Source organism: Limosilactobacillus coleohominis 101-4-CHN (assembly GCF_000161935.1).
In the GTDB taxonomy this organism is placed as follows: domain Bacteria; phylum Bacillota; class Bacilli; order Lactobacillales; family Lactobacillaceae; genus Limosilactobacillus; species Limosilactobacillus coleohominis_A.
The window spans coordinates 67,622-108,642 of sequence record NZ_GG698805.1; the positions used below are offsets into that span (position 1 = coordinate 67,622).

Sequence of the window (41,021 nt, forward strand, 5' to 3'; positions counted from 1 at the left end):
ATATAAAAAATCATTACCAACGGAAGTCAGTAATGATTAGTTAATTAGAATTCGGCTTCACCAATAGAAAGATAGTCAGTGAAATCAGGCCCATGGACAATTAAAGTTTGGTGCTTTTGGTCAGTAGTCACACTATACCAATGGCGTGATTGCCAGGTGTATTGGATTTTAATATTATGAGTGGTGTTTAGATTCTTTGGAATTGTTGCCAGACTTATCTTCCGGGCTGCAGCTGGGGACATTTTAATCTGAATCCGGCTTGTCGGTATTGCCTGGTATTTAGCTTTAACTTGCCGAACACTGACGTGATTGAGTTGGTGGTAATTCGAATATCGCGCCCCACGGAAAATCTCCATTTGATGGTCACGTTGAACCGGTTTTTGGAGATTTATTGCAATATAAAATTTCTTGGTTGTTGAGGACGGTTCATGATAGTGGCGAGTGATGGTTAAGGGACGAATGATGGTTGAAATGTAGTTGTTGGAGTGCAAAACACTAATTCCGATAATAAAGCCAAATGTAATGATAATTAGTGTGAGGATGAACTTGGTTACTGGAGATAAACGGTGATCGGAAGTAGTAGAAAAATTCTTTTTCCAGGATTTCTGAATTGGCGTGTTATTTAGTGGGGTGTGACAATTTAAACATTCGTCTTGATCCAAAGGATTCATTTTTCCGCAGTTTGGACAAATTTTTACATCAACGGGGTTGAGTGTGTAAATTTGATAGCCGCATTTATGACAATATTGGGTATTATCGGAATTTTTCGTTTTACATCTTGGACAAATCATTTCATCACCTCCGTTTTATGGTTAAAATCATGCTATTATATTAACATTCAAAAGAAGGAGTGTTGAGGGTGTTTTTTACTTTACAAAATTCATCGATTTATAATATGATTCATTTGCCATTTGATGTGGATACATGGACAGATGTTTTTTACATGATGTTTGCCCTAATAATTACATTGTGGGGCTATACTAAGATTACTCAGCGGAAGCTGAACTGGCCATATTATGCAATCTTCGGTTTCCTCGGCCTTTTTACAATTGCGGTAGTCAATACTTATCTCGTTTTATTCATCGGGATCCTAATCCTATATGCACTGGCTTTTCGTCGTTCAGTTTCCTTTAACAAAGTGGCTACTGGATTCTTAATTTCAGTGGGCCTAATTCGCTTTATCCAGAGAATCTACGTTAGTTTATTTTCACTCTGTGTGGATACGCCCTTTCATGTTCATCAACGGTTGGGTACGGATAATTATGTGATTTTCCTCGATATTGTTTATAGTCTTTGCTTGATCATTTTTGTCCCCTTATTAATAAAATTAACCCAAAACTTTATTAGACAATATTTAAGGACGGTTGTTCCAGCGGCGCCACTATTTACGTGGTTAATTAATTTGGGAATGCTGGCCCAATATCCGTTCATGTACGCAGTTAACTATCGGTTGATTTCGATTACGCCAGTGTGGCAACTAGTCATTAATCTTACGTGGCTACTGGCCCTCTATCTGCTAATGTATCTCCGGTATCGTTACCTAGTATTAAAAACGATGGTGGATGATCAGCAAATTGAGCTTAATAATTTAAGATTATACACCAGTCATATTGAATCGATGTATGACGATCTGCGTCGTTTCCGTCATGATTACAAAAACGTTTTGTATAGTTTAACTGGGGCATTGGAGAATGACGATATTCAACAATCCAAAGGAATTCTTAACCGGGTTTTGAAACCATCTGAACAAGAGGTCAGCAATAAGGCAAGCGTCCTCGGTCGGCTAGTAAACATCCAGAACTTAGACGTTAAGAGCTTAGTTTATAGTAAGGTCATGAAGGCGATTGAGGCGGGAGTTGACTTTCAGGCTGAAATTGCTCAGCCATTTAAGTTTGGCTCATTAATGGACCAACTAGATGTTGATCGAGTTCTTTCAATCTTGTTGGATAACGCGATCAATGCTGCTCAGCTGTCAAAGGATAAACAAGTTAACCTTAGTCTGTTTGAAAAGTCTGGTCTTCAATATATCGTGGTTGGTAATTCTACCAAGGATCAGGAACTAGACTTACAAAAGCTGGATCGTGATGTTCGGCAAATTAACTTGACGGATAACCATGGAATTGGTTTGAAAAACTTACGGATGATTCTCTCACGTTATCCAAGTGTGACGAAGGAAGAAACTTCACAAGATTACTGGTTTAAGCAGGTGATTCGAATTCCAAAAGTCTAAATGGTTCTGCAAAAGAATGCATTTAATGGTAATCTTTGTTCATTGAACTGTAAAAGTAAAAAAATCGTTTTGGAACCCCAAATAATTCATTTATTGTTTGATATTATAAATAGTAACTGAATTATTAGTGGGGGGGGGGTAACGATGAATTGCTAGACGTCTACATTTTAGAAGATAATCTGGCGGAATTGTCACAGATTAATCATTATGTTCGTTCAGTCAGCGAAAAACTTAACATTCAAGTAAATGTTAAGACGTTTTCTACACTGGAACAAATTAGCCAGTCGATGCCAGAGCCTTCACTCCGCAATGTTTATATCTTGGACTTAGCAATTGGCGATGATGATCAAGCGGGTTTAAGGTTCAGCCAAAAAATTCGCCAGTATGATTTAGAAGCATCTATCATCTTTCTGACGGTTCATGATGAATTGCTTTCTACAACTTACCAATATCAAGTTGAAGCCCTTGATTTTATTGTTAAACGGGTGGTTCAAAGTCTTGAACGTGACTTTACGAAAGTAATCAAAAAGCTGGAATTACCAAAGCGGGGGAAGACGATTACTTTACGGAGTCATTATGAAATTATTAAAGTCTACGTCAATGATATCTTGTTTTTCCAAAGTAATCCGGATAATACCCATGCATCATTTATGTACACGGAAAATAATCAGAAGATTCCAATTAATATGTCATTGCGGGAGTTAGAAGAGCAAGTAGAGGAATTTTTTAGGATTCATCGGAGCTATTTGGCAAACGTGGCGAACATTCGCAGTTTGAACGTCAAAAAACACACGGTTAAATTTAACACCAGTGAGATGACGATTCCTGTATCGCGGTTAAAGACGCGCAGACTCATGGAAGTTTTAAATAACTACTCTTCAATTCAATGGTAATTAGGTTCTAAAGTTCGGTTGATGACGACTTTGGGACTTTTTTATTTCAGTAAAAAGTCCCATTTAATGCGGAAAAAGATCGTTAAATGCATCATCGTATTTCGAAAATTTGTACAATAACTTTTGTGAATAAGACAACTTTGACTATTGGGAGGAGTTTTTAGAATGAAAGAACATAAGAAATTGTATAAATCCGGTAAGTTGTGGATGACGGCCACCATCATGGCATTTGCTGCTGGAACTACGCTGGCTACCACGACCGCCCATGCGGATACGACAGGCAATACTACCAATGCTGCGACCCAAACTTCAACTGACCAAGTTGCACAACAAGAACAAAAGGTTAGTGCAGATCAAGATGCGGTTAACAAGGCGCAAACTGCGGTTGATGCCCACAAGAAGGGAATTGACCAAGCTAGTCAAGATCTGCAAAAGGCACAGCAAGATCAACAGGACGCACAATCACAAATTGATGCCCTCAAGAATTCTTCAATGTCATCAGATCAAGTCCAATCCACAATTGATGCTCTGACAAAGAAAGCTAACTACTATCAACAAGCTGACCTGCAACGTAAAGAAGAACAGGCACAAGTTAAGATCAATCAGTTGAACGATCAAGTAAGCAGCTTAAATTCGCAAACCGAAACCGCGACGGTTCCAAACGGTCGGATTGATAAGAGTAAGTCACTATTGGAAAATGCTTCTCGTAATGATTTATGGGATAACTTCTACAGTAATGAGCAAAATGGCAATACGACATGGAATCAAAAACTAGTTCCTAATAATATTTACATTAGCCCTGATAATGATAAGTCAGCTAATCACGGTGCTTCGGCACCATCGACCGCTAATTTAGCAAGTGGAGCTTATGCACCATATGGTGAATTTGATAAGGTTAATGCTACGACAGGAATGACAGAAGACAAAGCTCGCGAATTATCAATTCTACTTCTGAACGAATTGAATCACGCTCGTGAACAACGGGGCTTAGCACCATTTGTGATGACTGAAGATCAATTTAAGCGGGCAATGGCGCGGGCTGCTCAACCATCGGCAGCTAATTTAGACCACAATGAATCTGATATGAATTCTGTCCTGGGCAATTGGCATTCGGAAAACTTAGCATTAGTTAATGCGAGTGCAGACAATATGCTGAGCCTGCTCAACAATGCTAATGGCTCTGTTTCAAGCATGTTAATGGTTGATGCAGATAGTAATTGGGGTCACCGGGAAAACTTCCTTGATAGTGGCAACTATAACGCAGCCTTTGGTTTTAAGTTGTTAGATAATGGTTTCTACGTAATGACGTTTGATACTACTTACGCTACAGATGCTGATAAAACTAACGACTTGGTAACCAATACGATCAACAATTATGCTGCGATGGGTCCGACGAAGGATGCGACAGCCAATGATCAAAAACTTAATAGTCAGATTAGTGATTTGAATCAACAAATCAGTGACCTTCAAGGAACGATTAAGCAATTATCCAACAAAGAAGATAATCTACAGTTTGACGCTAGTTACTTGAGTAAGGCAGAACAAGATCAATATAATCAAGCAAAGGCGCAACTGAATTCTTCACAAACCTTAGCAGATGCCCAAACTAAGTTACAACAAGCTACTGAAGCGGTTAAGAAGGCTCAATTAACTAAGGATAGTTTGACCAGTCAAACATCCACGCTGCAGAAGCAATTAGACGCTGCCAAGGCCACTCTGGCGAAGGATCAAGAACTTCTTGGTAAGCTGAAAGCGGCTCAACAAGTATCCAACTTGCAACAAAAGGTTGACGCACAAAAGCAAACGGTTGCTAATGATCAAAAGACCGTAGATACTGCTAAACAAGATGTTGATAGCAAGCAAGCTGCTTACGATGCCGCCGTTCAAACTCGTAAAGATACTTGGAACCAAAACCAAGCTGATTTGGCGGCTGCTCGCGCTACTGGTAAGGAAGCTAGTGAAGCTCAACAAAAGCTAGACGATGCCAAAGCTGCCGTTGCGAATGATCCAAAAGTGGCGGCTGCTCAACAACAAGAAACAACCTTGAAGGCTGAACTCGTTAAGTTAGTACCACACTATGGTGACTTCCTAAACTGGAAACTGCGTGACCAAGAAGAAGCTGCGCTCTCTGGTGATCAGAAGACGCAATATAATCAACTACAAAGTCAATATCACGCGGCTCAGGATGTAGTGAAGAATGCACAAAAAGCGGCTGGTATTGATGACTTACAAGCGGATGTTACTGCTAAAGACCAAAAGCACAATGAATTGTCGAATAAGCAATATGCTTCTTCTGAGAAGTATATGGCAGCCTTTGATGCAGAACAACAAGCAGAAAAGGACTTGCAAACTGCGCAAAATAACCATGATCTTGCTGCTAAGCAACTACAATCTGACCAAGCAGTTTTGACTGACTTACAAGCACAATTAGATCAATTAACGCAAAAGGACAACGTTAAGTACACCAACTTGGACCCTAGCTTGGTAATGAAGGTTAACGTCACGGCTGGAGATACTAACATTCCTGCACCAAAGCTGACTGACGATGCTTTCATTAAGAATGCCAACACTGCCTCTGCTGCAATGTTTATGGTACTAGCGCAAACTAATGGTACTTATCCAGAAGGTACGACAGTGGAATGGGCAGATCCTGCCAAGGTTCAAAAGGATGCTCAAACTGCAGGAACCTACGATGAAGAAGTTATTTTAGACTTCCCTGATGGTTCTAAGTCCAAGGCATTTAATGTTCCAGGTGTATTGGTAGTTGCTGCTAAACAAACCACTCCATCCACTAACCCAACGAAGCCAACGGCAACTGACCATACGCTGACCGTTCATTATATCGAAGTTACTGGTTACAAGGCGGATGGCACTCCAATCACCAAGGTTGTCGGTACTCAAACCTTCACTGGCAAGAAAGGGACAACCTTTGGCGGTAACCAATTAAATATTCCAGCCGGTTACAAGTTAGCCATGGATGGTGTTACCTACACCATTACTGACAAGGATGAAGTGAACGAAACACCAGTAATTAGTATTAATACTCCATCGACCCCATCAACTGATCCTAATAAGGGTGATGATAAGCCTGCTACGCAAGAACATACATTGACGGTTCACTACATTGAAGTAGTTGGCTATGAACCAATGGGTGCCCCAATTACCAAGGTTGTTGGTACCCAAACCTTCACTGGTAAGCCTGGTCAGACCTTTGGTGGTGACCAACTGAAGATTCCTGCTGGCTACAAGTTGGCTATGGATGGCGTTACTTACACTATTACGGATAAGGATGAAGTGAACGAAACACCAGTAATTAGTGTTAACACTCCATCAAATAAGCCAACGCCTTCAACTGACGAGAAGAGTGATTCACAATTACCAGCGGGTGCTAAGGTTGTGAATAATCATGTCGTTGATGCCGATGGCAACATTCTTGCTGGTTGGAAAGTTGTTAATGGGCAAGTCGTTAAGGAAAATAGTTCAGTAGCACAAACTGCGGCTGTTCAAAATGTTCAACCAACTAAGGATAACAATGATAAGAAGCTGCCACAAACTGGTAATGCAGACAGCTTAGCTATGATGGGCTTAGGCGCTGCATCGCTGTTGAGCATGTTTGGCCTAGCTGAATTAGACAAGAAACGCGGCTAATTGAATAAGTAATTTAAAAAGAGTTGGAAAAAAGGACTAATTTTGGTTCTTTTTCCAGCTCTTTTTTTGTCATGCTTTGGGCAAAGAGCTATTAACAATTTAGATCCATCTGGTTAATATATCTTCTGATAATTAAAGTATTAATTCAAAACGTTTATCATTAATTGCAAAATTGTAAAATGGACTAATCGGAAATTTGCTTTTCCCGAAAGTCAATATCCTTTTAACGCTTTATTTATTATGATACTCATAGTATAATACGAAGCATAAATAATTATAATAAATGTCTATTGGAGGAATGTAGCCTTGTTATCAATCAATAATCAAAAAGAACAACAGCGGCGGGCTGCTAATCGCCAACAACGTTTTGCCTTACGAAAGTTAACGGTTGGGGTGGCATCCGTTTTAGTTGGTGCTGCTTTAGTTGGCTTCAGCACAACTGCCGAAGCTGCAACTACGGATGGTGCAGCTGACACTACGACTGCAAATACAACCACAACAGAAAGTACGAATAACACCACTGATCAATCAAGCAACGTAACTGATCAAAACTTGCCAGCAAACTGGCCAAAAGTTGGTGACGAATTTAGTTCTCAGGGTTTGCCAGACAAAGGTGCTCGTGATTTATACCCAAGTCAAGAAATTATTCGGGTTAAGAATCCTGGCGATCCGGATGTGTATGTCGGAAAGTACAATTTCACGCGGGTAATTGCCGTTAACAATATCAGCCGTGACCGGGATGAAAACGGAAAGCTTACAGATAACTGGTCTACTTCTTCCTTCAAGGCAGTTGATGTTAAAGACCTTGGCCTACCAGATCATACTGGATACTTAGTACGGGTAAGAGCATCCACCCAGTCACCAAGTGATAGTTACAACTACGGCCGTAGTAAAGACGAGCTGAAAAATAAGCGGAGCGAGATTAATGATTCACTGAGGGAGCAGTTAGAAAAGAATCAATATACTCAACTTCCTGCGATTTCGTTTAATGACCCGGTTGATGTAATCTATGATATTTATTTTGTTCCTGATCCAAGTGCTACTAAGTACAATAGCGAAGAAAACATCAATGTCTTTGGCCCGGAAAATGATAGTTCCAAAGGTAACGCCGACTTCTACGCTAAGGTAACGAGCAAACAGATCAATCACCAAATGGACGGCAATAAATTTACTGATAAGTGGAGCAATGCCAACTTTGGTACTCAAGATCTCAAGACGGTCCTGAGCGGTAGCAACTTTACCAACCAAGATGGTTACCGTAATAAGTCATTACCAGCCTATGATGGCTATCATGCAGTTCTGACTCACGTGACGGTTGCTAATAGCTACAAGGAAGGGATTCCTGGATATACTAGAACGGAAACCAATGCCGCTGCTGCAAAATTACATGCAGAACTCGAAAAGAAGATTGCGGCTAACCCATATGAATTACCGGAATACACGGTAAACATGCCATTGAGTGTCAACTTCTATGTTCAATACGTCAAAGATGCCCCAAAGCTGGATTCCAAATATGCAAAGTACAGTAGTTATGAAACTGTCTACGTTTATGGTCCAGGAAACAGCAGCAAGGACGGTCACGCTGACTACCGCACTCGAGTGGCTCAACAACAAATCGAACATCAAGTGAGTGATGGTCAATACACTAACCAGTGGAGTAGTGCTAACTTTGTGAGCCAAGACCTTGCCACTATTATGGCAGGCAATAACTTTACGGACCAAAATGGTCACCGTGGCAACTCATTACCAAGTTACGCTGGTTACCACCCAGTTATTAAGAACTTCCAACTTTCCTACAGCACGCATGAAGGGGTTCCGGGCTACACTGCTGAAGAAGTGAAAGCAGCTGCAGACAAGCTATGGGATGAACTTAATAAGGCCATTGCTGCTAATCCTGATGCAACGTCCTTACCTGCGTACACGGTTAATATGCCAATTGATGTGCACTTCAATGTTGAAATGGTAAAGGATGAAGAACCAACCCCAGATCCAGAACCAACTCCACAACCAGATCCGGAAGACGATACGCCAACTCCAACTGACCCAGAAGTTCAACCAGAAGCACCGGTTGAAACTCCTGATCAACCTACGGAGTCTACTGATCAAACACCAGCAGCAGAACCAACTACAAGTGTTCAAAAGGATACTAAGCAATCCGCAAATAATCGCCAAACTGCTAAGCAATTACCACAAACTGGTAATGATTCAGACCTGGCAATGATTGGTTTAGGTAGCGCAACGCTGCTTGGAATGTTAGGATTAGGTGTAGTTAGCAAGAAACGACACTCATAATTAATAAAAACAGGTGAGCGCTGCTCGCCTGTTTTTTGTTAGAAGGCAGAATATGAAACGGATATTGGCAAAGATCACTGATAGGTTTAACCGGTTTGTAATTAAATATTTCATCAGTTCTAGCCAAATTGCGACCCAATACCAGCAATTAATTGCTGACGGTTGGGGACCGTTTGCCGGTTTTTATTATCTTTGGCAATACTGGCATGGCCGAGATTGTTCAAAGATGTTTCATGAATTATTATGCGTCGGTTCACCAACCTATGTCCGTTTCTTAAGGGTATCACACCTTTCGGCGCATAAGCAGCTCACTTTAATATTAAATGAGCATCTAAACACCAGTATTGATAAGCATGAATTTTTGCAAATTCATGCCACGCGGTATCAGCTTGCTAGTAAATTAGCTCCTCACAGTTTTTTCTTCAGTTATTTGCGGGAATTGGTAATCCGTGCCTATCCCGATCAGCAGGGGTTAAAGGCGGACCAATTAGGAACAAAGGTTCATTTGTTGCGGAGTTATCTTGACCGACAAGTGATTGAATACCTTCGCCATTATCATTGGTCAGGTGAACCAGTTCACCCCAGCGATTATGAACGACTATTACAATATTGCCAGGATCATCAGTTAACCTTGGATTATCAAACATCCGCTAATTTTCATAATCGGTATCATGGTGAATTTACTTACCCGCGGAATATGAAGGTCCAGTTAATGCATGATTCACAGGCCAGACGGTATAATGACGCGCGGATGATTGAATTCATCGTAGATATAGCCACGGGGCAGTTTGTGTCAGAGTGGAATGTGTACCACGAAACGGTCACCGGAGCAATTGACGCGAATCCTACGCATTATTCCATCGCGGAGTTACACGAGGTAGCCGATACGGAATCATTTAACTATGGAGTCCCGTACGGGCAGCATCATGTCCCAGCTCGTTATCGTGGAACGCACCAGCGGTTGGATATTCGACAACCGGTTAACAGCGCCGTTCGTCAACGGGCGAAAAAGGATTGGCGGTATCCGCGCGACTATGCGAATGTGGTGAAGAGCGCCTCGGATGTTCAGGTATGGCAATCGATTTCACCGCGAGATCGTCAGGCGGTTTACCGACAGTTTGTTAATTATCTACAATCCCACCATGTTACTAACCAAGGGATTAAAGCATATTTAAAAAATAAGAACGGCTTCGGATCCTAGTGGGCGCCAAAGCCGTTTGTGTTTAGTTTTCCTTTTCAATATCACTTTGTTTGATGAAGACGCCGTCCGCCGTCGTCATTCCCGTACGGTGAGCAATGGTTTGGTAGGCATCGGTTAAGGCTTTTTGATGGTCGACACCCACTAATCGGGAAAAGATCAGCAGTGCGATCTGCAGGTCTCCAATACTATCGACTAATTTAGCATGGTTTTTCTTATTATATGCGGCAGACAGTTCCCCGACTTCTTCTGCAATTTTCATGAACTCCACTCGCGGGTCTGCTTGATCAATTTCGCGTTCGTGGGCCCATTCATAGATCTTTGGGATTAATTCTTCGTATTCCAAGCTGGTCACCTCAATTAACTTCATAATCTAAGATGATTTTACCACTAGTCGGTATAGGATTTACGCCGAAGATAGATGGAGATTCCTACGGCTACCAGAAGTGCAATTCCCAGGATAATCCAGAAACCATATTCGGAAGATTTCCATGGCATTCCGCCGACGTTCATTCCCATAAAACCACTTAGGAGAGCGGCGGTAGCTAAAATTAAACCTGCTGAATCTAGGAACTTCATTAAGTGGTTCAGGTTATTATCCATGATTCCCATGTATAATCCGTTCAGCAATTCTAAAACGTCCCGGTAAATATGGATTGCCTTAGCTAGCCGCCGCTGGTTGGTTTTGATATCTAATAACATTTGTGAATTAATGGTTTGCGCAATCGCACTTTTTTCGAAGGCGGTAATGGTTTCTGACTGGTCATTGATAGTGTGTTCTAAAAAGACTAGTCGTCGCATCAGGCTCGTTAATTGACGTAGTTCATGATCTTTAATGGCCTTTTGCGCTGCTTGGTTTAGATAATTGATTTGTTTCTCATATGAATCCAGGGCTTGAATAAGGTGTCCTTGCCAAAAATTAATGAGGTGAGCTACCAGCGCGGAAACTTGTTGATGCTCCTGAACGGCTACAGTTAATTCATCTAGGGCGTTCGCAGCATTTTGGGTGCAGAGGAAAAGGTGGTCAGTGTTAAAAATCAAGATTGTCGGTGTCAGCTGGTCCGTGATCTCAGAATAATGAACGTTGAAATCAAAGATGACCAGGAGCTGTAGATGCTCTAACGCGGTGCTTGTGACTTCGTGGAACCGGGAAACCTCTTCTGCAGAGTTGCATTCGTTGAAGATCACAGGATCTAGATTAAATTGCCGACAAAGACTTTGGAGTTCCGTGTTTTTTGGCGACGACATGATGAAAACGTTAGCCTGCTCACGATTACCATTAGCAGAGCGAAGCTGGCCATCACGGAGTACGAAAGCTTGAATCATAACATCACCTCCACATAAAAACCCTCAGGTAGTTATTAATTATAAATGACTACCTGAGGGTTTTGTTTGTCCAAAATGACTTTGAATTAAAAATTAAGAATTAGTCTAAAACCGCGTTTTCTGTTTTATTAGCATTGGATTGCTTGGCAGCTTGTTGGTGGCCTGGTGCCCACTTTAAACCAACCCCGGTAAAGCCACTCAAGATGGAGAAGACTGGTGACAAAAGACTAAAGAACGTAAATGGCAGGAAGTGCAGAACTGGAACACCGAGTGTGGAAGCAACGAATGAGCCAGCAACTCCCCATGGAATCAAGTAGTTGATGACACTACCACCATCTTCAAGAACCCGACTAAGTGCTAGTGGGGAAAGGCCAATTTGCTTAAAGGCTTTGCGGAAGGCATTCCCTGGCAAGATCACTGAAAGGTATTGTTCACCAACGAAGAGGTTCACACCAATTCCCGCGAAGATCGTTGTGGTAACCAAACGCCCCGGCTTCTTAAGGCGGTCAATTAATGGCTTCATTGCACTTTCAATGATCCCTTCGTGCATTAGAATTCCCCCAAGGGCTAAGGTCATGACGATTAGGGAAACGGTGCCCATCATACTGGAGATTCCACCACGACTAAGCAGGGCATCCACGGCTTTGTTACCAGTTTTGGCAACGAAACCTGATTCGATCAAGGTCGCAAGTTTACTAATTGCAAAGTTTGGTGTTTCAATGAAAATCATGACGATGGAAACAAAGATGTTCAAGAAAAGGGGTGGAATCGCTGGTAATTTTCGCCAGGCGCAGACGAACATCAGAACGATTGGTAAGGCAGCCCACCATGAAACGCTGAAGTTCTTCGTTAATACGGCAGACGTTTTAGCAATGGCGGCCATGGAAGTTCCTTCGTTTGTTAAACCAAGGAAGGCGAAGATAATTAGTGAGAGAACGAATGCTGGGATGGTGGTCCACATCATATTTTTAATGTGGGCGAAGAGGTCAGAACCAGCAACGGCGGAAGCCAAATTAGTGGAGTCAGAAAGTGGGGACATCTTGTCACCGAAGACCGCTCCAGAAATGATTGCGCCGGCAGTTAATGCGGGATTGACACCCAACGTGGCACCCATCCCGAAGAGGGCGAGCCCGACAGTTGAAACGGTGGTGAAGCCACTCCCGATGGCTAAACCAACGAGTGAACAAACGATGAAGACAGATGGAACGAAAAACTTAGCGCTAATTAAGTGGAAGCCAAGCACCATTAGTGAAGGAATAATCCCGGCCTTAATCCAAACGGCAATTAAACTCCCAATCAACAGGAAAATGAAGATTGGAACAATGGCAGTGGAAATCCCCTCGGTAATGCCGTCCGTGATTTCTTTCCACGAAACCTTACGGAAGGCCAACCAGCCCATTAGTAAACCAATGACGGTTAAAACGGGAACTTGGGGTGAAAGGCCGAAGCCGATAACACCGACCCCTAAAATGACTAACATAATGATTAAAATTGCGATTGATTCTTGAAAGTTAATTTTTTTCATAGTATGCACCTGATCCTTTGCTTATGAATTTGAAATGCGAGTAACTGGTTAAGAGAAAAAGTGTGCAGACTATATCGATGTTGTTCCATAATAATAACCTCCCAAATAAAAAAGTCCTGATTGAGATATACTCAACCAGGACGTCTTACCGCGGTACCACCTAGCTAGAAAGCGCGCAATTGCTTTCCGCCTCGTATTGGTTGCTAACGGTACCAATGAATCCGTACAAGCGGTAATTCAATCACATGTCCTGCCTGGTTTGCATCAACCACCAGTTTTCTGAACATTGAGACATGTAATCTACTGTTTTGATTACTTGTAATTTTTGATTGCTGTAAATATATCACTGTAAATTAGAGAATGCAACCTAATTTTTAAAATTTCTCATTTAATTCTCATAATCGTCATTTAAAACTTATATCATTTTATTTTTCAAACCCAATCATCAAACCACCATTTTCGGCATAATAGGAACAGAGGGCCCCACATGGTGAGATATTAATGATTGAACTTGGAAAGACTTCAGCGATTGCCTTGGCTAATTTTTCCGCCTGCTCGCGGCAGTTAACGTGATCGATAAAGACCCGGCCACCAACGTAGCCCTGCTTTTCCATTACTTTTACTAGTTTGCGGAACAGATGCTTGCCACCCCGCATCTTGCCGAGCATTTCGAATTCACCGGCATCACTGGCCGTACCGTAAACGTAGAGGTTGAGCAGGTGGGTTAGTTTAGCGATTGCCGGGCTAACCCGACCATTATTAGCTAGATTATCGAGTTCTTCTAAAACAAATAACAAGTCGGTTTGCTGAATTTGGGCATTCGTTAATTCGATAATTTGGTCAAATGAGTAGCCATGATTAATTGAGACCGCAACCTGGGAAGCTAACAGTCTAATTTGCGGGCCCGCGGATTTAGTATCGAATACGTGGATTTTAGTTTCAGGATGATCAGCCATATACATTTCGGCGGCTTGAACCGCGGCGTTATAGCTTCCTGAAAGAGCACTGGTGATGGTTAGGACAAAGATTTCATCCGCACCTTCAAAAGCGGTCAGCCAATCACCAACACTTGGACACGCGGTCGAGGTCGTGGTTTTAGTATTTTTCAAGGCTGCTAAGAAGTTCGATAAATCAAGTCGGTCATCATCCCGCCAAGTTTGGCCATTGACCATGATCGAAAGCGGAACGTTGGTATGGGCGACGCCGCCAATAATGGGATCTAGTGAGTTTGCTCCTGAATCAGTAATAATTTTGGTTGTCATTTTGATTCTCCTGAAATTAATTTTTTAAAAGCATAGTCGTTTTATATATCTTTGTCAACGGTTTTTGAAAAACCTTTAAGAGGGTTACGTTGACATGCTTGAGTGACATTCTATAAAATGGAGGACAGGAGGATCGAAAAATGAAGAGCAAGACCAGTAACCAACAGTTTAATTTACCGCCTTACCATCAGTTGCCCGCCATGGGGCTGTACCTAAAACAAGTCGTCACTTATTTACAGCAATGTGTGGCACCGTTTGAAAGTGTTAAGGTGACTAGTTCCATGGTTAGCAACTACGTAAAACACCGTCTGATTAGTCTACCACAAAAGAAACTATATGATCGCGAACAGATCGCTCAACTCCTCTTTATCATTGTTGCTAAAAATGTCTTGGAGCAGGCTGATTTACGAAAGGCCATTCAAATTCAAGAAGAAACTTATAGTACGGAAGTTGCCTATAATTACTTTGTCCAGGAGTTAGGCAATGTTTCACGGTACGTTTTTGGCCAGCAAACTACTCTTGAACGTGTTGGTCAGGAGCATACAAAGCAAAAACAGATGCTTCGTAACGTGATCATGGCTTTTGCGTACCGGGAATACCTCTATCAGTTCTTTGAACGGGTCAAAGCAAATTAGTTTCGTTTATGAACGGGAAAGAGTAAAATGTAACCAACATTGCGCACGAAAATAGCGGAGGAAGAAGCATGCGAAAACCATTTATCGTTGCCAACTGGAAGATGCACAAGACGGTTCAGGAGTCGGCTGATTTCGTCAAAGCAATTAAGGATCATTTGCCAGACCCAGAGAAGGTCGAAGTTGGAATTGCTGGGCAGGCTTTTGCACTATATAGTATGCACGAAGCGGCAGCTAAGTCCGGTTTACGGATTATTGCACAAAATGCTGCCCCACAGTTGTCAGGCCCTTTTACGGGCGAGATTAGTATGCGCGGGCTCAGTCAAGCGGGCGTTAGCCATGTGATGCTGGGCCATATTGAGCGTCGCCGCCTCTTTAACGAAACTAACGAAGCGGTGCACCAAAAAGTGGAAACAGCGATTATGACTGGCCTGACCCCCATCATTTGTACGGACGAGACGATGGTACAGCGGGAGATGAATGGTGAAATTCACTACGTTCTCAAACAACTGCAAAGTGTCTTGCATGGGGTTTCACTAGACCAAATTCGGGATATTATTATTTCCTATGAGCCAAGCTGGGCAGTCGGGGTTGGCCAACGGGCGAATACCGCACTGGCGGAAGAAGGATGTCGCCAGATTCGGCGGATGATCGCAGATATTTACACCTATGAAATTGCGGATAAGATCCGGATCTTGTATGGTGGAAGTGTTAACCCGAAAAACATTCAAGAAATTATGGCAAAACCGGATATTGACGGTGTTTTGATTGGACGGGCAAGCCTTGATGTCGACAATTTCTTAGCAATGGTGAACTATCAACAACAGACAAAATAAAGAATTGGACGTGAACTCGTAGCCATTACCGGCAACGGACACGTCCTTTTTTGGGAGGGATTTGAAATGAATTGGAAGCCATCAGAAGCACGTAGCCTCGCCGTAGCGTTGACCTTTAGCGGTGGCTTTGTGGACGCATATACGTATATTCAGCGGGGCCACACCTTATCTGCCGGTCAGACTGGGAATGTGATCTTTTTTGCGTCTGCCTTGGCGGACCATAATGTTATGGGAATGCTGAATCGGTTAAGCACCTTTGTTGCCTTTTCCCTTGGAGTAGCCGTAGTCGGCTTTTTACATGCTCGGTTAAAGACTCAATACTGGCGAGTTGTTTGTTTATTTCCCATCGTTTTAATTTGTGGCGTGATTGGCTTTCTGCCAAAATCTGTTCCAAACTACTACATTGTGCCGGCGATTGCTTTTGGTTTAGCGATGCAAAATGCCTCATTTAGCAAAATTCAGGGCTTGGGTTACAGTAATGCGTTCACGACTGGCAATTTAAAAAAGTCGGTGGTAGCATGGAGTGCCTACTTCTTCGGGGCGGATGACCAGCAGCATACCGCGGCAGTTAACTATATGTGGCTGGTATTAGCATTTGCGTTTGGTGCGATTTGTTCAGCATTATTGCAGCAATTATTGGGGCTTAGAACCATCTGGCTGGCGATTATTTTGTTAGGTGGTGGTATTAACTGTAGCTATGCACTAAGGTTACGCCGACGAAATGAATTGTTGGAGAAACAGTAATTCAAAAGTTTGTAGTTGTATTCACAATCTATCGCTCCTATACTTAAATCTGTAATGAGTTTTTTGACAATCATATAAGGGAGATGAAATTGTGGTTGTGACATGGTGGGGCGCCCTAATTGGGTTAGCCATTGCAATTATTCTTATTTTACGGAAAGTCGATGCCGTTTATTCATTATTTATTGGTGCGATTTTAGGATCACTCATCGGTGGTGCTAATCTCATGCAGACCGTCAATATTTTAGTAAAAGGATCACAAAGTGTGATGGGAACGGTGGTTCGAGTCTTAGCCGCAGGAGTTTTAGCTGGGGTCATGATGGACTCTGGAGCCGCGAATACCATTGCGCGAACGATTGTTGACCGGCTAGGTGACCGGATGGCGATTTTAGCTTTGGCTCTGGCCACGATGGTCATTACGGCGGTCGGGGTGTTTATCCCAGTTGCTGTGTTGATTGTGGCGCCAATTGCATTGGAAGTTGGTGAACGAAGTCACATTTCTAAATTGGCGTTGTTAGTAGCCTTATCTGGTGGTGGCAAGGCCGGTAATATTATTTCACCAAACGCCAACACCATTGCTGCTGCCAAAGGATTTGGTTTGAACTTGAGTCAAGTCATGATCGCAGACTTTATTCCAGCAGTCGTTGCGTTGATTGTTACAGTTATTGTGGCTTCCCTGATCAAACATAAGGGAGTTGCCGTAGTTAAAGAAGATTTAGCTGATAATCCCAAGATTGAGCAAAGCGATCTACCTTCGCTGAAGTCCTCTTTAGTAACACCAATCATTGCAGTAATTCTGTTACTAATTAATCCATTAGGTCAGATTTTCCATGTTCAGTGGATGAGCACGATTGATTTAGATGCCACCTATGTCCTACCATTTGCGGCGATTATTGGTGCATTAGCGATGCATAAGGGTCGCTTCTTACGTTCCTATGCCCAGACGGGGATGGTCAAGATGACTCCTGTCGTAATGATCTTGATCGGTGCCGGAGCCATTGGGGCCACCATTACCCAGTCTAGCTTGCCGCAATTACTCATTTCGGCAATTAAGGTCAGCCACATTTCAGGGGTCTTCTTAGCACCATTATCCGGAATCCTGATGGCCGGGGCTGCAGCTTCCACTTCAACCGGTGTTATTTTGGCGACAGGATCATTCTCCAAGGCGATCTTGGGCTTTGGAGTGCAACCACTGGCAGCGGCCGCGATGGTGCACACTGGAGCGATTGTTATCGACCAATTACCACAAGGAAATTACTTCCATGTCACTGCTAATGCTATGAATATGGACATTAAGCAGCGTTCTCAAGGAATTTTATACGAAGCAATCTGTGGTGGCTCAGCTTGTTTGACGGCCACCATCCTGTACGGTTTTCTGCACTTAATTTAGGAGGTTACGACAATGAAAATTGTGATTGCACCAGATTCGTTTAAAGGGTCTTTGACTGCCAAACAAGTTGCGGAAGCCATTAAGACCGGCCTGCAACGGGTGTTGCCTAATGCTGATTATGAAATGGTGCCCATGGCCGATGGTGGTGAAGGGACGGTTCAATCGTTAGTTGACGCTACGGATGGTCATTTAGTGACTCGCCAAGTGCATAATCCCCTTAATCAAATCAGTAACGCCTATTACGGAATTTTGGGTGATGGTAAAACAGCAGTCATCGAGATGGCCCAAGCCAGCGGGATTCAGTACGTTAATGATAAAACTCATAACCCGCTCATCACGACAACCTATGGGACCGGGGAATTAATTTTAGATGCCCTCTACCATGGGGTGCAGAAGATTATTATGGGCATTGGCGGTTCTGCAACCAATGATGGTGGTGCCGGGATGGCCCAAGCGCTCGGCGTCAAGCTTTTAGACAATGACGGACAAGAATTGGACTTTGGTGGCGGTGCCCTTGACCAATTGGCGCAGATTGATTTAAGTGGTCTAGATCCGCGGGTTAAAAAAACACAGTTATTAATTGCGTCTGACGTGACTAATCCACTGACGGGATCGGATGGTGCGTCGGCAGTATTCGGCCCGCAAAAGGGGGCTACTCCAGAAATGGTCAAGCAGCTTGATCGAAATCTCCACCACTATGCGGAAGTGATCAAGCGTGATTTGCACCAAGACTTGGAAAAACGACCCGGGGCTGGAGCGGCTGGCGGCTTAGGCACTGGTTTGATGGCCTTTACCAATTCTGAAATGGCCAAGGGGATTGACCTGGTAATTGAATTTACCCACCTGAAAGAACGGGCGCAAAACGCTGATCTAGTTTTTACTGGTGAAGGCGGAATTGATTTTCAAACTAAATTTGGTAAGACCCCATACGGGGTGGCGATGGCAACGAAAGCGGTCGCTCCACACTCTTCAGTAATTGTGTTAGCTGGAAATGTTGGCAAAGGGATTGAAAGTCTCTATGGTCGTGATGCGATGGATGCTATCTTTGCCACTCCGGAGGGGGCCAAGCCACTAGATCAAGCGATTGCTGATGGCCCGCATGATATTGCGGAAACGGCGGAAAACATTGCACGGTTAATTAAAAAGATTGATTAAATAGGGAGCGTGACAAAAGTAATTCTTCTTGGTTGAAATAAGGACAGCGCGGTACGCAAATGGGATCCAGTGCTCGGTAAAACCGAACTCTGGATCCCTATTTGCGCTCGCGGGGGCGTGAAAACGAAGCCATAAATGGCTTCTGTCACGCTCCCATTTAGTTAAAATTTAATGGCGTAACGAATTTGGTGGTGGACCGGTGCCAATGGCCGTAGGGCAATGTCGCCAAATTCTGGATGATGGGGAGCATCTGGTAATGCTTGTGCTTCTAACGCCAACGTCGCCCAGGATTTACCCGGTCGGTTTAACTTGACGGATGCGGGGAGCCCGTTAGCAGAGAAAATGACGAGGGCGTTACGGTCAGAGTACATTTGCAACTCTCGTCCAGATTGCGGATCCCTCAATTTAGCAATTGGTTCTTGGGCGAAGGTCGTGCTGGGCTTGACCACAAAGAAATCATCAAAACCCTTTTCAGGGGTCTTTAACATCTCATTTAATGCGTGACCAAGCACTTGGCCATCTTTAAAGTCGTAAGCGGATCCGAGGTTTTCCACGAGGGCCCCCGTAGGGATCTTCTCACCATTAACGGCGAGATGGTAACGTGAATTAATGGTTAACTCTTGGCCTTCAATCGTATCAACGTCCGCATCTGCTAAGTTCCAGTAGGCGTGGTTGGTTGGATTGAAGAGGGTTGGCGCATCACTTTCACCGAACATATCAATCGTGACACTATCATCATCGTGCAGGGTGTAGACGATGTGCACGTCGGTATTGGCCGGTATACCATCATCTTCAGGACTGTAATGATTACTTAAGATAATTTGACCAGCAGTTGCTGAAGTGGCAGTTTGAACGTGCCAAAAATGGTTTTGCCAACCTTGATCACCACTGTGGATTGAGTTGGCACCTTCGTTGGCTTGCAACTGGTATTCGTGATCATCAATTTGAAAACTGGCCTTACCAATCCGGTTAGCGACCGGGCCGATTAATTGACAAATACTGTATCCGGCATCAAGGTAATCTTCCATCGAATTCGCCGCGAGCAGTAGATTCAATTGACCATGGTCAGTAGGGATGGAGTATTCTTGCCAAATTCCTCCAAAATTCAGGACACTCATTTTCACGCCGTGATCATTGGTAACGGTGTATTTTGTAACTTCATGTTGATTTGCTTTACCAAAAGTAGTTTGTATGATTTTCATGCGGTATATCTCCTTATGCAAACGCTTGCATCAACATTTTACCATAACCAGTAACACTTGGATAAATAACTTAAAAGAAACAAAAATGATAATATGTTCATTAAAAAGATAGGTGTGTTAATATGACTATGTCGTCTTAATTAGGAACTAATTATAATATCTCTTTGAAAACTAGATAGGGAGGTAAAAAAGGTTGAAAATGAACCGGACCGTGCGGGATTTTCAGAACGCTTTAGAAGCGTTGCTGAGAACCAAACCGTTTGAAAAAATTACCGTGGATCAGATTTGTAATGAAGCCTTGCTTCACCGCAGTAGTTTTTATCGGTATTTTCACGATAAGTATGACTTATTGGAACAGTTGATTAATAATCGGTTGCATCAATTAATGACAGCGGCCCCCGACGAAGAAAGTTTTATTGAGGCAGAGGTTAATTACCTAAATGATAATAAGAATATTTTTCGTCACTTGGCAGCGGATAATGCAAACAGTACGTTATATGCTGAAATGTTACGGATTATCAGTGAAGTGCTGATGAAGCAAAGCGCCGATCACACTAATCAGGGGGAAGTGATTAAGGCGATTCGTCGGTCGGATAATCCAGAGCTACAGGCCTGCACATTTGGTGGCGCAATTATGGGCGCCCTTTATTGGTGGCAATCCAATAATTATGATGTTCCAGTAGCTGAAGTGGTTGATTTTATCAAACAATCTGTTTTACCATTCTCTACTGTATCTACTACAAACGCATAATGGAGGGAGAAAGATGTGGGAAATGATTAAAGCAGAATTTCGTCATATCCGGCGGAATCACCTGCTATTATTATCCTCAATTGTCATTTGCTTTATTCCATTTCTGTACAGTATCTTCTTCCTGAAGTCAGTATGGGATCCTTATGGTAGTACGCAGGATTTATGTGGCTGTAGTTAATAAGGATGTTCCGGTTGATTATCAGGGCAAAGAAATGGCTGTTGGTGACCAGATGGTCAAGGAATTAAAGCATAACAAGCAGCTCGATTGGAAGTTTGTTTCGCCAAGCAAGGCGAAATACGGAATGTCACATCGGAAGTATTACACGGTAATTACAATTCCGAAAAACTTCTCTAAGAATGCCACAACGGTTTTAGATAAGAATCCAAAACCGATGAATTTAAAGTATCAGACCAATGATTCGCTGAACTACATTGGTTACGTTATGAGTCAGGTCGCAATGACCCGGTTAAATGAAAAGATTCGGGCGAACGTGACGAACGCATACGCGACGACAATGTTTAAAGAATTGAAGGTGCTGGGTAAAGGGATGACCTAAGCAGCCGACGGGGCGACCCAATTAGACAATGGTTTAGTAACCTTACAAAATGGGGTTAACCAATACGTTGCTGGAGTTTCTCAAGTTAATGATGGGGTGCAAACCTTACGAATGGGCGTAGCTCCACTTGCTTCCGGTGCTCAACAATTAGCTAGTGGTAGTACTACCCTTGCCAACGGAATTGCTCAATACACCGGCGGGGTTGGCCAATTAGCCACGGGGTTAAATACTCTGATGGCTAATTCTGGTCAGCTGAATTCAGGTGCGGGTCAATTAAGTTCTGGCTTGAATACTTTACGGAATAATTCCGGTTCTCTACGCGCTGGTTCCAGTCAACTTTCGGCTGGTGCTAGTCAGTTGAACAACACCGTTAATAGTCAACTGGGGAATTTACCAGTGAATGACTTAATGGGTGCGATGGATAAGGCTCAAGCATTGCAACAAAGTATGACCCAATTACAGACTGGATTAACCCAAGCCAAGAGCGCCTTAGCTGGTGTTCAAGAAAGTGCTGGGAAGCTAGAATCAGCTGCTGGATCTCTGAGCGGAGTTAGTCAAGCTGGACAACAATTAGGTAATGTTGCGAGAAGCGATGCTAATATTGCTGCACAATTGGGTAAACTTGCTCAATCAACGAGTGATAACTCAATTAAGGCGCAATTAGGATCCTTAGCGCAAGATGCTGGTAATAATGCTAAGACTCTTCAAGGAGTCGGAACGGCACTGGGTGAGTTGAACAGCCTTGGTTCAGCACTTCAAGGAATGCAAGGTCAGCTCAAGAATTTATCATCAATGAATGATTTATTGAACAATGCTGATACCACCATTAGCCAAGCGAATGGTTTGTTAAATACGTTGAATGGATACAAGCCAATGCTTTCTCAAATGCCAGATACGTTGAAGCAACTTCAAGGCGCAACGAGTCAAATTGCTGCTGGTGCTAACACCTTAAACGGTGGAGTGCAACAATATACGAATGGTGTTGACACTGCCGCTGCTGGTTCAAGTACCTTAGCCAGTGGAGTTAGTCAATACACTGCCGGAGTCGCCCAAGCAGGCGCTGGTGCCGGTCAATTAACTGCCAACTCTGGTCAGCTGAATTCAGGTGCTGGTCAACTTGCGAGTGCCCTTGGCCAATTAAATGCCCAAGTACCAACGCTGGTTGGCGGGGTTAACCAATTAGCAGCCGGAACTCAAAAGCTGGTTGACAATTTACCAGCCTTAACCCAAGGGATTACGAAGCTGAACGCCGGTGCCGGTCAGTTAGCTTCTGCTCTTGGTAAGGGTGCCAAGACGGTTAACGGCATTAAGCCAACCAAGAAGACGGCGAAGATGTTTGCTGAACCAACCCGGGTTAAGCACAAGAGTTACAGCTACGTACCAAACTATGGTCACGCCTTAGCTCCATATGTCCTCTCAGTTGCCCTTTACGTTGGTGCCTTGATCTTCAACTTCGTTTACCCAATTCGGCGGGTGGCAATTCAAGGTCGTTCGCCATTGGCATGGTGGGCAAGTAAAGTGGTTCTTGGGAGCCTCATTATCACCTTGATGGCAATTGCCGAAGGTGGCATTATGATGGCCCTTGGTTTAACCGTGATCCACGTTCCATCATTCTTTGGGACTCTAATCCTGTTTGGGTTAGCATCGATGGCCGTTGTCATGTTCTTGTCAATGACCTTCGATAACCCGGGCCGGTTTATCGCCATGGTTCTGTTGATGCTCCAACTTGGTGGTTCCGGTGGGACTTTCCCAATGGAAGTCACAATGAAGTTCTACAATGTTATTCACTTCGCATTGCCGATGACCTACTCAATCCTCGGTTTGCGTGATGGCATTAGCGATGGTCTTGGTGAACACTACGTTGCGTTCTGCAACAGTGTCCTCTTAGGCATTGCCATCGTCTTCTTCTTACTGTTGTTAGTTGCCATGATTTGGCTGCAACATCACCACTTTGCAGGTAAGTCTGAATTAGATCATAATCAAGAATTACTTGGTGAAGAAAAAGATGATGACGGAATGCACTTGCAAGACCGTGATCAAACAATTTAAAGGCAATAAGGATTCGATGATGATCATCGAATCCTTATTTTTATACATGAAATTCAAATAAATTTGAATAAATTTCGAAAAACACTTGATTTCATTCAGGACACTAGTTATTATATACACATAATTTGAATAGAAATACGAAAACGGGGGATAAAACGATGCGACGACGTATAATTATGAAAATTGAGTTGATAAACATGTAGGAATAATTGCTGGAGGAAGAGAAAAATGAAATTTAAACATTTAAAAAAGTCGGTTTTAGCTGCGTTGACCATTATGATTGGATTGAGTACCGTGTTAGCAGGTTGTGGTGCCAAGAAAGACAATAGTGTGCAATCCATTAAAAATAAAAAGGAACTGGTTGTTGGGACATCTGCCGATTTTGCGCCATATGATTTTCAAATTATGAAGAATGGTAAGCAACAGATTGTCGGTTATGATGTTTTACTGGCCTATGAAATTGCAAAGGACATGGGGATTAAAAAGGTCAAATTCGTTAATATGGCATTCCCATCACTAATTAACGAGTTGCAAAATAAGAAAGTGGATATCGTCATGGCAGGAATGGCTTATACACCACAACGGGCCAAGGTAGTGTCCTTCTCCGAAAGTTACCACGATGGTGGACAGGTGCTGCTGGTTTCACCCAAAAATAAGGATAAATATGCCAATATTGGCGCTTTAAAGGGTGCAACACTGGGTGCACAACAATCTTCTGAACAAGAAAAGATTGGTAAGAAATTGAAGGGCGTTAAGTTGGTGACCGAAAGTTCTAACAATACCTTAACTCAAGAGTTACGAAATGGTTCGATTGATGGCCTAATCACGGGTGAAGATACTGCGGAAGCTTACGCTAAGGAACACCCAGACAAGTATGCGGTTGCTAATAACATTAGCTTCAAGTACAACAAGAAGGAATCGGCAACCCGGGTTGCAGTTCGGAAGGATGATAAAGCGCTCCTCAAAAAGATCAACGCTACCATCAGCAAGGACAAGAAGAATGGTACGTTGAACAAACTTTACAAGCAGGCGCAAGATATTCAAGTAGCGAATAATAAGTAAAGAGGGATTAATCATGACGAAGGAAGAACAATTAACGGTTTTAAAGAAGATTATTAGTATTCAAACGGTTAACGAAAATGAAGCCGAACTGGCTAACTATATTGCCGGTCTTTTCCAACCGTACGTGGGCGCGGGGGTTAAGATTGAAAAAGTTAATTATGCTCCTGGTCGTGATAATCTAGTCGTTACCATTGGTAATGGTGGCAAAGTGCTTGGCTATTCAGGACACATGGATGTGGTCGCACCAGGTGACTTAGCGGCGTGGGATACGGATCCTTTTGAACCGGTGGTTAAAGACGATAAGCTGTATGGCCGGGGCGCTTGTGATATGAAGAGCGGGTTAGCTGCACTGGTGGTTGCCCTGCTCGAAATGTTAGAAAAGGGTCAACAACCTGCTGGAACCATTAAACTGCTCGCCACGGTTGGTGAAGAAACGGGGAACTATGGTGCTGCTCAGTTAACTAAGTTGGGATATGCGGATGATCTGGATGGCTTGGTAATTGCGGAACCCCAGGATGATTTACAAGCCATTACCTACGCTTGCAAGGGGGTTATTGATTACCACGTAACCTCCGTTGGTAAAGCTGCGCACAGTTCCCGGCCAGAAATGGGGATTAATGCCATTGATAATTTGCTTGAATTTGTCCAACAGGCGAAGGCAGCGTTGGCCAAGTTCGACCATTCAGATCCAGCGTTAGGTAAGTTAACGCACGTGATCTCTTTGATCAATGGTGGTGAACAAATTAATAGTGTACCGTCAGCAGCTACGCTTGGTGGCAACGTGCGGACAATTCCGGAATACCCAAACCAAGTTGTTTATGATGAATTAGAAAAGATTATCGACCAACTTAACCAGCAGCCGGGCTTTGATCTGAAGATTAAGTACACCTTCCCGGAAGAACCAATGGGTGGGGATCCGGAATCGTCATTAATCAAGCTAGCTCAGGCGGTGGCTAAAAAGTCATTGGGAATTACTCCACAACCAATCGCAAGTACGGGGGCCAATGATGGACAAGAATTTACGCAGGCCAAGAAGGACTTTACCAGTATCATCATTGGACCCGGCAGTAATATGTCGCATATGCCGAATGAATACGTTAATTTAGCAGCGTATTATAATGCAATTCAATATTATCAAGATTTTGCTCAAGCATTCTTTGCTTAAAACTTCGTTAAGTGAACTGGTTTCTCGTAACTGGTTCACTTTTTTGTTTTTAAAATCGTGTATACTAGACATTGTAGAGTTTGTATTTTTCTGAAAGGGGAAACATTCATGAAAATCATTATGTATGGCACGAAACCAATTGAAAAATCATATGTTGAAGCATGGGAAAAGAAGACTGACAACACCGTTAAGATGGTGGCAGACCTGCTCAACGATGATACGGTAGACATGGCGCAGGGCTTTGACGGGGTAGTAACTCAGCAAACCCAATCACTAGGTAGCAGCGATGTCTACAAGAAACTGGCCAGCTTTGGCATTAAGCAGATTGGTTTGCGGACTGCTGGTTATGACATGGTGAACCTAGATGCCGCCAACGCCAACGGCATCACCATTACCCGGGTATCAATTTATTCACCACGGGCGATTGCCGAAATGGGTGTGACCCAAGCAATGTACTTAAACCGGAAGATTGGTTTGTTTAACCAACGGATGACGGATGACCATGACTTCAGTTGGGCTCCCGACCTCGTTTCCAATGAAATCTTTAACTTGACGGTGGGAATTATTGGTTTAGGTCATATTGGAGGTGCAACTGCCCAAATTTATAAAGCCTTAGGTGCCAAGGTAATTGCTTATGACCCATTCTACGATCCAGAACAAGAAGCCTTTGTAGATTACACTGACTTAGATACGGTACTTCGTGAATCAGACATTATCACTCTGCACACGCCATTATTCCCAAGTACCAAGAACATTATCAACGCTGATTCATTGAAAAAGATGAAGAAGACGGCGTACTTGATTAACATGGCGCGGGGTGGCTTGGTTGATACTCAGGCATTAATCAAGGCCTTACAAGATGGCGAAATTGCTGGTGCAGGTTTGGATACGTTGGCTGATGAAACTACCTATTTCGGTAAGAAGGTTAGTGCAGGCCAAGTACCAGAAGACTACAAGACGTTGGCAGCAATGCCAAACGTAGTGGTTACACCACACGTGGCCTTCTTTACTAAGACGTCAGTTCGCAACATGGTTGAAATTGCGTTGAATGATACAGTCACGATTGTTAATGGTGGCAAGACTCGGAACGCAGTTCGTTAATTAAAGATCATTACGTACAATAAGGGCGCAGAACTCAGGTAATTTGAGTTCTGCGCCCTTACTTTTATTCAACGACATACTGACTAAAACGTTGCAAGTCACGTGGACTAATTTCAACCTGCAGTAATGTTCCGTCATTTTGATAATCGGTATCAGTAATATTGGCATGTTCATTGAGGTAGGAAACGACATGCCCGTCCGTGAATGGAATCAGTAATTTGGCATCTACGTAGTCATCAAAGAGATGATCTTTAATTGTCTTAATGAAGAGGTCCAGTGATTTGTCATCCTTCGCCGAGATGACAAGGTGGTCATCGCCCTCCATCGTTGGATATTCGAAATTGGTTTTATCAGCTTTATTAAAGACGTAAATCATTGGGATATTATCAATGCCAATTTGGTGAAGCGTTTTTTCCGTCGTTTTAATCATTTCGTCCCGGTGAGGATCGGAATAATCAATAATTTGGATTAGCAGGTCCGCCTTGGCAGCTTCAGTTAAAGTTGATTTGAAGGCTTCGATTAAATGGGTCGGTAATTTGGAAACAAAACCAACCGTGTCACTAAGGATGAACCGCTTTTGATCGGGAAGCGTTAACTGGCGCACACTGGTATCCAGCGTGGAAAAGAGCATATCCTTTTCGAAAACTTCCTTTTCCCGGGAAATACCGTACCGTTCAATCATCTTATTCATCAACGTGGATTTTCCAGCGTTAGTGTAGCCGACGAGGGCGGCGGTTGGGATAGCGCTCTTGTCGCGCAAAGCGCGCTTTGTGGCTTCGGATTTATTAATTTCTTTTAACTCGTGGCGGAGGTGACTAATGTGTTTTTGAATGACCCGCCGGTCCATTTCAATTTTAGTTTCCCCGGCACCACGGTTGGCAAAGCCGGCACCACCACCGGTTTGCTGGTCTAAACGCTGGTTTGCTGCCGTGTGCAGACGGGGAAGTTGGTATTCCAATTTCGCAATTTGGACCTGAATCTTGGCCTCTTTAGTTTGCGCCCGCTTGGCAAAAATTTCCAAAATCAGTGCCGTCCGGTCAATGACCCGGACACCAACTTCATCATTGAGATTGCTGAGTTGACTTGGTGAAAGTTCGTCGTTGGTAATCACCGTGGTGGCTTCTTCAGCTGCCGCAATGTTTTTAATTTCGTCAATTTTACCGGAACCAAAGTAGGTGGCGGCATTTGGCCGATCGAGTACTTGGTCGATTCGGTCGACAACGTCCATTTGATTAGCTTGAGCAAGTTCTTTCAATTCCGTCATGGAATAGTCATAGTCTTCTTGACCAGTATTTAAACCAGTCACGATCACTTTTTCATCAGCTTGTATGGTGGTATCCATTGATGTGTATAGTCCCCCTTACTTATCTGGAATTTGTAATTGATTATAAAAGTCAACGGTGGTTGAGTCGTTAGTTAAAGTTAGTTTAGTAATCGAACCATTTAGCGGTCCTTCAGAGTAATCGCCGTCGCCAAACCGGTCAACGATTGCTGAAATGGTCATTCCATGAGAAACAACCACGCTTACACTGCCATCTGGAAGGGCCCGCAGGCGGTCGAAACCTTTATCAACGCGCGCCCAAAACTGCTGGTGATTTTCCGCATCGTGGAAGGGATCACTTTCGGCAATCATGTTTTGCATCTTGGCTAATCCATACTTGGCAATGATTTCGCGAAAGTTGATAAACTTCTCAGGAGCACCAACCATGATCGCACTATGGTCATCATCGGCACCTTCAAAGTAGCCAAAAAACTCTTCACGAAAGGCCGCCTCTTGAATCGGTGCTTGAATTTTTTTCGTCGGGTGATTTTTGAGAATGGTGTTGGCGGTATCCACAGTCCGTTTGAGGTCACTGCTAAAGAGATAGTCAAAATCTAAATCTGCAAGAGCACGACCCGCTTTAGCTGCGTCGGTCCATCCTTTTTCAGTCAACGGGGTATCTGACCAACCTTGCATTCGGTGATACTTATTGAAAAACGTTTCTCCATGGCGAATAAAATAAACAGTATTTGCCATCGTGCTCCTCCTTTTGCAACCGTAATATTATTAATATTTTAACATACTACAGGGGAGTTATTTGATCATATTCCGCTTTTTAATTACCCGTCGGCGGAGGAGTCGGTTAATGGTTAGGATCAATGCTGGTAACATTAGAATGATAATGAGCAGTAAGAGTAGCATTGAGAAGTGCTCCTTAACGAACGGAATGGTGCCAAGGTAATAGCCAGCGAGGGCTGCCAGCAAAACCCAGAGGAGGGTGCCTAGGAAATTACTCACCACGAAACGGGAGAATTTAAAACCAGCGGAGCCAGAAATGAGCGGGACAAAGGTCCGAATAAGCGGAACAAAACGACCGAAAATCACCGCCACGATGCCATGGCGTTCAAAGAAATCGTGAGCCATTTGCCAGTTAGGCCCCATGACCTTTTTACGTAGCCAGGGCCATTTAATGAGTCGCGTACCAATCGTATAATTCACGATGTCACCGATAAAAGCTGCCGTAAAGAAGCCGGCAATCAGGACGCTAATTTTGATGGAATTGGTATTAAGGGCCGCCAGTGAGGAGGCAACGAAAATCAAGGATTCACCGGGAAGCCATGGAAAGATGACCAACCCAGTCTCCATAAAGGTGATTAGAAACAAAATGAGGTAGCCCCACGCACCAGTCGCGTTAAAAATTGGGATGATGATTTCTGGAATGTGAGTCAAGCCATAGATTAATTGTTCCATCTGGGCGGCCTCCTTTAAACGGTAATACTAATTCAATTGTACATTTCTTTTGTCAAGAAAGGTCAAAAGATGGCGAGCTTTATAACTTTTTTACGCTTTTCAGTCTGTCGTTGTTGACAAAATGATATAATAGATAAATTAAAAATACGTAAGGGAGCATGGATTGTGGCAGAACAAATTATTGAAAAAGAACAGGCCCATCTCGACCACGTAGTTGAAGAGATTAAAAAGGCTGAGCAAAAGGCTGCGAAAAACATTTCAACCGCTAAAAAGGATATTAATAACCTGAGCAAGCAGTTTGACACAATCCACATGAATACGACGACCTATTCAGGTATGATGGATACTGCAATGTCCGTGCGAGCACAGCAACAAATGTTGGATGAACGGGAGAACAGCTGGCAGCACGCCGCAGATCATTTGTCGACACTCCAACGTTTGGAAGCCAAACCGTACTTTGCACGAATTGATTTTCAGGAAAAAGAGGGGGGGCAGCCAGAAACAATTTACATTGGACTAGCTTCATTCTCTGACCAACCAGACCACTTTTTGGTATATGATTGGCGGGCGCCGATTTCTTCAATCTACTATGATGGTGAACTGGGTGACGTGTCCTACGATACGCCGGATGGTCAAGAAACGGTCAATGTCCAACTAAAGCGGCAGTTTCAAATTGAAGATGGCACCATTGTGACCTTATACGATACGGACGAAGCAGTGACTGACCAAATGCTGCTCTCAGCATTAAGCAACCACTCCAGTACCAAGATGAAGAGTATTGTATCGACCATCCAAAAGGCCCAAAACGCGATTATCAGAAACACCAAGGATGACCTACTCTTTGTTCAAGGGGCTGCAGGTTCTGGCAAGACAGCGGCCGTATTACAGCGGGTGGCATGGCTTTTGTACCGTTACCGAGGTAACTTATCGGCATCACAGGTGGTGCTATTTAGTCCTAACCAGCTCTTTAATGACTACATTGACCAAGTGTTGCCCGAACTGGGCGAACAAAACATGGTTCAGTTAACCTACTACCAATACGTGAACCGGCGGGTGCCACGCTTAAAGGTGGCGACTCTGCAGGAACGGTTTGAACAGAGTGATCAAGATTTAAACGAGCGGGCAGTCCGTTTGCTCAGCAGTTTAGATTATTTCCACGCTGTCACTAATTATGCTAAGCGCTTAGGTACTGATCAGCACTTACGTTTTCGTAATCTGATGTTTGGCAAGCAGGTATTTGTGCCAAAAGAAAAGATTAAGGAAATCTATTATTCCTTTAATCGTACTTACAAACTTGGTAATCGGTTAGATGGAACTAAGGAAGAATTGACCAAGTATCTCAACCGCCGGATTAGTTCTGAAATGCGCGCTAAATGGGTGGAAGAACAAATTCAAAGCATGAGCAAGGAAGAGCTGAATGTCTTGTATGCACAACACCCTAAGGCGTTTGCTAACGACAACGAGGAATATCGCTTCTTGTCCCGAATGATTGTTATCAATGCCTTTAAGCCGATTAAGCGAGCCATTGATCATAATCGGTGGTTAAATATTAATGCTCAGTATGTCCACCTTCTACGGGTAACACCGAAGATTATTAGCCTTGCTAAATACGGGATTACTCCGGATGAATGGACACGTTACGTGGATCAACAAGTAGCGGCATTAAAGAACCGCCGAATTAGCGCAAATGGCATTTCCGTCTACCTATACTTGTATGACTTGCTGACTGGTAAGCGCGGGGAACGGGAAATTCGCTACGTTTTTGTTGATGAAGTTCAAGACTATGATGCTTTTCAATTGGCATACCTGAAATTCTGTTTCCCGCGTGCCAAATTTACGTTGTTGGGGGACTTGAATCAGGCCATCTTTACCCATGAAAGTAGTAAGACTCTTTTGAAGGAATTGGGGACGATGTTTGATCCAGAAAAGACAAAAGTTGTTCAGTTGACGAAGTCTTACCGTTCAACGAAACAAATTACCGACTTTACCCGAGAAATATTATTAAATGGGGAAGCCATTGAAGCATTTGACCGGCCTGGTGAATTACCAGAAATAGTCATTAGTAAGGATGAAACAGCGGCCGTGCAAGATGTGATTACAAGCTTGCAACAGTACCAAAAAGAGCACGATAAAATTGCGGTCATTGGGAAAACCTTATCAGATAGTGAACAAATTGCGACCGCTTTAAAGAAGCAGGGAATTGACAATACTATGATCCGGACAGAAAATCAACGTCTGGTGGATGGCATCATTGTTGTCCCATCTTACTTGGCGAAGGGGCTAGAATTTGACGCGGTCGTTGTTTGGAACGCTAACGACCACAAGTATTCTTCGGACGATGAGCGGCAGTTGCTCTACACGATTGCTTCACGGGCAATGCATGCACTGACGATTACAGCGGTTCATCAGCCGACCCACTTACTTGATCGAGTAACCCCATCCCTCTACACAATTCGTGACAATTCTTAAACTTTTGGCAAAGACCGCGAGAAGAGCGTTGCGGATCCGCTAGTTTAGGGTATGATGGTAAATGTTGAAAAAGATGACGGAGGAAGAACTTCAATGAACACAGCGTTGAAAAAGATTAGACGCGGCCTAAATACCAAATTAGGCTTTTTCATATTTTCAGTACTGCTATTCGCGGTCAAAAGTTATTGGGCGTATAAAACTAAGTTCAACTTAGGGGTTAAAGGTGGCGTTCAAGAATTCTTGCTAGCCTTTAATACACTGCCAGCCGCGATTATTTTACTTGGGATTGCCTTGTATTTCCGGGGACGACTGTCTTACTGGTTGATGAGTATCATTAACTTCCTACTATCAACCTGGCTGTTTGCCAACATCCTGTATTACCGGGAATTCTCGGATTTTATTACCTTTAATGTTATTAAGGGGAGTGGGGCCACTTCCAATAACCTCGGGAAGAGTTTCTTGGGAATTATGCGACCAAGTGACTTCTGCGTTTACCTGGATGTGATTGTGGTGATCCTGATTTTATTGTTCCACGTCCTTCGGGTAGACATGAGGTATTTCAAGATTCGCTATGCCGCTACCATTACGGTGATCGGTTTTGCACTCTTTGGTGTCAACCTTGGGATGGCCGAGGGCAACCGAAGTCAACTGTTGACGAGAACCTTTGATAACAACTATATCGTTAAGTACCTCGGGTTGGAAGCTTATACGGTCTATGACGGAATTAAAACGACGCATAATAGTGCGATTAAAGCTCAGGCTAGCAAGAAGGATATGGCGCCTGTCCAACGCTGGATTAAGAAGAATTATGCTGGACCAAATATGCAATACTATGGTAAAGCCAAGGGGAAGAATATCATTATTATTCACTTGGAGAGTTTCCAGCAATTTTTAATCGACTACAAAGTTAATGGTCAAGAAGTGACACCAAACATTAACAAGCTGTATCACTCAGAAAATACTTTGTCCTTTGATAATTTCTTCCACCAAGTTGGTCAAGGGAAGACCGCGGATGCTGAAATGATGCTGGAAAACTCATTATTTGGCTTGCCGGAAGGTTCGGCGATGGTGACTGACGGAACGACCAACACATTCCAATCTGCACCGGCTCTGCTCCACCAGAAATTGGGTTATACAACTGCATCGTTCCACGGGGACGTTCCAAGTTTCTGGAACCGGGATAATGCCTATAAGTCCTTTGGTTACGACTACTTCTTTAGCAAGGAATACTACCCAACCACGAAGAATGGTGAAATTGGGTACGGGATGAAGGACAAGATCTTCCTCAAAGATTCAGTCAATTACCTGGATCAATTGCCGCAACCGTTCTACGCTAAGCTGATTACGGTTACGAACCACTATCCATACTTGCTGGATAAAAAGAATAAGACAATTGATGCCCTCAAGACTGGTGACGATACGGTTGATCCGTACGTGCAAACTGCTCACTATCTGGACCAGTCTGTTGGGGAATTATTGAATTACCTTGATAAAACGGGCCTGCGGAAGAATAGTGTCCTGGTTCTGTACGGGGATCACTATGGGATTTCTAATAACCACCAACCAGCAATTGCTAAGTTGTCTGGAAAGAAGTCCGTTAATAATTATGATTTAGCGATGTTCCAAAAGGTGCCATTCATGATTAATATGGATGGGCTGCAAGGGGGCGTCAACCACACGTATGGTGGTGAAATTGATGTCCTACCAACGCTTGAAGACTTGTTAGGGATTAGTTCCAATAAGTATATTCAATTTGGCCAGGACCTCTTATCTAAGCAGAATAAGCAAATTGTACCGTTCCGGAATGGTGATTGGGTTACACCAAAGTATACTAAGTACAATGGCGATTACTATTACACCAAGAGCGGGAAGCAGATTAAACATTTGTCAAAGAGTCAAAAGGTCACGGTCGACAGGATCCAAAAGTGGGTTACCACTGACCTTGGACTTTCAGATAAGGTAATGAACGGGGACCTGTTGCGTTTCTACAAACTTCCCGGCTTTAAAAAGGTTAATAAGAAAGAGTATTCTTACAACTTGAAGAAGGCATTGAAGAAGTTGAAGACCGATAAGAAACGGAAAAATAGCGTTCGGGCACAAAACGGTGGTAAGTCAACTCTTGATGATTACACAACTGATGCACCAGAGCTCCAAAATAGTACTAACCGAAAGTTCCCTAAATAATAAAAAAGGCATCCTCGCTCGTCGAGAATGCCTTTTTACAATTGATCAAATTTAAGTTGATGACGATGATTAAACGGGCGGAAGAACCACCGGTAGGCAGCAACTAGTTGTGCAAGTTCGAAATCCTGATTCGTTAAAATAGCGTAGGTTAGACCATCCTCAGTAACGCGGTGACGACTATCATAAAAGCCGTGATTATGATAGAAAGCCATTCGCCGGCGCCGTTGTTTTGCGTTGGTGGCTTGGTCGTTTAATGGTTCCACGTCCAAGACGATTGGGACCTCAGGTCGTTTGGCGTTGAGCCAGTTCAGAATTTGCCCACCATAGCCTTGCTTGTGAATGTAGATTGGGATTAACCGCTAAGAAGAATAAAAAGTCCAGATGGTGATGATGAATCACATAGCTGAAACCGACCAGTTGATTATCATCGTAATAGGCCAGAAATTCTGCATGTTTTGACTTTGCTTTCCACATCAACCAAGACCACTTGACCTGCTCTTTTCCAGTCAAAGAGCAGGTCAAGTGGTCTTGGTTGATGTGTTCGTAGTTACTGACTGTTTGGGCAGTAAGTGACACAATATCCCTCCTAATTTGTCCTGCATTCTACCGAAAAGGCTTTGGAAAAGCAAATTCCACCATTGACGAACAAATAATGGTAAAATATAGCTATTGATTTAACGATTCGAGGAACAACAATTATGGATGAATGGCTTAACTATGACCAATTCGATCGGGCAACCTGGCACAGTTTTTTCCCGAGCAAACGGGTCATGCTGACGCAGGAAAATTTGGATGCGATCAAGTCACTGAATGACCAGATTTCACTCAATGACGTTCAAGAAGTGTACTTGCCGTTGATTAAACTGCTTCAGCTTCAATACCAAAATTACATTCAAATGCAGCTTCAACGGCTGACATTCTTAAAAAAACCTTCCCGACGGATTCCCTATATTATTGGAATTGCGGGTTCGGTGGCGGTTGGAAAAAGTACGACCGCGCGGTTGCTACAGATTCTCCTCAACCGTTTGATGCCTGATCAGCATGTCGAACTCGTGACGACGGATGGTTTTCTCTATTCAAATGCGGAGCTAAAAAAGCGCGGCTTAATGGCCCGGAAGGGATTTCCGGAATCATATGATATGGAGCGTTTGTTGACCTTTTTGAATGATGTGAAAGCCGGAGCAGCAAAGGTTGCAGCACCAACTTATTCGCACAATACCTATGATATTTTACCGGATCAGCCACAGATTATTGAAGAACCAGATATTTTGATTGTGGAAGGGATCAATGTTTTGCAACTACCGACCACCCAACGTCTCTACGTTAGTGACTTTTTTGACTGGTCAATCTATGTTGATGCAGATGCCGAATTGGTCAAGCAGTGGTACCTCGAACGGTTTGGCTTGTTACTAGAAACGGCATTTCAAAATCCAGACAACTATTACTATCCTTATACCAAGGGAAAACGAGAAGATGCCTTCGCAATGGCTCGCCGGGTGTGGGATGAGGTTGATTTACCAAACTTGCGAGACTATATTTTGCCAACCCGCAATCGTGCGGACATCATTTTGCATAAAACCCATCATCATAAAATTGATCGCATTTATTTGCGTGAAGACTAAAAAAGCAGGCAGTGCCTGCTTTTTTTATGCACGAAATGTAATGACAAAACTGATTAATCCAGCTTGATAGGACGCCCTAATTTTACCGTGGAATTGGGTCACGATTTGTTGGGCCATGGAAAGGCCAATTCCAAACCCACTCTGGGATTGAATATGGTGAGCTGTATCAGCACGGTAGAAGCGGTTAAAGAACTTGTTATAATCAACGTCTTTTCCTGCCGCATATGAGTTAGAAATTGTTAAAACAACATTTTTAGAACGTTTGGCTTTACGTAAGTTTAGTTTAATTACGCCTTCTGGATCGCAATATTTATTGGCGTTATCAAGGAGAATGTTAATTAATTCTTCCAGCCGAGATTCTTCTGCTTGGGCATGAAGGTGTGGCTGAATATGAACTTGAAACTTTTGATTGTTTTGCATCGCCACACTCTTGAAACTATCAGCGACGCGTTGACTGATCTCACTGATATTCACACTGGTAATCTCGAGTGTTGGTTGTTCTTGAATCCGGGCTAACGAGATTAAGTTATTGATGAGCCGGGTGAGGCGCGTGACTTGATCGCGGGTACTTTGTGTCCATTCATTTTCGCCAGTGGTCAATTCCTGCATTTCTGTATTTGCAGAAATGACGGTTAACGGGGTTTTTAACTCGTGACCGGCATTCGTAATAAACTCTCGCTGACGATGTTCAGCTTCAATGATGGGTTTGATGGCGCGCTTGGAAAAGGCAATGAGAACTGTTGTGTAGAGTACCAATACGATCATACCAAGTAAAATGCTGACCCGCAGAATTTCGTGGGCCTCAGACATTAGCAAAGATTCATCCAGGAAAACGACTTGGGTGGTCCGCTGACTTTGTTTGATTCGGTAAGCATAGCGGGTTCCCCGATAGGTAATCACGCCCCGCTTATTCGACCGTTGAATCACGCGTCGAGCTAATTTTTTAATGGCAGGGGGCTGAACAGTTAGAATATGTTGGTTATCAACCCTGATGGGATCTTGGTTAGCGGGAATCTGGGCGCTAAAGTAGCGGTATTGAAACATTCCTTCCCGTGTCAAACGGGAACTAAAGAAGCCGCGTGGTTGTTGGGGCACCTTATTATTTTGCAACTTACCGTCATTTTCGACCAGCATATTTAGGATGGCATTGACTTCATTTTGCGAGTGGGTAAAAACAATTGCCGAAATACTGCCAATAATGGTAAATAAAACAACCACGAGCGCGGTTGTCGAAACTACAATAAATTTTCTTTGAAAGTGCCGAATCATGGAATCACTCCTTAACTATTGAGTAATGGTAAATGGTCCCGTTTTATCTCCAGTAATGGTAACTGTCGAACCGACCGACTCGAGCTTACGGCGAAGGTAGGAAATGGTGAACCAAACGTCTTCCGTATCCGCGGTTTCATCATCGTCATCCCAAGTATGGTTGAGAAGTTCATTGATGGATAGCTGTTTATTGGCGTTCAAAATGAGGTACTGGAGGAGGCGAGCCTCCTTGCTAGTGAGGCTAATTGAGTTATTGCTGACCAAGGTTTGCTGATTATTATCAATGGTCAAGTCGCCAAATTGCAGAACATCCTGGTCGAGTCCTTCATTACGCCGTTCGAGTGAACGCAATCGTGCTAACAATTCCTTAAGAGAAAAAGGCTTGGTCATATAGTCATCGGCACCAGCGTCGAGACCAGTTACTTTGTCATCGACTTCAGACATGGCCGTCAACATCATCACGTAGGTTCGATCTCCAGTGGCCCGGATTTCTTTCAGGGCTTCGAGACCGGTTTTAACCGGCATCATAATATCAAAAATCATGACATCATAGGCGTTGTCCTTGGCCAAGTCCACGGCACGTTGGCCATTTTCAGCGTGGTCAACGTGGTAACCCGCGTTGGTCATCGCCATGGTCAGGACACGGGATAATTGGGCTTCATCTTCCGCTAATAAAATTCTCATATTACTCACCTGCTACTTACTTTCGTTAATTAATTGCCGAATGGTTTGCATCTGAACGTCACACGAGGCGAGTTGATCTGCACACCGTTTTAATTCTTTCCCAATCCGTGCGGCGTTTTGAATATTAAGTTTGTATTTCATTTCATGCTCAAGGCTGGCCCAGGAATCCATCGCAATGGTGCGGAGCTGGATCTCTGCGAAAAAATGACCGGGAACTTGACCATCAATGTCTTGGTATGGAGTCCTGAGGTACAAAATGACGTGATAGCTACGGTAGCCGTTTGGCTTTGCGTTAGTAATATAATCCTTTTCTTTTACAATTGAGCACCAATCTGCTTTGTGCAGAAGGCTAAGGCAGTGGTCAATATCATCAATGAATTGCAGACAATTCTGACCCAAATTGCATCTTTACACTTGCGCAAGGCGGAAGTAGTGGTGACGGGGTAGCCTTTCCGTTGGCATTTTTCTACCATGCTGGCGGGTGTTTTAATCCGGCTAATCAGATGTTCGTAAAGTTTAGGTTGATGAAGGTCGATCGCCTGTTGATTTAATTGTTGAATCTTGGCGAGAAGGTCCTCCATGACTTGATTGAGCGTATCTTCATAATCACCATAAATATTCATATACTGATTCCCCTTTTAATTTGGCATTATTATACCAAGAAAATACATTTTGCGATGACCGGAACGATGATTTAAGATGAATTTAGGAAATCCCAAACAAGGGGGGCCAAGCTTGTATTGACCCGCTTGGGTAAACACCGTACAATAGTTTTAAGTTTTGAATTCAATATAAAGGAGTGGGACAAGTGGCGAACATCGATTTAGATGCTTTTGATAAAATCTTAGTGCTCGACTTTGGTAGTCAATATAACCAGTTGATTACCCGGCGAATTCGTGACTTTGGGATATACTCAGAGCTGATGTCGCATAAGGTCAGTGCGGAAGAAATTAAACAGTTGAAGCCAAAAGGGATCATTTTCTCTGGTGGGCCAAATTCCGTTTATGCAAAGGATGCCTTTAAGGTCGACCCAGAAATTTATCAGTTGGGGATTCCGATTTTAGGTATTTGTTACGGGATGCAATTGATGGCGTATGATCTGGGCGGTAAGGTTGAATCAGCAGATGATTCTGAATACGGCCGGGCAGACATTGAAGTCACAGATGCACAAGCAGCGATGTTTAAGGACTTGCCAGACAAACAATTTGTATGGATGAGTCATGGTGATCGGGTCACAAAGGTGCCAGATGGTTTTACTGTTACAGCAACCAGTAAGAATTGTCCAATCGCGGCGATGGCGGATGATGATCGCAAATTATACGGTCTTCAATTCCATACTGAAGTCCGGAACACTGAGTATGGTTTAGATATTTTAAAGAACTTTGCCTTTGGTGTTTGTGGTGCGGAAGCTAACTGGTCGATGGATGACTTTATTGACATGCAAGTCGACAAGATTCGTGAAGAAGTTGGCGACAAAAAGGTCATCTTGGGTCTTTCCGGTGGGGTTGATTCTAGTGTGACCGCAGTCTTGTTGCATAAAGCCATTGGTGATCAGCTGACTTGTATCTTTGTTGATCATGGCCTGCTTCGGAAGAATGAAGCGGATCAAGTGATGAATGCTTTGAGCCGTGACTTAGGGGTTAACATCATCAAGGTCGATGCGAGCGACCGCTTCTTGGGTAAGCTTAAGGGTGTTACTGATCCAGAGAAAAAGCGGAAGATTATTGGTAAGGAATTCGTTGAAGTCTTTAACGAAGAAGCTAAAAAGATGGATGATGCTGAATTCTTGGCCCAAGGAACGCTATATACCGATGTAATCGAATCCGGGACGGACACTGCACAAACGATCAAGTCTCACCACAATGTTGGTGGATTACCAAAGAAGCTTGGCTTTAAGCTGATTGAACCACTCCGTAGTCTCTTTAAAGATGAAACGCGTGAGCTTGGTGAAAAACTAGGAATTCCGCACGAATTAGTATGGCGGCAACCATTCCCTGGCCCTGGATTAGGGATTCGGGTGATTGGTGAAATCACTCCGGAAAAGTTGGAAATCGTACGGGAAAGTGACGCGATTTTACGCGAAGAAATTGCTAAGGCTGGCTTGGACGAAAAGATTTGGCAATACTTTACGGTTCTGCCAGGAATTCGTTCAGTTGGTGTCATGGGTGATGGTCGGACTTATGACTACGCCGTTGCTATTCGGGCAGTCACCTCGATTGATGGGATGACCGCTGACTTTGCGAAGATTCCATGGGATGTCTTACAAAAGATTTCGGTTCGGATCGTTAACGAAGTAGATCACGTTAACCGGATCCTTTATGATGTCACGAGTAAGCCGCCTTCGACAATCGAATATGAATAGTTAGATAAATTAATATGAAGCGGAAAGCCTAATTTGACGGGATTTAAAGAGAAAAAGAAATAGTAGGAAAGATGTGTTTTTAACAAGTTTTCTACCGTTCTGGGTATCTAAGATTAGGTGATATATCAAGAGATTAGAGGTGTTTGTATGCCCCTAATCTTTTTTATTTTTACCGTAATTTTAAAAGCAAGTTGAGAAAGCACTATCAATGTTAGATAATTAGTAAAGAAATAACTAACTCATTCAGTGCTGAATACAGTAAAAGCTACTATGAGCTGGAATTTTAGTAAGCACTGTTGACCAGTGTAATAAAAGACACCTTAGTAGCTAACTAGGGCTAAACGGTTGATATGACGATCGACTGGGTGCTGAATTCATTTTTCGATGATGATAAGCATGTGTACAAATTCTGGTTGGAGATGTACGAAAAGAAAGAGGATAAATAATGAAAGTTGAACCCAAAATTATTGAGCAGGTTAAAGAGATTTTAAAACAATTTGGCGATAAGTATCTCACAGAAGAGGGAGAGTTAAAACGCAGCAACGTCGTTAATGATCTTGATCATTACGACCATGAACTCATGGCTGCGCTCCTGTCTAATCCACTCATTCATGATAACTATACTGAGGAAATCGCTGGTACTGAAGTATTCAAGCTGAACCAATTTATTGAAATGTTTGAATAT

31 protein-coding genes and 3 pseudogenes are annotated in these 41,021 nt (G+C 43.3%); 20 read left to right on the forward strand and 14 right to left on the reverse strand.

Going from position 1 to position 41,021, the window contains the following annotated elements; translation table 11 throughout:
• Positions 1-44: 44 nt before the first annotated feature.
• Positions 45-791, reverse strand: coding sequence for a zinc ribbon domain-containing protein (locus HMPREF0501_RS06725; RefSeq protein WP_006917175.1), 747 nt, complete (start codon positions 789-791; stop codon positions 45-47).
• Positions 792-859: 68 nt separating this feature from the next.
• On the opposite strand from HMPREF0501_RS06725, the gene HMPREF0501_RS06730 reads away from it, so the two are divergent.
• The 5 genes from HMPREF0501_RS06730 to HMPREF0501_RS06750 all read left to right on the forward strand — a co-directional run bounded on the left by HMPREF0501_RS06730 (position 860) and on the right by HMPREF0501_RS06750 (position 10,264).
• On the forward strand, positions 860-2,230 hold the full coding sequence (locus tag HMPREF0501_RS06730; protein ID WP_040456097.1) for a GHKL domain-containing protein: 1,371 nt from the start codon (positions 860-862) through the stop codon (positions 2,228-2,230).
• 149 nt (positions 2,231-2,379) lie between these two features.
• Positions 2,380-3,123 (forward strand): LytR/AlgR family response regulator transcription factor, encoded by a 744-nt coding sequence (locus HMPREF0501_RS06735; protein ID WP_006917177.1) that lies wholly within the window; start codon positions 2,380-2,382, stop codon positions 3,121-3,123.
• A 165-nt stretch (positions 3,124-3,288) separates the two neighbouring features.
• Complete coding sequence (locus HMPREF0501_RS09030; RefSeq protein ID WP_006917178.1) at positions 3,289-6,771, forward strand: SEC10/PgrA surface exclusion domain-containing protein; 3,483 nt, start codon at positions 3,289-3,291, stop codon at positions 6,769-6,771.
• A 306-nt stretch (positions 6,772-7,077) separates the two neighbouring features.
• Entirely contained in the window at positions 7,078-9,063 is a 1,986-nt protein-coding gene (locus tag HMPREF0501_RS06745) for a YSIRK signal domain/LPXTG anchor domain surface protein (RefSeq protein ID WP_006917179.1), read from the forward strand.
• Between the two features lie 52 nt (positions 9,064-9,115).
• On the forward strand, positions 9,116-10,264 hold the full coding sequence (locus tag HMPREF0501_RS06750) for a DUF3114 domain-containing protein (protein WP_155801172.1): 1,149 nt from the start codon (positions 9,116-9,118) through the stop codon (positions 10,262-10,264).
• 22 nt (positions 10,265-10,286) lie between these two features.
• On the opposite strand, the gene HMPREF0501_RS06755 is transcribed toward HMPREF0501_RS06750, so the two are convergent.
• The 4 genes from HMPREF0501_RS06755 to HMPREF0501_RS06770 form a co-directional block, all read right to left on the reverse strand.
• Positions 10,287-10,607, reverse strand: coding sequence for a MazG-like family protein (locus tag HMPREF0501_RS06755; RefSeq protein ID WP_040456099.1), 321 nt, complete (start codon positions 10,605-10,607; stop codon positions 10,287-10,289).
• 44 nt (positions 10,608-10,651) lie between these two features.
• The gene (locus tag HMPREF0501_RS06760; RefSeq protein ID WP_006917182.1) at positions 10,652-11,587 is read right to left on the reverse strand and encodes a magnesium transporter CorA family protein; all 936 of its coding nucleotides are present in this window, start codon (positions 11,585-11,587) and stop codon (positions 10,652-10,654) included.
• Between the two features lie 100 nt (positions 11,588-11,687).
• On the reverse strand, positions 11,688-13,112 hold the full coding sequence (gene nhaC / locus HMPREF0501_RS06765; protein ID WP_006917183.1) for a Na+/H+ antiporter NhaC: 1,425 nt from the start codon (positions 13,110-13,112) through the stop codon (positions 11,688-11,690).
• A gap of 425 nt (positions 13,113-13,537) precedes the next feature.
• Positions 13,538-14,374 carry a DegV family protein gene (locus HMPREF0501_RS06770; protein WP_006917184.1) on the reverse strand — a complete coding sequence of 279 codons (837 nt, stop codon included), beginning with the start codon at positions 14,372-14,374 and terminating at the stop codon, positions 13,538-13,540.
• 140 nt (positions 14,375-14,514) lie between these two features.
• Here HMPREF0501_RS06770 and HMPREF0501_RS06775 point away from each other — a divergent pair, with 140 nt between their 5' ends.
• The 5 genes from HMPREF0501_RS06775 to HMPREF0501_RS06795 all read left to right on the forward strand — a co-directional run bounded on the left by HMPREF0501_RS06775 (position 14,515) and on the right by HMPREF0501_RS06795 (position 19,128).
• Positions 14,515-15,009, forward strand: a complete 495-nt coding sequence (locus HMPREF0501_RS06775; RefSeq protein ID WP_006917185.1) for a DUF1836 domain-containing protein — start codon at positions 14,515-14,517, stop codon at positions 15,007-15,009.
• Positions 15,010-15,077: 68 nt separating this feature from the next.
• Positions 15,078-15,842 (forward strand): triose-phosphate isomerase, encoded by a 765-nt coding sequence (tpiA, locus tag HMPREF0501_RS06780; protein WP_006917186.1) that lies wholly within the window; start codon positions 15,078-15,080, stop codon positions 15,840-15,842.
• Between the two features lie 66 nt (positions 15,843-15,908).
• On the forward strand, positions 15,909-16,586 hold the full coding sequence (locus HMPREF0501_RS06785; protein ID WP_006917187.1) for a YoaK family protein: 678 nt from the start codon (positions 15,909-15,911) through the stop codon (positions 16,584-16,586).
• Between the two features lie 91 nt (positions 16,587-16,677).
• Positions 16,678-17,973 (forward strand): GntP family permease, encoded by a 1,296-nt coding sequence (locus tag HMPREF0501_RS06790; RefSeq protein ID WP_006917188.1) that lies wholly within the window; start codon positions 16,678-16,680, stop codon positions 17,971-17,973.
• Positions 17,974-17,985: 12 nt separating this feature from the next.
• Positions 17,986-19,128, forward strand: coding sequence for a glycerate kinase (locus HMPREF0501_RS06795; protein WP_006917189.1), 1,143 nt, complete (start codon positions 17,986-17,988; stop codon positions 19,126-19,128).
• Between the two features lie 161 nt (positions 19,129-19,289).
• Here HMPREF0501_RS06795 and HMPREF0501_RS06800 read toward each other — a convergent pair whose 3' ends face one another.
• Complete coding sequence (locus HMPREF0501_RS06800) at positions 19,290-20,330, reverse strand: aldose epimerase family protein (protein ID WP_006917190.1); 1,041 nt, start codon at positions 20,328-20,330, stop codon at positions 19,290-19,292.
• A gap of 199 nt (positions 20,331-20,529) precedes the next feature.
• On the opposite strand from HMPREF0501_RS06800, the gene HMPREF0501_RS06805 reads away from it, so the two are divergent.
• From HMPREF0501_RS06805 to HMPREF0501_RS06825, 5 genes and pseudogenes are all read left to right on the forward strand, one after another.
• Positions 20,530-21,081 (forward strand): TetR/AcrR family transcriptional regulator, encoded by a 552-nt coding sequence (locus tag HMPREF0501_RS06805; protein ID WP_006917191.1) that lies wholly within the window; start codon positions 20,530-20,532, stop codon positions 21,079-21,081.
• A 13-nt stretch (positions 21,082-21,094) separates the two neighbouring features.
• Positions 21,095-23,687, forward strand: a pseudogene (locus tag HMPREF0501_RS06810) (YhgE/Pip family protein).
• A gap of 228 nt (positions 23,688-23,915) precedes the next feature.
• The gene (locus HMPREF0501_RS06815) at positions 23,916-24,749 is read left to right on the forward strand and encodes a transporter substrate-binding domain-containing protein (protein ID WP_006917193.1); all 834 of its coding nucleotides are present in this window, start codon (positions 23,916-23,918) and stop codon (positions 24,747-24,749) included.
• Positions 24,750-24,762: 13 nt separating this feature from the next.
• Positions 24,763-25,914, forward strand: a complete 1,152-nt coding sequence (locus tag HMPREF0501_RS06820; RefSeq protein ID WP_006917194.1) for an ArgE/DapE family deacylase — start codon at positions 24,763-24,765, stop codon at positions 25,912-25,914.
• Between the two features lie 108 nt (positions 25,915-26,022).
• Positions 26,023-27,015, forward strand: a complete 993-nt coding sequence (locus HMPREF0501_RS06825) for a D-2-hydroxyacid dehydrogenase (RefSeq protein WP_006917195.1) — start codon at positions 26,023-26,025, stop codon at positions 27,013-27,015.
• 64 nt (positions 27,016-27,079) lie between these two features.
• Here the strand turns inward: HMPREF0501_RS06825 and hflX are convergent, their stop codons facing one another.
• From hflX to HMPREF0501_RS06840, 3 genes are read right to left on the reverse strand one after another with little or no spacing between them, the layout of a single operon-like run.
• The gene (hflX, locus tag HMPREF0501_RS06830; protein ID WP_006917196.1) at positions 27,080-28,357 is read right to left on the reverse strand and encodes a GTPase HflX; all 1,278 of its coding nucleotides are present in this window, start codon (positions 28,355-28,357) and stop codon (positions 27,080-27,082) included.
• An 18-nt stretch (positions 28,358-28,375) separates the two neighbouring features.
• On the reverse strand, positions 28,376-29,032 hold the full coding sequence (locus HMPREF0501_RS06835) for a histidine phosphatase family protein (RefSeq protein ID WP_006917197.1): 657 nt from the start codon (positions 29,030-29,032) through the stop codon (positions 28,376-28,378).
• Between the two features lie 57 nt (positions 29,033-29,089).
• Entirely contained in the window at positions 29,090-29,746 is a 657-nt protein-coding gene (locus HMPREF0501_RS06840; protein ID WP_006917198.1) for a VTT domain-containing protein, read from the reverse strand.
• A gap of 165 nt (positions 29,747-29,911) precedes the next feature.
• On the opposite strand from HMPREF0501_RS06840, the gene helD reads away from it, so the two are divergent.
• A complete protein-coding gene (gene helD / locus HMPREF0501_RS06845; protein WP_006917199.1) occupies positions 29,912-32,215 on the forward strand; it encodes an RNA polymerase recycling motor HelD in 2,304 nt (767 codons plus the stop codon).
• 93 nt (positions 32,216-32,308) lie between these two features.
• Positions 32,309-34,399 (forward strand): LTA synthase family protein, encoded by a 2,091-nt coding sequence (locus tag HMPREF0501_RS06850; RefSeq protein ID WP_006917200.1) that lies wholly within the window; start codon positions 32,309-32,311, stop codon positions 34,397-34,399.
• 35 nt (positions 34,400-34,434) lie between these two features.
• Here the strand turns inward: HMPREF0501_RS06850 and HMPREF0501_RS08620 are convergent, their stop codons facing one another.
• Together HMPREF0501_RS08620 and HMPREF0501_RS08625 are read right to left on the reverse strand one after the other, a co-directional pair.
• A complete protein-coding gene (locus tag HMPREF0501_RS08620) occupies positions 34,435-34,668 on the reverse strand; it encodes a hypothetical protein (protein WP_050755768.1) in 234 nt (77 codons plus the stop codon).
• A 13-nt stretch (positions 34,669-34,681) separates the two neighbouring features.
• Entirely contained in the window at positions 34,682-34,975 is a 294-nt protein-coding gene (locus HMPREF0501_RS08625; RefSeq protein ID WP_050755769.1) for an N-acetyltransferase, read from the reverse strand.
• Between the two features lie 122 nt (positions 34,976-35,097).
• Between HMPREF0501_RS08625 and coaA the strand changes: the two genes are divergently transcribed.
• On the forward strand, positions 35,098-36,021 hold the full coding sequence (coaA, locus tag HMPREF0501_RS06860) for a type I pantothenate kinase (protein ID WP_006917202.1): 924 nt from the start codon (positions 35,098-35,100) through the stop codon (positions 36,019-36,021).
• A 24-nt stretch (positions 36,022-36,045) separates the two neighbouring features.
• On the opposite strand, the gene HMPREF0501_RS06865 is transcribed toward coaA, so the two are convergent.
• From HMPREF0501_RS06865 to HMPREF0501_RS06875, 3 genes and pseudogenes are all read right to left on the reverse strand, one after another.
• The gene (locus HMPREF0501_RS06865; RefSeq protein WP_006917203.1) at positions 36,046-37,290 is read right to left on the reverse strand and encodes a sensor histidine kinase; all 1,245 of its coding nucleotides are present in this window, start codon (positions 37,288-37,290) and stop codon (positions 36,046-36,048) included.
• Positions 37,291-37,305: 15 nt separating this feature from the next.
• On the reverse strand, positions 37,306-37,974 hold the full coding sequence (locus HMPREF0501_RS06870; RefSeq protein WP_006917204.1) for a response regulator transcription factor: 669 nt from the start codon (positions 37,972-37,974) through the stop codon (positions 37,306-37,308).
• Between the two features lie 12 nt (positions 37,975-37,986).
• Positions 37,987-38,597: pseudogene (locus HMPREF0501_RS06875) on the reverse strand (GTP pyrophosphokinase family protein).
• 185 nt (positions 38,598-38,782) lie between these two features.
• Between HMPREF0501_RS06875 and guaA the strand changes: the two are divergent.
• Positions 38,783-40,336: a glutamine-hydrolyzing GMP synthase gene (guaA, locus tag HMPREF0501_RS06880; RefSeq protein WP_006917208.1), complete on the forward strand. Its 1,554-nt coding sequence runs from the start codon at positions 38,783-38,785 to the stop codon at positions 40,334-40,336.
• 445 nt (positions 40,337-40,781) lie between these two features.
• A pseudogene (locus HMPREF0501_RS06885) lies at positions 40,782-41,021 on the forward strand (site-specific DNA-methyltransferase); the annotation flags it as partial.

Excerpts from the sequence above, each read along its gene's own strand:
- HMPREF0501_RS06760 (WP_006917182.1), bottom strand. The coding sequence starts at position 11,587 with ATGATTCAAGCTTTCGTACTCCGTGATGGCCAGCTTCGCTCTGCTAAT.
- HMPREF0501_RS06865 (WP_006917203.1), bottom strand. The coding sequence starts at position 37,290 with ATGATTCGGCACTTTCAAAGAAAATTTATTGTAGTTTCGACAACCGCG.
- HMPREF0501_RS06800 (WP_006917190.1), bottom strand. The coding sequence starts at position 20,330 with ATGAAAATCATACAAACTACTTTTGGTAAAGCAAATCAACATGAAGTT.
- hflX (WP_006917196.1), bottom strand. The coding sequence starts at position 28,357 with ATGGATACCACCATACAAGCTGATGAAAAAGTGATCGTGACTGGTTTA.
- HMPREF0501_RS06725 (WP_006917175.1), bottom strand. The coding sequence starts at position 791 with ATGATTTGTCCAAGATGTAAAACGAAAAATTCCGATAATACCCAATAT.
- tpiA (WP_006917186.1), top strand. The coding sequence starts at position 15,078 with ATGCGAAAACCATTTATCGTTGCCAACTGGAAGATGCACAAGACGGTT.
- HMPREF0501_RS06775 (WP_006917185.1), top strand. The coding sequence starts at position 14,515 with ATGAAGAGCAAGACCAGTAACCAACAGTTTAATTTACCGCCTTACCAT.
- HMPREF0501_RS06825 (WP_006917195.1), top strand. The coding sequence starts at position 26,023 with ATGAAAATCATTATGTATGGCACGAAACCAATTGAAAAATCATATGTT.
- HMPREF0501_RS06785 (WP_006917187.1), top strand. The coding sequence starts at position 15,909 with ATGAATTGGAAGCCATCAGAAGCACGTAGCCTCGCCGTAGCGTTGACC.
- HMPREF0501_RS09030 (WP_006917178.1), top strand. The coding sequence starts at position 3,289 with ATGAAAGAACATAAGAAATTGTATAAATCCGGTAAGTTGTGGATGACG.
- HMPREF0501_RS06750 (WP_155801172.1), top strand. The coding sequence starts at position 9,116 with ATGAAACGGATATTGGCAAAGATCACTGATAGGTTTAACCGGTTTGTA.
- nhaC (WP_006917183.1), bottom strand. The coding sequence starts at position 13,112 with ATGAAAAAAATTAACTTTCAAGAATCAATCGCAATTTTAATCATTATG.
- HMPREF0501_RS06820 (WP_006917194.1), top strand. The coding sequence starts at position 24,763 with ATGACGAAGGAAGAACAATTAACGGTTTTAAAGAAGATTATTAGTATT.
- HMPREF0501_RS06805 (WP_006917191.1), top strand. The coding sequence starts at position 20,530 with ATGAACCGGACCGTGCGGGATTTTCAGAACGCTTTAGAAGCGTTGCTG.
- HMPREF0501_RS06815 (WP_006917193.1), top strand. The coding sequence starts at position 23,916 with ATGAAATTTAAACATTTAAAAAAGTCGGTTTTAGCTGCGTTGACCATT.
- HMPREF0501_RS06795 (WP_006917189.1), top strand. The coding sequence starts at position 17,986 with ATGAAAATTGTGATTGCACCAGATTCGTTTAAAGGGTCTTTGACTGCC.
- coaA (WP_006917202.1), top strand. The coding sequence starts at position 35,098 with ATGGATGAATGGCTTAACTATGACCAATTCGATCGGGCAACCTGGCAC.
- HMPREF0501_RS06770 (WP_006917184.1), bottom strand. The coding sequence starts at position 14,374 with ATGACAACCAAAATTATTACTGATTCAGGAGCAAACTCACTAGATCCC.
- HMPREF0501_RS06840 (WP_006917198.1), bottom strand. The coding sequence starts at position 29,746 with ATGGAACAATTAATCTATGGCTTGACTCACATTCCAGAAATCATCATC.
- HMPREF0501_RS06835 (WP_006917197.1), bottom strand. The coding sequence starts at position 29,032 with ATGGCAAATACTGTTTATTTTATTCGCCATGGAGAAACGTTTTTCAAT.
- HMPREF0501_RS06850 (WP_006917200.1), top strand. The coding sequence starts at position 32,309 with ATGAACACAGCGTTGAAAAAGATTAGACGCGGCCTAAATACCAAATTA.
- HMPREF0501_RS06870 (WP_006917204.1), bottom strand. The coding sequence starts at position 37,974 with ATGAGAATTTTATTAGCGGAAGATGAAGCCCAATTATCCCGTGTCCTG.